The sequence below is a fragment of the Halobacillus sp. A5 genome, from assembly GCF_024189315.1.
Classification (GTDB): domain Bacteria; phylum Bacillota; class Bacilli; order Bacillales; family Halobacillaceae; genus Halobacillus_A.
The window spans coordinates 346,028-403,698 of the sequence record NZ_JAIZEO010000004.1 but is presented as its reverse complement, the minus strand read 5'-3'; the positions used below and the strand labels follow the sequence as shown (position 1 = coordinate 403,698).

Below are 57,671 nucleotides of genomic sequence, written 5' to 3'. Positions count from 1 at the left end.
CAAACGAAGAAGGGTTAACGAGCAATATTTTTAACCCTTCTTTCCAAATTAAACATCAGGGAGGAACTGAAGATGAGTGAATCTTACGATATTGTAATCATTGGCGGCGGTAGTGCAGGTTCTGTACTCGGCAACCGTCTAAGTGAAGATGGGAAAAAAAGTGTTCTTGTGTTAGAGGCGGGACGCAGTGATTATGCTTGGGATCTATTGATCCAAATGCCGGCAGCTCTGCCGTTTCCTGCAGGTAAAAGCCTCTACGATTGGAAATATGAATCAGACCCTGAGCCCCATATGAATGGACGGCGTATCAAGCATGCCCGAGGAAAAGTGCTTGGAGGCTCCAGTTCGATCAACGGGATGATTTATCAGCGTGGAAATCCGATGGACTATGAACGCTGGGGTGCTGATACAGGTATGGAAACATGGAATTGGGCTCATTGCCTTCCCTATTTCAAACGCCTGGAAAATGCTTTAGAATCACCAGATGATGATCTTCGCGGTCATGACGGGCCAATTAAATTGGAACGCGGGCCAGCTAAAAATCCTTTATTCCAAGCCTTCTTTAACGCAGGGGCAGAGGCTGGTTATTCAAGAACTCCAGATGTGAACGGTTTCCGCCAGGAGGGATTCGGACCATTTGATAAGCATGTGTACAAAGGGCAGAGACTGTCCGCTTCACGTGCCTATCTGCATCCGGTAATGAACCGGGAGAACTTAACGATAAAGACGCGTGCTTTTGTTTCGAGTATTGACTTCGATGGTACTCGTGCCAAAGGGCTGACTTATCAGCGAAACGGGAAAACGCACCAGGTTAATGCAGGAGAAGTCGTCCTTGCCGGCGGTGCGATTAACACACCGCAGCTGCTTCAACTGTCAGGTGTAGGAGATGCCGAACACCTTCGTTCACTTGGGATTGACCCAGTCGTCGACCTTCCAGGTGTAGGAGAAAACCTCCAGGACCACCTTGAAGTTTATGTGCAGCATGCTTGTCCGCTGCCTGTTTCCGAACAGCCCAACTTGAGTAAGGCACGTATGCCTTGGATTGGCTTGCAATGGATGCTCGGCCGTACAGGGCCGGCAGCGACAAACCACTTCGAAGGCGGAGGATTCGTACGCTCGAACGAGGAAGTCGACTATCCCAACTTAATGTTCCACTTCCTTCCGGTAGCGGTAAGGTACGATGGACAAAAAGCACCAACCGATCACGGGTTCCAGGTACACATCGGACCGATGTACTCCGATGCCCGCGGATCATTAAAGATTCGCTCGAAAGATCCGAAAGAGCATCCGAGCATGGTCTACAACTATCTTTCTACTGAACAGGACAAACGTGAGTGGGTGGAAGCGATTAGAATTACACGTGAAATAATGTCGCAGCCGGCGATGAAAACTTACAATGCCGGAGAAATCTCGCCTGGTCCTACTGTTCAAACCGACGAGGAAATCCTGGATTGGGTGAAAGAAGACGCTGAGACTGCCCTTCATCCGTCTTGTACAGCCAAGATGGGACCTGCTTCAGATCCAATGTCTGTCGTAGATCCTAATACGATGAAGGTTCACGGACTCGATAATGTACGAGTGGTAGATGCATCTGCCATGCCTTATGTGACGAACGGCAACATTCACGCACCTGTGTTGATGCTGGCGGAAAAAGCAGCAGACCTCATCCTTGGACGTAAACCACTGGATCCAATTGAAGCTGACTTCTATCGTCATGGAGTACATTCATCCGATGCGGGTACAGTAACTAAATAATACTTTAATGGAGAAGGCCTCTTTCAAGTGTATTTGCTCGTGAAGCATACATTTTGAACGAGAGCCTTCTTTTTCTGTTGTTTAGTTGTGTTTGATTCTAGCTTTTTTAAACCCGAGAATCGTCTCATAAACAATAGAAGAGATAACTGAAAGTACAATAATCCACAGCATCACATAGGGATACATTTCAATGGAGCCAGTGGATAAATCAAATCTTTCTGAAAGGTAGGTCATAAATGCCGGATCAAATAAAGAATCACGGCTGGCGAGAAGGATTAGAAAAACGACAAAGATGAAATGGAAAGAAGCGTTCACCACCACTACGATCCGGTTCCAGTGCCCCACCTTCCATTTGTACATGTTCACACCAAGACTTGCGGCTGCTAAGAGAATGACGAAAGGGGTAAACAAACGTAAGAGACTTCCGTTAAAAACTGCTGTTTCTCCCGGTCCAACTCCGTTTGCCGCAGTAAAGTACATAATGGTTAAAACCACACTCCAAAAGAAGCTTAAATATATAGATGCTTTAGAAATTGATTTCTTCCATGGAGTTGTTAAAGAGTGACTTAAATCCTCAGGTTTCCAGGGCTCCCCGGTTAATGCAGAAGAGTTCTCGTCACGATGGACTCCAATACGTTCCAGAAATACGAATACAAGCATTCCCCAGAAAAAGACATGCGCCACAATATTAAGCACAGCTCCGATTAAATCACCACTGATTGTTGTGGCTAAGGTGAAGAGACCGCCCTCTCCTGTATAAGCTGCCATTATCCCTGTAACTGCTATAACGAGTGCAATTACTATAAAAATAAATCCGCCTACTTTTAACGAAGAAATAAAAAAGTCATAGACCTGCTGGCCAAACAAGGAAGAAGGGCGCTCCCTGTACTGACGTGCGAGCTTGGATGGGTCGCCAAATTCAGTTAATACCTCTTTCACATCATCTTCCGTATAGTCGTCAGGAAGCATATCCTCTATGGATGACTTTAATTCAAGCGCTACATCGTCCTGAATTTTAGGCGACAGGCGGTAGGTCACTTCATGAATATATTTATCAATCATCTTCATTGTTCTTTTCTCCTCTCAATAGGGCATTAAGCTCTTCCGTCGTTCTCTGCCATTGACTCTTCAGCTCTTGAAAAATTTCTTCTCCGTATTCACTGAGCACGTAATACTTACGCGGCCGGTTTTCAGAAGTATCCCAGCTGCTCGATACCACTTCCTGCTTTTCCAAACGACGGAGCAGTGGATAGAGCGTGCTTTGGTCAATCTTCATCCCGTATTCATCTAAACGCTGAACCAGGGAGTAGCCATACTGTGGGGTCTTCAGCTGACTTAATACGGCTAACGTCAACGAACCTCTTCGCAGCTCGGTTGTCAGGGAGTGCAGTAAATCACCCATTTAATCACCTCATTTATTATACTGTTTATCATACACTATTGTTTTATATACATCAATGGGTAATAAATTATATTTTTATAAAGGATGTTGGCCTGAGCGGAGGGCGATGATTGTGAAGATTAAGTAGTAATGGAAATAAGTTCAGTTTGGTTTTCCATTGACTCTTGATGAAATTTATCTCATAATAATTTATTAATATAGAAGAGTATTAAGTAAATATATAAATGAAAGTAATGATAGGGAATTATTAGATAGTCCTCAGGTGAAAGAGAGTAATATCCACCGGCTGAAAGATGTTACAACCTGCAATGCTGTTGAACCTGTCCCTTGAACTGTCAGGCTGCTTCCTGACCGGTTTTCCTGCGTTAAAGGGATAGGCTAAAGTGGATATTAGTGGAAACTAATATCAATGAAGGTGGTACCGCGGAGATAATGCTCTTCCGTCCTTTGTATAAGGATGGAAGAGCATTTTTTACCTAAAATGGGGGTGAATGAATAATGAACAAGAAACGGATCGTTGTCAAAATAGGCAGCAGCTCCTTGACGAATACAAAGGGCGGACTAAGCAGTGAAAAGCTATGTGAGCATGTAGATGCGCTGGCACGCTTGAAGAAGCTTGGGCATGAGGTGATTTTGATTTCATCAGGAGCCGTTGCAGCCGGTTTTACGGATCTTGGTTATTCCTCACGTCCTGTAACGATTGCCGGTAAACAAGCAGCAGCTGCCGTAGGGCAGGGGCAATTATTAAGAAGTTATTCAGAGGAGTTTAAAAGTCATGGTATTGTGGCAGCACAATTACTGTTAACGAGACAGAACTTCCTGTACAAAGAACAATATCAAAATGCCCACGCCACCTTGTCTGAACTTCTAAAGCGTAATGTCACACCGATTATTAATGAAAATGATTCAGTAGCCATCGAAGAATTAACCTTTGGTGATAACGACATGTTATCAGCCCTCGTTAGTGGTCTTGTGCACGCCGATTTTTTAATGATCTTAACGGACATTAATGGGATCTATGATCAAAATCCACGAACTCATCCAAATGCTAAAAAGTATAACTCGCTTCATGAGATTGATGATCAATTACTAAATGGTGCTTCCGAAGCGGGTTCCAAAGTTGGAACGGGCGGAATGAAATCAAAATTAGAGGCAGCTCGTACAGCATTACTTTTAGGAGTGAAAGTCTTTATTGGGTGTGGAACGGGGAAAGAAAAACTTGTTGATATTCTAGCTGATAAAGGGGATGGAACTTATATCGGCGGCTCACAAACCGGTATGAATCATTCTAAACAGTGGCTGGCCCTTCATTCTATACCGAGTGGTAAGATTGAAGTGGATCAGGGTGCTGAAACCGCGATCTTAAGCAATGGTAAAAGCCTACTGCCTGCTGGTGTCACAAACATTATGGGTAACTTTAGGGCCAATGATGTGGTGGAGGTCGTTAACTTAAAAGGGCAGCTTATCGGCAAAGGACGTGTTAACTTTTCTTCGAATCAATTGTTAGAGATTAAGGGGTTATCAAGCACAGAGGCTATGATCAAAGCCAATAGTGATCAAAAGGTCGTTATTCATAGGGATTATTGGGTAAGTTCCAGTTAATAAATTTAGGATAAGATTTTTCAAGAGAGCTGGCAAGGGGTCATTGAGACCTCTTGCCAGCTCTCCATTTTTTTATTTATTCATGTGCATAACTTCAAAATTAGGCAAGGTCAATACCGATAGCTTAGATATAATAGAATTAAAAAAAGTGCATGGACATACATATGATGAGGATTTTGCGAAGAAGTTTGTAGAAGAAATTAAGGCCTATGTATCAGATTTAGAGTATACCAAGTCTGCTTTGAACCGTTTTGTTGAGATTGAGAAAGCTGTCATTTTCGGCAGCTGCTCACTGGGAGGTCTGATGTGGATCTTGCTTTGTATGGAAAGAATGTGAGTACAAAGGTGATTACAAGGTTAGTTGTTCAGCTGAATGAGGAACTTCCGTTGCCTTACTTCTTCGGCATTCTTCATTTCGAACAAATCCATAATGAGAAGTTGTGTGAACATATTAACCGTGAAGGAAAACTAATCTATGAAAGAATGCCGGCTTCTTAAAAGACCTAATAAGGTCATAAAATGACTATTCCCAATATGAAAGGGGATAGTCATTTTTTTATAAGGAGATTTTGAAAAATAAAGAAAATACAGTAAAAATGTGGTAAAATAGATTTTGTGTTCAGTAGTTTGTTAACGTTATCTTTGTCTTTTTGTAAGCGTTTTATCAAAATTAGAAAAGGTTGATGAAAAGTGACCATGCAAGTAAAAGAAGCTTCAATTTTTGACTACACGGGAAACAAGATTAGGACCGAAGACCGTGAGATAGCGATTATTGCAAAGATGGAAGATCCTAAAATCGCTATCCTGGGAAACGTGGTAAGTGAGGCAGAGTGTGAGGAGCTTATCCGTCTTTCGAAAGACCGTGTGAACCGGTCAAAAATCGGATCAAGTCATGAGGTGAGCGATATTCGGACGAGCAGCAGCACGTTTTTGCCGGAAGATGATGTCACGAACAGAATTGAAAATCGAATCGCGCAGATTATGAATGTACCCGTTGAACATGGAGAAGGACTTCATATACTGAATTATAAACAAGGTCAGGAATATAAAGCTCATTACGATTATTTCAAATCAAAGGTTAGAGCAGTGAACAACCCAAGGATCAGCACGCTTGTCCTTTACTTAAACGATGTAGAAGAGGGTGGGGAAACCTACTTTCCTCATATGAATCTATCGGTCTCGCCTCATAGAGGAATGGGCGTTTATTTTGAATATTTTTATTCAGACCCTGTGGTTAACGAACGAACATTCCACGGCGGGTCTCCCGTTACGGCTGGTGAAAAATGGGCGGCTACGATGTGGGTGCGGAGAAAACAGTATCGATAATGCAGGGATAACTCATGACAATTATTCGAGTAGATGTATGATTGGTAATCAACATTTTACACAAAGTTGTAGACTAACCCAATAATTTGAGACAATATAAAACACCTTTGAAGTGGTACGATGAGTACTAATACTATATCGGAGGTGTTTTTGCATGGGCAAAAACGTATATTCAAGTGACGTAAAAAGGGCAGCCGTTCAAGCAAAAATTGCAGGTGAATTAACAACGAAAGAGAGCATGGAGAAGTACGGTATAAAAAAAATCTCAAATTGAAACTTGGATGAGATGGTAAGAAGGGGGAAATATATCGATTTGATCAGCCGATTGGAAAGCAATATACGGATGGTCATGGTCCCGAGAATAACACAGTGGATGAGAGGAAAAATCGCTAAATCGAACACTTAAAGATGGAAAATGACATTTTAAAAAAGTATATGGAGATCGAAAAGGAGTTGAAAAACAAGCATCCTTAAATCTCGTAGAAAATTTGAAACATAAATACATGATTACAGCTATCTTACAGGCATTAGACCTATCACGTGCAACTTATTATCGTTGGTATTCTAAAGGAACCAAGGAAACGCTAACAGAAGTTGAACAAGCTATTATGTCTATATGTAAGGCTGTGAATTATCGTTATGGGCATCGGAAAGTAAAGGCTTTATTGAAAGAGGATTACAATATTAAATGCAACCGGAACACGGTGCTAACCTTATTCAACGTGATTTCCAAGCGACGAAACCAAACCAAAAATGGGTAATGGATATTACTTATATTCAATATGGAAGCACGGTGAAATATTTGTCTACGATCATTTTGTCGCTTATAAAATGTATGATCACCAACAAGTTTCATTAGTATTAGATACGTTAAAATAAGCTTTAACCCGTCGTTCTTACCCGGAAGGAGTCATCGTCCATTCCGACCAAGGGAGCGTTTATACTTCCAATGCTTTTCAGGGGTATGCATAAATGGGTTACTATTTATTATTAAGTTTTTAATATTCATCTTAATTTGCGGTATTGGTCTTAGCTTTTTAAAAATAATTTTTGATTTTTCTACAACTTCAAAAGTTTCTTATATAACAAATGCTGTTTCACAATTTTTTGTCTTATCTATCAGTACACTAATACTTTTTTTACATGATGTTATAGAGGATACGGTAAAAAAAAAACCGGAAATTATTATAGAAAATAAAACTGCTTCAATCTTTATGCATTACGTTCCACACGAATTAAGTCTATATAATTTTTTTCCTTCTGCTACTATTTTAACTACAATAATCGTCTGCTTGCTTTTTCTATTTTTTATAATTAGACAAGTAATAAAAAAAGCGTTAAAGGACAAACATGAAACGTTGTATAAATTTAAAAAAAAGAAATCAAATCATCCATACTTGTTGGCTTTAAAAAATTTCAATAGAGGGCATAAAGTTTTTAATGTTGACTTTCTTCTATTATATATTGTCATGGCATTAATTGCTTTAATAACTATTGTTCATCAAATAACCATTTTAACTTATATAAGTATTTTAGTATCTGCACTATTTGTTCAGTTTCTTGTTCTAAAAAGTGATGCATCTATGAAGGTATTTTACTATTACAAATTTGGACCGATAAAATCCACAGCATTGCTATTGCCCACTGTTTTAATTCAATTTTTTGCATTTACAATACTGTTTAATTTGTTAATAGGGTGAGTAACTTATTTACATTTTATAAATTTCCTTATGTTAGGTATTTGTAACACAATAGCATGTTTTTTGGTTGGGACACACGTGTATTTTAATTTATCAAAAATTATACACGGAAAAATATTTAAGCAATTTGTGAAACTAAGTATACTAGTTTACTCGATCTTAAATATAGCGTTTATTAGAATAATTACAAATTTAATAGGGGTGAGTTTGCTAATTCCTTTCTTTACGACTATCTCCCTAACTATTATTGTATGTTGTTTCATGATTAAAAATATACACAAACTTAGGATGTTTATAATTGCAGTATACAAAAAAATTAATATTACGGCATAAACTACTGTCTTTAATTATCTCATTATATTTTTTAATTATTTTTCTATCTATGATCTTAACTTGGGTGATAAGAACAAGTTTTGAAAAATATCCAATACAAGAATTAGTACAACACTATTCATGGAGAGAGATTTTCTATCAAAATATAACCTCTTCATTATTTATAATATTATTAGGGATTATTTCATTCGGTTTACTTTCTATATTTGTAAGCATATATAATTTATATACATTTATATTAGTGATAGATTCTGCTTACAAAGTAAGTGAAAGTTATGCGTATACGTTTCTAATAATAATGGGGCATGGAATAATAGAGATTCCCTCTATAGCTATTACTTTATATATATCGACAATTTCTTTAAGACTATTAATTAATTATGTTTAAAGTCTATATTTAAAATACAAACAATTAGATCATTTTCTACTCTAATATTGTGTAATATTTTTATGTACTTGGCTGCTAGTATGATAGAGTCTTATATAACACCAATTATAGCTGAATTGGTGTTATAACTTAGGGAGGATTAATTTGAAAGTTATAGGGTTAAAAAAAAGCTTCTCAAAATAAAATACTTGTAGACGTGAATTTTTGTTTAAAAAAAATAAAATATATTCCCTTTTAGGTAGGAATGGAGTGGGCAAAACAACTTTGCTGAAAATCCTAGCTAATTTGGTAGATTACGATGAAGGGAAAATTGATAAGCAAAATTTAGATGTGTTTTTTGTTCCAGAGACACCTCAATTTCTTGAATACTTAAGTGGTTATGATAACTTACGACTTATATGTGAAATTTATAATGTACCAGTGAAAAATATAGATGAATATTTGCATAGTGATAATGGAATTCAAAGTTATATTTATGATTTAGTAATAAACTATTCCTATGGTATGAAACATCAATTATCATTAGCAAGTTCTTTCTTAATTAATCCAGATGTACTATTACTAGATGAGCCGTTAACCTCGCTGGACCCTATAAACATTGAAATTTTTAAATCAAGACTTAGAGACTTTGCGAATGAGAATAAGACTATTATAATATCTACCCATATCTTATCTATAGCTCATCAAATATCTGATGAAATTCTTCTTTTATCTAATAAAGAAATAGAGCAATTTGAAAATAAATTCACAGAAGAAGAATTAACTAGTTATATTACTAATTTTATGTGAAGTAAGGGAATTTAATGATTGTATAAACATTAATTTTTCAGAAGTAGAAGATTTTGTTTTTCGGGGTCTAAATTATCAAAAGTAAAAACTTTTCATTCGGTATAACTCAAGGTTTTTGAAGGTTTAAAGATTAAATTAAGGAGATTTTTTGATGAATTTTGAGAAAGAAGACTTTTTTAATATTGTATCGTTTGCTGTAATAGGTTGCGTTATTATCTTTTTATTTAATAAATTCTCTGCCTCGTTTAAAGAACTTAATATAAGTGATTCAAGCAGTTACATATCAATTTTATTTCTAGCTTTGGTATATGGATTAATTCAAAAATTATTGCGAAGATAAAATCGAAAATAATCCTAGATTCATTGTGTTCTTTTTTACAAATTGGTTTGCATCCCTCAATAACAAGTGACAATTGTAATACAGTAAAAAGTACCATTTTATTGTGTTAAAGGGCAATTCAAATAAGAAATTAAGTAACTGCCTTTGTTAAATAAGTGAAAAAATAAGATTTCTACTTCTATATTATACAAGTATAAATTCAGAAGACGTTTTCGGTATTTGGAGAGATGTACGTGAACGCCTAAATGCTTTGTAAATGCTAGCTATTCAAGAGATCAATTCATAGCATGAATTGATCTCTTTTTACCTTCCCATAGTAATCTAAAAGTTCATCGACGGGAGTGGAAAGACCGTGACACGAGTGGTTATCTTAGCCGAAAAACCCTCTCAGGCAAAAGCTTATGCAGAGGCTTTTACGATACAGGAAAAATCGAAAACATACATACAATTAAAGCCGGATGAGACCTTTCCGCATGGCGCGACCATTACGTGGGGAGTCGGCCACCTGGTTGAATTAAAAGAGCCTCATGATTATAAACCGGAGTGGAAGAAGTGGAAGCTTGATCAGCTGCCGATTGTTCCTGATCGCTTCTTAGAAAAAGTGTCAAAAGGGAAATGGGAGCAGTTTCAAGCAGTCAAGAAGCTGTTCCAGCAGGCAGACGTACTCGTGAATGCGGCTGATGTTGACCGGGAAGGCTCGAATATTTTTTACAGCATTCTCCGCTTAACGGGTGTGAAGGGAAAGCCGATTCAGCGATTGTGGATCAATTCTCTTGAGAAGGATGAAGTTCGTAAAGGATTTAAAAATTTACAAAGCAACGAGAAGGATCTGCGTTTATTTGATGAAGCGAAAGCCCGCCAGATCAGCGATTGGATGGTGGGAATCAATGCCAGCCGCCTGTTTACCCTGCTTTTACAGAAGAAAGGTTTCGCAAGCTATCTATCAATTGGACGTGTGCAGTCCCCGACAGTGTATTTAATCTATCAACGGCATAAGGAAATCGAAAACTTTGTGTCTGAGCCTTTTTATCAAATTGAGGGTCTTTTTCAAGCGGAAACAGGGGCTTATAAAGGTCTGGCTGAAATTAAGGAAAAAGACAAGGCGAAGGTACAGGAGCTTATGGACAAGCATTGGCTGAAAGAAAAAGAAGATTTAACTGGTATTGTTCAGAAAATCGATCAAAAGACGAAACATCAAAAGTCACCGAAACTCCATTCTCTGTCGACTCTTCAAAGCGTTGCAAACCGACGATGGAAATACACGCCGTCACAGGTGCTGAAGACGATGCAGAAGCTTTATGAGAAGCGGCTCGTTTCCTATCCGCGTACAGACTGCAATTTTATAACGGAAAGTGAATTTGCCTATGTAGTGAACAATTTAAATGCCTATCAGAAAGCGTTGAATGTTTCTTTTTCCCCTGTGTCGTTGAAACCAAATAAACGGTACGTCAACTCAAGTAAAGTCCAGGAACACTATGCCATCATTCCGACAAAAACGGTCCCCAGTCAAAAGAAGCTGAGTGGACTGAGTCGTGATGAGCGCAATATTTATGAGGAAGTGCTGGCCACGACGCTTGCGATGTTCCACGCGGACTATGTCTATGAAGAGACGGTGATTATTACCCATGTTCACGATCTTCCTTTTAAATCCACGGGTAGAAGAGAAGTGAAAAGGGGATGGAAGGAGCTGTTTCCTAAGCCGTCTTCATCCAAACAGGAGAAGGAAGCTTTTCTTCCGAATGTCCACAAGGGGGTAGAAGTGGGGGCCCGGCTTCATATTAAAGAAAGCATGACGCAGCCGCCGAAGCCTTACACCGAAGGCCAGCTGATTAATATGATGAAAACATGCGGGAAGCTCATGGATGATGAGGGAGACGTGGAGATTTTAAAAGAAGTCGAGGGACTCGGGACAGAAGCCACGCGCTCCAGCATTATTGAAACCATTAAGACCCAGAAATACATTGAGGTGAAAAAGAACAACGTGTTTGTCACAGATAAAGGGATTATGCTTTGTGAAGCCATTGAAGGAACGTTGTTATCGAGTCCTTCTCTTACTGCCAAATGGGAATCGTATTTAAAGAAAATCGGCAGCGGGGAAGGGTCGAAACAAGTTTTTCTTAAGCAGACCGGGCAGTTTATTGAAAAGCTGATTCAAGAAACCCCTGACTCGATCCAGCAGGTGAACGTTCGCAGCACAGGAGAGAAAAAGAAGTGGAACGAACCGATTGCGAAATGCCCGGCCTGTTCTACCGGCTCAATTATGGACCGCTACAAGTTTTATGCGTGCTCCAATTATAAAGAAGGATGTACAGTGACTTTTCCGAAGAGATTAGCAGGGAAGTCATTAACGAACAATATGATAAAAACGTTATGCGAGAAGAAGCGGACGCGGGTGCTGAAAGGGTTTAAAGGAAAGAAAGCATTCAGTACCGCTTTAACGCTCGATGAGAATTATAAAATCGTATTTGATTTTAAAAAGAAAGCTTGATGTCTATGCCTGTCTCCTGATGATTTTACCGGGAAACAGGCATCTTATTTTATAAACGTGTTACGATGCCTATAGGAAAACATAGGGGGAACTAATTTTGACAACAAAGCTTTACTACGTAGATGCCTATCAGATGGAGTTCGAAACGGGCGTTACTAAGATTAATGAAGATGAGCGTGGTTCTTATGTGGTGCTGAGAGAGACAGCCTTTTACCCAACAGGCGGCGGACAGCCGCACGACATTGGAGGTTTGAATGGAGTCGAAGTGATCGATGTTGAAGAAATAGAAGATGAATTACGTCATTATACAAAAGAAAAGCTTCCGTCCGGAACAAGAATTGTGCACGGAAAAGTTGATCAAGAACGACGGTTGGACCACATGCAGCAGCATTGCGGACAGCATATCATTTCAGCAGTATTCGAGGATCAGTTCGGCCTTCCGACGACGAGCTTCCATTTAGGAAAAGATACGGTAACCATTGATTTGGATACGGAATACCTCGACGACGATCTCTTAAGGAAAGCGGAGGAGCAGGTGAACGAGATCATCCTTCATAATATTCCGGTTGCAACGAAATGGATGTCCGCTAAAGAGGCTTTGGAATTTCCGCTTCGCAAACCGCTTGCTGTCAACGGGGAGGGCAGGCTTGTAATGATTCCGGGTGTAGATTACAACGGATGCGGGGGAACGCATCCAGCGTCCACAGGGGAAGTCATGGCCGTCAAACTCCTCGGCTGGACAAAAAATAAGAAACAGGTGCGGCTGGAGTTCGTCTGCGGCCGGCGGGTTTTGGATAAGCTCGGACAAAAGCACCGGGTATTAACTGACATGAAGCGGTTCGTGCCGCGGCCGGAACATCAGCTTGTAGAGGAAGTTAACGAGCTGATTCAATCAGGCAGAGGGAAAGACAAGAAAATTGCTGAGCTTGAAAAACAGCTGCTTAAGCATGAGGCACGTGAAATAGTTTCAGAATCACAGGGAGAACGGGTGATTCAGCGTATTTTTAAAGACCGCCCGATCAAGACAATCCAGACGCTCGGAAAAGCCATCATCGAAGAAGCCCCTGATGCTTACCTTATTCTGATCTGTGAGCAGGAAGATCAGCTGCAGTTCGTGCTGGCCCATGGGGCGGACATCAACCGAAATATGAATGAAGTCGCCAAACAAATCCTGCCTCTTATTGAAGGAAAAGGCGGGGGCAAGCCAGATTTTGTCCAGGGAGGCGGCAAAAGGGTCATGAACGGGGCCGAGTTAGCTGATCGAGTTAAAAACCTGCTGTAAAATAAGTATCTGACTTATGCCGGCGTACTTCTTTAAAATTTCCTTACATGAACAGGATCCACAGTACTGGAAAGAGGATATTTAACACGGAACTTACGATTGATGGCATGGATTAACTCCTGCCTGGCCTCCTCAGAATTGATTTCTCCATCTTTAATATCCTGGTGGGTCATCTTCACTTCAAAGTTAATCTGATGGTGCTTATAATGAATTTTTCCTGAAACAATCATATGAATCCTCCTTAAGTATACTGGCAGAATGGTTATACCCGTAGGACTTTTAAGTGAAACTCCAGCTGTCATGACCCGCTTATATTCTTTCAGATGGGTTAGACTAATCGCACGTGTTATGATTAGAAATAGTGTTTACTAATGGGAGGTTTATCAATGGACAATAATGATTTATTAATCAGATTAAGATATGCCCTGGATATCAAAGATCAGGATATGATCGAGATATTTAATCTTGGCGGCGTTGATTTAACAAAAGAAGAATTGTTAAAAGTACTTACAAAATCAGACGACGAAGAAGAACCAGATGAAAATGAAGATCAAATCAAATGTACAAACAGTATGTTCGAATCCTTTTTAAATGGCTTCATTACTTTCCAAAGAGGACCGCAGGAACCAAAGCCCGGTCAGCCAAACAAGCCTGATCGGTCGATAAAAAATGCTTCAAGTGTAAATAATGTCATGCTGAAAAAAGTGAAAATCGCTTTGAAGTTAACGAGCGAGGATCTTATTGATATTTTAGATGAAGCCGGAGTCACGATCACGAAAGGGGAAGTAAGCGCGTTATTAAGAAAAGAAGGACACAAGAATTATAAAGTGTTCGGAGATCAATATGCGCGTAATTTCTTGAAAGGGTTGGCCATTAAATATAGAGGATGAATGATAATTGATTACACGTTAGGTGCTGAAGTTAGATATTATTTGAACAAGTGAGACAAGCAGTGCATTTTGAATGCTCCGCTTGTCTTTTTTGCCTTCTTGGATCGAGGTGCCTATTAATAAAAACACAATTTCTCACTTGTTTTTTTAGGAAGTTAATGATAATCTAATTTGTACCACATAAATAGTAATGGTTACTATTTAGTTTGAGAGTATTATCTGTAGAGTGACTTTCTTAGGAAAAGAAGATATTTAAGTTCGATATACGCTGAGGTGAAATCATGAGTGATTATTTAATTAAAATACTAACGGATAAGATTGTCGCTTCTTTGCCTAAAGAGAAGAGGGAAATTTATGACTACGTGATAAATATAGAGGATAAAATTGCGGAAGAGGCTGGCTCTGCAGAGGAGTTTATGGTTCGGCTTAAAAGTGAATCACCGCACAAACGTGCAGCAAATCACTTTGATATGACTTTATTAGAACTTTTGCAAACCATTAACGACATTGATCGAGAGATTGCTGCACAGCTTGAAACGAAGATCCAATTGGTCAGGTGGAAGGACTATACAGAGGTAGTACGGGCTAGAATAGGAGTTCCTCTTAATCAGAAAGTATTTCTGCTGTCGCTCCCTCAATAGCTTTTAAAATAAAGCCGTTACATAGTCAATAGACGCATATCAAGGAGGATTTTCATGCTGGATGATTTATATCGTCAGGTGGTACTAGACCACGCGAAATATAAACGAAACTACGGGGAATTATCTGAGCAGAGTAATATAAACAAGGTTTATTACAAAAATCCTACGTGTGGTGATGTAATGACCTTGTATTTACGAACAGGACCAACGGGTATTGAAGATCTATCCTTCGAAGGAGAAGGCTGCAGTATTAGTATGGCGTCTTGTTCGATGATGACAGATCTTTTGAAAAAACACACGATGGAGCAAGTTTTAAGGAAGAGAGATGCTTTTGAACGTTTAATAAGAGAAGGGGAAATAGAGGAAAATATCGATTTAGGGGATGCAGCAGCTCTCAAAGGAGTACACAAATTAAGGGCCAGGCACAATTGTGCGCTGATGCCCTGGCAGGCTTTAGATAAATGGTTAGAGGAGCAGGAAGATGAGAGAAAATGATTCCAGAATTCCAGTAACAATAGTAACAGGGTATTTAGGAGCAGGGAAGACAACTTTTCTTAATCATCTCCTCAAAAATACTGACGAGAAAGTCGCTGTCATTGTCAATGAGTTTGGTGATATTGGAATTGATGATCAGCTCCTTGAGAAAACGGAAGAAGAGATTATAGAAATTAATAGTGGATGTATCTGCTGTAATGTTCGTAAAGATTTAATAGATACATTATCTATGCTTGCCATCTCGAAAAAAGAGAAAGTGATCGAGTTTGACCGTGTTGTAATAGAAACGACCGGGCTCGCCGATCCAGCTCCAGTTGTTCAAACATTTTTAATGGATAAGGAAATGATTGAAGACTTTGTTATAGACTGTGTGTGCGCCTTGGTGGACGCTAAACATATTTCAAAACATTTGGAGCAAAAAGGGGAAGCGCTAAGCCAGATTGCTTTTGCAGATGTGATCCTTCTAAACAAAACTGACTTGGTATCAAATGATGACCTGACGCAATTAATCAATCGGTTAGAAAAAGTCAATCCAACCGCTGCGACGTATTTATGTACAAACAGTCAGATTGAATTGGATAAAGTCTTAGGGATTTATTCTTTTGACTTGAATGAAAAAGTGGAAGCAGCTCCCGGCTTACTAAACAATGATCTTCACTATCATGATGACGAAATATCTTCTTTATCAATACAGGAAAGCAGGCCACTCGATTTAAGAAAGCTTAATCTCTGGATTTCATTTCTTGTGCAAATGCAAGGAGAAAGTCTGTACCGCTATAAAGGGGTGCTTAATATAGAAGGTTTAAAGAAACGCTTTGTTTTTCAAGGTGTTCATATGCTGTTTGCAGGGGAGGAAAAGAGTTGCTGGGGAACCGATCCTCGTGTAAGTGAATTGGTGTTCATAGGGAAGGATTTAAACAAAAAGGAACTTGAAAAGCAATTCAAAAAATGTGTAGCAGATTAAAAAAATTTTGCTTATTTTAAATCGTAATAATTACTATTAAAGGAAGGTTAACATGAATAAACATTACGAGGTACTTATTGTAGGCGCTGGTATTTCTGGCATAGGAGTAGGGGTTCTCTTGAAACAGATGGGCTGTAAAAGCTTTTGTCTTATAGATCGTGGGGAGATAGGAGAATCCTTTCGGAAATGGCCGAAAGAAATGAGATTTATCACTCCTTCTTTTCCATCACAAGGGTTTGGCCAGACAGACCTTAATGCGGCAGCTCCTAAAACCTCTCCTGGTTATACACTGAATGAAGAGCACCCTACAGGCGAAGAGTATGCGGAATATCTGGAGCTGCTGGCCGAACATTATGATCTGCCTGTGAAAACAGGAGTGGAAGTGAAGTATGTAAACAAGCGGAATCATCAGTTTGAAATCAACACTTCTAGGGGCGTGCTTACCAGTAAGTTCGTAGTATGGGCAGCTGGCGAGTACCAGTACCCGGATTTAGAGATGTTCCCGGGTGCGGAGCTGTGTATCCATAACAGCCACATTAATTCGTGGGAAGAATTAAAGGAAAGTGACTACATTGTTATAGGCGGATATGAAAGCGGACTTGATGCTGCCTATCAGCTGAATAATATTCAGAAAAGTTCTCGTGTTATTGCTAAAACACCAACATGGAAGCTCGATAGCAGTGACCCTAGTGTTATTTTATCTCCGTATACATTTCATCGAATGCAGGAAGCAGTGCCAGAAGGCAGGATTAAAATTTTTGAACACCAAACGGTTCAATCTGTAAGAAAGGAAGAAGATGGTGGATATTGTGTGGATACAATAGAAGGTCGTTCATTTACCTCGCAGACCCCGCCTATATTGGCCACCGGTTTTAAAGGAAGTACTTCCATGATTTCACATCTTTTTGAATTTGGGGCGCATGGAAAACCTCTGGTTAATGACTATGATGAATCCACCCAATGTGAAGGCTTGTTTTTATGCGGACCTGAATTAAGGCATGATAGCCATGTGTTCTGCTATATTTATAAGTTTCGCCAGCGATTTCCTATCATCGCTAAGGCTGTTGGTTCCAAACTTCAATTGAATCTAGACATTCTTGACTTATATCGTAAGGAAAGTTTTTATCTGGAAGATCTCTCAGGATGTGGCGAGCGTTGTGATTGCTGAGGGAAGAAAGGAAGGTGTAATAGCACTGGCGGGGCTCGAATCTGTAGGAAAGTCTGCGCTATTTAGGCATTTAACCGGAAATCAGACAGGGATTGAAACCAATGTGAAAGGTTCCACTGTTGTTTTTACACGGGGGAAATTAAAAAGGCATTCCTCTGCGGAAGTGGTGGATACTCCCGGGATCCGATACGAAGATGATAGTAAGACCACTCAAATGACTATGGATGAAACTGAAGATTTGCGTGAAATCATCTTAGTAGTTAAGGCTCCTCATTTAAAAGATGAACTCCTTCTCCTTGATGAACAGCTGGATTTAAGGGGGAAGCAGGTTACGGTGGCAGCGACCCATAAAGATAGATATGACCCCGATGAGGAAGAAAAAAGGTTTATAAAAGAGTTGTTAAATGTTCCAGTAATCTGGTGTAACAGCCGCTCTATGAAGCAGGACGAACAGGAAGAGTTATGGGAAGCTGTTCGGTCCTCGTCAAGATGGAATCTTAACCATCACTTGCTGACTTTTCTTCCAACTGCTCAGAAAGAGAAACAGAAACACAGACTTGAACAACTGTTATCCAAAAGCTTGGCGGGTCCGCTTCTGGCATTATCTATGGTTATCGGGATGTTTGCCTTTCCAGTCTTTACTGCCTATTTGTTTTCAAGTTATTTTCAGCCCATTTCTGAGAAATGGCTGGTAGATCCTTTAACAAACAGCCTTATGAATGTCCCGGGGTTCTTCCAGGAGCTGTTGATAGGAAATTATGGAGTGTTAACTCTAGGCTGGTATTCCTTCCTGTGGGCGTTTCCAGTAGTTTTTCTCATTGGTTTAAGCGTATCTATTACTGAGGAGACGGGTGTGCAGGAACGTATTACTTATGCCCTGACACCCTCGCTGAAAAAAATTGGACTGACAGGAAGAGATTTAACCCCTGTTTTAACAGGGTTTGGGTGTAATGTCGTCGCGGTGATGCAAACCAGAAGCTGCAGCAGTTGTACAAGAGGGGCCTGCATTTCTATGATTTCCTTCGGTTCTGCATGCAGCTACCAGATCGGAGCTTCTTTATCAATATTTGGCTCAGCTGGAGCGCCGCTTTTATTTCTGCCTTACATTTTTATGCTGCTTATTGTTGGAGCGGTCCATACAAGGATATGGGAGAAAAACTCTATCCCTCATTCTTCGGTATGCTCACTCCCTTATTTGCAGCCTATCACATGGCGGGGAACTATATTTCGTCTGAAAGGGAGTATTAAACAATTTATTTTTCAGGCTATGCCGATTTTTATCATCATCTGTCTGGCTGCTTCGACCCTTGACTATTTAAACGTTATACATGATTTGGTTGTTTTTATTGCTCCTTTATTAACCGTGTTTTCGCTGCCCTCAGATGTTGCGCCTGGAGTCATCTTCTCCATATTTAGAAAAGACGGGTTAATGGTACTTAATGAAGGAAAAGGTTCCCTTCTTCATACCCTGGAACTGTGGCAGGTGTTCATCTCTGTATACTTAGCTTCCACTTTGTCCGCTTGTTTAGTAACTTTATTATCTATTTACAAGGAAATGGGAGGAGGACACGCGTTAAAGCTGCTGGGAAGACAGATGATGACTTCATTAATAAGTACATGGCTGCTGGCCATGATCTTATTTGCTTTATTTAATTAAAAATGGAGGGCTTAAATATGAGTGAAAAAATTCCTGTTACTGTATTAAGCGGATATTTAGGTTCAGGTAAAACAACGCTGCTTAATCATATCTTAAACAATCGTGATGGAATGAAAATTGCCGTCATTGTAAATGACATGAGTGAAATTAACATTGACGCCGATTTAATAGAGAAGGAAGGGCATTTTTCAAGAACAGAAGAAAATTTAGTTGAAATGTCTAACGGTTGTATCTGCTGTACGTTAAGAGAGGATTTACTCATCGAAGTTGAAAAGATTGCAAAGGCTGGGGACATTGATTATATCGTCATTGAATCTACCGGGATCAGCGAGCCTGTGCCTGTTGCCCAGACCTTTTCTTATATAGATGAAGAAATGGGAATCGATCTTACCCAGTTCTGTCGTCTTGACACGATGGTTACCGTTGTGGATACCTATCGTTTTTGGCATGATTACGAGTCAGGTGATCGTCTCCTTGACCGAAAGCAGGCTCTTGGAGAAGATGATGAACGCAATCTCGCCGATTTACTAATAGACCAGATCGAATTTTGTAATGTTCTCCTGCTCAATAAATGTGACCTGGTGACAGAGGAACAGTTAAAGGCACTGACTAATGTGATACAAACCCTACAGCCTGACGCAGAAATCATTCGTACGACTTATAGTGAAATTGATCCAGCAAAAATCTTAAACACCCATCGTTTTAATTTTGAAACAGCAAGTCAATCAGCTGGCTGGCTTAAAGAGCTGATGGCAGGACCGGAGGAACATACCCCTGAAACCGAGGAATATGGAATGCATTCGTTTGTCTATGAAAGAAGACTGCCTTTTCACTCGCAGCGATTTTATAACTGGATCAGCCGTATGCCTAAATCGATTGTACGTGCAAAAGGAATTGCATGGTGTGCCACAAGAAATCAACTGGCTCTCTTATTATCCCAGGCAGGTCCGTCCGTTTCTATTGAACCTGTCTCCTACTGGGTAGCTTCCCTCCCCAAAGAACAAAAGGAACGCACCATCAAGCAGAACCCTGATATCTTAAACGATTGGGATGTTGAGTTTGGGGATCGTAAGACGAATCTAGTATTTATAGGAGTAAACCTTGAGAAAGAAACGATTATTAAAGAGCTGGATCAATGTTTATTAACTGCTGGTGAGATGGACCAGGAATGGTCTGACATGCAGGATCCATTTACTTGGGAAGTTTCTACACAATAAAAAAGAAGCAGGTGGAAGAAATGATTCTATCAAGTCAAACTATTTGCCGCTATTTGGAGAAGGAAGAGCTTATGATTCAACCATCCCCATCTTCCCATATCCAGCCGGCTTCAGTAGACCTGACACTTGGCAGTCACTTTATGACTCTGGATGAACATAGTACAGGCAAACTATCGATGAGAGAAAGAGCTTCGTATCGTGACATACATATAGGGGAGCGGGGATCTATTATTCTCCCTCCACATTCTTTTATGCTTGCGACAACGAAAGAGTGGATCAAACTTCCGGCTTATTTGACTGCGTTTGTGGAAGGAAGAAGTTCAATTGGAAGAATGGGGCTCTTTGTTCAGAATGCCGGCTGGGTAGACCCGGGGTTTGAAGGGCGCATTACACTTGAGCTTTTTAATGCCAATCGTTCTCCCATAGAACTAGTAGAAGGATGGAGAATCTGTAAATTGATACTTGCAAAAATGGATCAACCGACAAAAGCATACAGCGGCAAATACACAGGTCAATCCAGTACTACACCAAGTGCTGTCTATAAAGATTTGGAGAACCATTTTTTCCAGTAGGGGATGAAATATTGTGAAAACTGTATAATGCTTTTTCTCCCACACCTTAAGAAGAGTAACCTTTGTCCATAGACTTAGAATTAAGTGTAATCATTACTATTTACAAAACGTAATGATTACTATATAGTAATCATAGAATAAAAGGAGGAGAGTCATTGTTTAAAAAATTAACAGGTATACTTAGTTTATTTATTGTCATCATTTCACTGGCTGCCTGCAGCGGGGAAGAGACAGGTGGAAGTGGAAGCGAAGAAGAATCTCAGGATTCTGGGGAGAAATTAAAAGTATTCACAACGGTTTACCCCCTTCAGTTCTTCACTGAACAAATTGCCGGAGATGCAGCTTCGGTAGAATCTATTCTGCCGCCGGGGACAGATCCACATACATATGAACCCACGACAAAAGAAATGATTGAATTCGCTGAATCGGATGCTTTTATCTTCAATGGCGCAGGTTTAGAACCTTATGCGGATGACATCTCTGACTCTATTGAGTCAGAAGATGTTCAAATTCTTGAAGCATCTCAAGGAATTGACCTGGAAGAGCATGATCACAAACATGAAGATGAACATGGCCACAGCCATGGGGAAGAAGAGGAGCACGAAGATGAACATGCTGATGAGGAAGAAAGTCATGAGGATGAGCATGATGGTCACAACCATGGAGATCAGGATCCACATGTCTGGCTCGATCCCGTTCGTTCCATTGAAATGGCAGAAAATATCAAAGATACGTTAGTGGAATTAAATCCTGAGCAGGAAGAGGCATTTAATGAAAACTTTGAAAAGCTGAAAGAGAAACTCCAGAATTTAGATGAGGAGTATCATACAGAGATTGAGAGCTTACCTGGAAATGAAATTATTGTTTCTCATGCGGCCTACGGATACTGGGAGAAAAACTATGGGATTAAGCAGATCGCTGTTTCTGGATTAAGCCCAGAAAATGAGCCTTCTCAAAAAGAAGTTCAGAATATTGTAGAAACCGCTGAAGACCGCGGGTTAAATTATGTTCTTTTTGAACAGAACATTACTCCTAGAGTAGCAGACGTCGTTCGAGAGGAAATTGATGCTGAGACTTTACGCATACACAATTTATCGGTTTTAACAGAAGAAGACGTTGAAAATAATGAAGATTACTTTACCCTTATGGAGAGAAACTTAGAAGTATTATCTACAGCTCTATCTGAGCCATCTTCCTCCGGTGAATCCAGTGAAGAGGATGATCACGACCACGACCACAATCACGCTCATGATGAAGAAGAAGAGAAGATTTATGATGGATATTTTGAAGACAGTCAAGTGGAGGAACGAGAGCTTTCCGATTGGGAAGGAGACTGGCAGTCCGTTTATCCATATCACGATGACGGAACCCTGGATGAGGTATATGAACACAAAGCAGAGCATGAGGGCGACAAGACAGCTGAGGAATACAGGGAATATTATGAGGAAGGGTACCAGACAGATGTCGATCGTATTAAGATTGACGGAGAGACAGTCACTTTCTATGAAGATGGAGAGGAACGGTCTGGGGAGTATGTTTCTGATGGTTATGAAATTCTTACGTACGATGCAGGTAATCGAGGGGTAAGATACATTTTTAAACTGAAAGAAGAAGCGGAAGGACTTCCGGAATTTATTCAATTTAGTGATCATAGTATCTATCCGACGAAATCTGGACACTATCACCTGTATTGGGGAGACGACCGTGAGGCTTTATTAGATGAAGTGACTCACTGGCCGACATACTACCCGTCGAATATGGATGGTCATGATATTGCTCACGAAATGATGGCACACTAGTTACAATTCAAGTTAACCTTAAAAAGCAGGAGCCCGATCAATGGTGCTTCTGCTTTTTTGTACGTTAGAAAGGAAGAAAGCGTGGAATTGTACGATTTTAGATATAATCAGTAGCAGTTTATCTTTTGACTGAAAAGACCCATAGAACCTCAAGGCATTCACCTTGTATGCTAGTAATAGTGGAGGGGATTAGGTCCTCTCTATGATGGTAATAAATTCAATATTCATTAAAAACTATGGAGGCATGATTGTATGAAGCGATTTTTATTTTCTATGTTTTTGTTGAGTTCTTTTTTTCTAATCTTCACAAATACCGCCAAAGCAGAGGACCTTGATCCTGCGGCTGAACTTGCCCTGGATTTGGTCGGTGAAAATGAGCAAGGGTATATTACGTCTGAGCTGGTCCAGCATGTGTATCAAGAATCAAAGTCAATTTCTCTCCCGGGGAGTGCTGCTGACCAGTGGGTTGAGGGGGAAAACGTTGATAACCTTCAAGCTGGAGATGTAGTATTTTTTCAAGGGACATATTTAATGTCCGGGATTTACATAAACGACGGACGCTTCGTGATTGTTACGAGCGAGGGGATCTCCGAAAGAAATTTGGAAACCAGTGAATATTGGGCGGACGCCTATCAAGGGGCCAGACGGTATTCGGAGGATAGTTCTCCCCATTCCTCAGACAATGAGATTGTAGAGCAGGCGAAAGACTTAATTGGGACTCCTTACAAACGAAATGGGTCCAGTCCAGACGAAGGATTTAATACAGGCGGTTTCGTTTACTATGTCTTTAAAGAAGTAACCGGAAGCTGGTTGTCGAAACGTCCATCTTCACTACTTGAAGCCGGCATGGACGTTGAAAAAGACGAGCTGGAGACAGGAGATCTTGTCTTTTTTAAAAATGATGAGGAGGAACTGATATCAGGTATATATTCAGGGGATGGCCAGTTTATCATAGCCACTTCATCCGGTGTTCAGGAAAGAGATTTGAAATATCACAGCTATTATGCCGATCGTTATATAGGCGCTTCTCGCTTTACTGAAGACATCCTGGAAAAATCTAATCCCGACACGTATTCCGACCATGAACACCCGGCCGTAAAAGAAGCGATGAATTATTTAGGGACCCCTTATTTATTAACAGGGAGCACGCTGGAAGCCTTTGATTGTTCCTTTCTCGTACAAATGGTATTCCGTGACTCAATGGACATCTATTTGCCCCGAATCACTTTTAAACAGTGGAAAGTAGGTGAAGACCTCAATATTGATGAATATGAACTTGGCAATGATCAGCTTACTCCTGGAGATGTTGTTTTTTTCTCTGGCACATGGCAGGAAGGGATATCACACTCCGCGATCTATTTAGGTAACGATTATATTGTCCATGCTACCGGCGAAGAAGGGGAGACGACCATTTCTTATATGAGCGAGTATTGGCGTGATCACTATACAGGCGCTAGAAACTTCGATGATATTGCCATTCAATATGAAAATGAAGCGGTTTATGAAGCACGCCAGCTGGTAGGGACTAAGTATACTCAAGGAGGCGTATCTCCTGAAGAAGGGTTCGACACGGGCGGGTTCGTTCAATATGTGTATGGCGAAGCTCTGCAGCACAAATTACCGAGATATGGAAGTCAGCAATGGAAAGAGGGAACTAAAGTATCCAGAGAGGAAGCGGAGCCGGGTGACATTTTCTTTTTTCAGGGCTCTAGTATTATCCCTGCTATTTATGTTGGAAATGATCAAATGATAGTCGCGACTAAATCTTCTGGTGTTGCAGTTATAGATTTAACCATTAGTGATTATTGGCCATCCCGTTACATCGGTGCAAGAACATATGATGTAGAAAGTGAATAGAACACGGGAAAGGCCCAGCTTTACGAGATAAAAGATCTAAAGAACAAGATAAAAGAAAACACTGCCTTATGCGGAGATTTTTCATGAGGTGGTGCTTTTTTATGAATAAAGGTTATACAAGTGGTGAGGTATTACATGAGAAATTGATTAAAGGCATGAATTGTTTTTTGTTTAATATATAGGTAAGAGGGTTAAAGTAACCTTTCCTTTCTAGATGCTGTTGTTTGCGTTGCCGTGTAGTATTTCGGTATGGAAGTTGTACAGCGTAAAACAGGAAACGTTAAATATTGATACTATAAAGAATTAATGCTACTGATGAAGATTTGCCAACTTCATTAACTCCTCATGGCTTAGAGCTAAGTGTACAAAAACCATTTAGATGTTCTTCATCTAAATGGTTTTCAATTTGTGTGGTGAACCCGGTTATTGAAGATTAGTACGTCCTTCGTTCCACAAGATTAACTCCAATACCCATGGCAACAACGCCGATTAGAGTCATTAATACAAGTGGTTGGATAATTTCCTGCCAGTTGGCGTCATATATAACAACGTTAATGATGGCATCCATAGCATGGGAAACGGGAAATAGGTCTCCAATAAACGTAAGCACAGGGTTATTGAGCGTTCCTGGCATCATATAAGCCCCGCTGATTAATGGAATAATTGGAATAACTGAAGGGTAAATAGCGTAAAACTGCTCCGGATTTTTAACAATCCCTGTAAATAGTGTTGCGATACTCACCATGCTGAAGGTGAAGAACGCAATAATAACAATTAAAAGACCCAGTCGCTCACCGACGTCATAGTTTAATACATACTTGAAAATAAGGATGGCAGACATCGTTTGTACAAAACCGATAAAGCAAGCGTAAGTAATGTACGCGGTATACATGCCAGTTTTTGAAACAGGTGATAAAATCATCCGATCCCATAAACCATACACTTTATCTTTCATAATATTGTTAACTCGAAAGCCTATAATAAACATGGCAATTAACAGAGTAAAAGCAAACATTAACTGGGTGCCCATATCATAATTAGAAAGTTCGTCACCAGCAAGAGAGGCAACTTCCATTTCCATTGGTGGATCGTCCAGCTTTGTAGTAATTTCTGCTCTCAAACCCTCTGGGTCTTCCGACTGTTCAACTGCTGTGCTGATAAATGCTTCCTTTTCAAATACTTTTCTTACGTGCTGATCAACGTAGGGAACGGTCGGTATATTTGATGATTTAATCAGTTGGTAATCATTTTCAAACAGCCTGACAGCTAGATCTGAACGCCCTTGTTGTACATCCTCTTTTGCTTCTTCCGGCGTAGTGGTAACGAAATGAAGGTTGTTTTCGTCTCCTTCATTTAAAAGACGCTCCCATTTTTCTTCAATCGCCTGTGCATGATCTTCTTCACTAAAAATAGAGATGCTTTCAGGCGATTGAGTCCCCCCTGTAAAAATGAGTGTTACTCCAATACTAGCTGCGATAAAAACAATAATTAAAAGCGGGTTCCGGCGTTCTTTCGCCAATTGCGCTAAAAATACTGAAATCATGAGATTTCCCCCCTCTTAGGGTACAACAGTAGACATACTATAAAAGCAATCAGTGTGAGGCTGAGTAAAGAAAGTGCCGGCATCCAAAGAATGGATAAGTCCTCTACTTGCAACCATTCCATTAACACAGCCAGCGTCAAACCATTCGGTGTCCATTCACCGATTTCCTGAAGCCAGTTAGGCAATATATAGATAGGAATGAAATTTCCTCCGATGGTGCCGCAAAATATAATAATAGCCATGAAAATACCGTTAGCTGTATCTGGATTTTTTAACCTTAAGGAAATCGATGTCAAAATAGAAGATAACCCTGCAATCGCAAAGGAATAAATCGACGCCATGAAGATTAATCCCATCCAAAAGGTTAATGATCTTCCAGAAAAAACACCCAAAATTGCATGGGAACCTATAAATATTAATACGATTTGCATCCAGGAAAGGATAAAGGTTGCAAATGTTTTACCAAATAAGAAGTGAAAAGCAGGCGTATTCGTTAGTGCAATTCGATTAAAGGTATGCTCTCGTTTTTCAATCCCTGTACGGGTTGCCACTGTACTAGCCATAAATAAAACAAACAATGCCCCCATAGATATCGTGAAATATTGGTCAATTGAAATGGTGAAAGAGGAATTATCTGCCATCATTTCTGTGGCGCCTTCAGGACGCTGGATTTCAGAAGCATTTATTTCACTGCCTGATGCAGAAATGGCATACTGCAGATTCATTTGCTCTAGGAAACCTTGAATGACATTATGAACCATATCTACTTCAAACGATGTTTTCTCTGCAATAAAGCTTAATTCAGTTTTATTTTCTTCATCAAAATGAATGGACTTTAGTAACTGCGCGGTGTAATTTTCCGGAATAATGAGTCCGGCATCGAGATTACCACTTTCAATACCCTGATCAACTTCACTTCTTGACATGGTTTGAACGGTAAGCCAATGCTCTAATTCAGGACTCGTTAGATATTCCGTTATCATTTCTACTGGTGGTGCTTCTTGGATGGTTCTTATCAATTCCGGTTTCATATCATCTGGGATCTGTTCAGATTGAGTAACCGACGCTTCAAATTCTTCCATCGCTTCGTCTTGATCATCTTCAATCACCAAACCTAATGATAGATCGAAATTCTCGCTTTGATCTTCATCAAATAACCCGGACATTGAGACACTGAGAACGACAACTAATAAGAGCGGTAAGAGGATAACGGTTACTACTTCTTTGCGATCACGCCAAAATAATAGTAAATCTTTGATTAAAAATGTCAGCATTCAGGCACCTCCTAATCTCTCAAAGTCCGGCCGGTTAAATGAAGAAAAACATCCTCAAGGCTTGGGTTTTCCATCTGGAAATTGAGGATCTGAATATTTTGCTGATCTGCGAATTTAACAAGAGAACTAATAATATTCGCTGACTTTTTGGCGATAATTTTAATGCCGTCTCCTGTTTCTTCAACTTGCCTGACGACATCTATGTCTTGTATTGCCTTTATAAAATCTTCGTTCATCTGATTTAGCTGCACTTTCATTGTGTCTTCATTGGAAAGAATGCTTAATAGCTCTGAGTGACTTCCAGAAGCAATCACTTTTCCGTGATCCATAATGTAGACACGGTTACAAAGCTGCTCCACTTCCTCCATGTAGTGACTGGTGTAAAGAACTGTAGTTCCGTTACTCTCATTTAATTGGCGGATCATATCTAAAATGTAATTACGGGACTGCGGATCGATTCCGACCGTTGGTTCATCTAGAATTAATATTTTCGGGTTATGCAGCAGGGCGGAGGCAATATTGATCCGGCGTTTCATTCCGCCAGAGAACGTTTTAATGATATCCTTCTGCCGATCCTTAAGCCCGACAAGCTCAAGCGTTTCTTGAATACGCGATTCTAATTGGCCCTTTGGTACACGGTAGATACGTCCGAAAAATTTCAAATTTTCATAGGCGGTAAGCTCTTGATACAAAGCAATCTCTTGTGGAACGACACCGAGCACTTTTCTTATATTACCCGGATCGCTGATCACACTTTTTCCATCTAATTTCACGTCACCGGATGTTGGTTTTAATAAGGAAGAAATCATGGAAATGGTCGTTGACTTTCCTGCTCCGTTTGGGCCTAGTAAACCAACAGATTCTCCCTTATCTAAATAAAGGTCTACATCTTCGACGACCGTTCTTTCTTTGAAAGCTTTACTTAACTGTATAGTTTCAATCATGGCCGAACCTCCCGATCTTATTTCGTTAAGCTTAAGGTCTTCAACAATCTAGATGAGTATGAATAATCAACACTTGCATTAAACACGGTCATTTATAAAATAAATGAAAAAAACTAGAGCCGCTACTGACTCTAGTCATTTCATCACTGAAAACCGTGACTTCCGTCATTTTTAGTTACACAAGGTGGTGGCGGATCGCGTAGATAGCTAATTGGGTACGGTCACGTAATTTGAGCTTATCAAAAATGTGACTCGTATTATTTTTTACAGTTCCGACAGAGAGCCCAAGGCGGGTGGAGATTTCTTGATTGTTCAAACCTTCGCCGATGCATTTTAAAATGGCCCTTTCCCTGGGTGTTAAGCTTTCATCTGCTTTCGAAGGAGGAGACTGCTGATTTAACAATGTCGGCATCACTTTCGCTGCGACCTGGTCTTCAATCGATAACCCGCCCGATATTGCACTTTTGATTGAACGTATCAGTGATGCCGTATCCCCGTTTTTTAACATATAACCGTTAACACCAATTTTGAGCGAATCCATTACATATTGGTCATCGTCAAAGGTCGTCAGCATTAATATTTTTATTGACGGCCATCGTTCCCGCATCATTCTTGCCGCTTCTATTCCGTCCATGCCGGGCATCCGGATATCTAAAATCGCCAGGTCAAATGCCTGGTTCTCACAAAGCTTAATCGCTGATCTGCCTTCATCTGCTTCGCCGGTTATTTTTATTTCCGGATCAGATTCAATCATCACTTTTAATCCCTGGCGAACCATAATCTGGTCTTCAGCTAGGAGTACTCGAATCATGAAGATCTCCCCATCCTTTCAATTTTACCCAGCCTCGTAAAATGAATTGTTTTTCATTACTTTGAGCTTCCAGACCTCCACCTAACTTTTCCAATCTCTCCCGCATGGACATAAGCCCAAAATCTTCCTTGAATGTATGCGCCTGTTGCACTGGGTTGATGATCTCAAATCTAAAAATGCTTCGGCCAGGGGCATCAAATGTAATTTGAGCCTCTCTTGCATGACTATGCTTCATAATATTAGTTAATCCTTCCTGAACGGCACGATAAATGGCAAAGGATTGTTCACCAGTGAGCGGGGCAGCGAAAGCTCCATGATTAACAGAAAAATGAATACGGATAAAGCTTTCTAACTCCAGCTTACGAAGCAGGCGCATTACCCCTTGTAAGCCGCCGATTTCTTCCTGTTTAAATGTTTTTACCGCTCGACGAGTTTCTTGCAGGCTTTCATTTGCTAGTTTCTTTAATCTTTCCACGTGAGGATGCTCTTTTGTTTCGGATTGGATTCTGTAGGCTTCTAACTGCATGATGAGTGATGTTAATTTATGGCCGATAGAATCATGAATTTCCTTTCCGATCATCTGCCGTTCTTCCTGTCTGGCGCTTGCTTCATCCCGGGCTATACGTCTTTTAAGCATACGATACTCACTATGAAGGAGCTCATATTGAGATGAAAGCTTCTGATGCTGTTTATCTTTTATTTTATAGTAAATTAACCCTGAGCCTACGATTAAAACAAAAAATACAACGAATAATGCTGTTAGGGTGGACACATTTCCGAAAGCTAAGAAACCCATAATGGATAGGAGACTAAGGAGAGAGGGAAAGACAATCTGCTTGACGGGTAACCGTTCCGCTGCTTCAGCCATAAGAAGCAAGTAAATTAATAAAACCAGTAGAATACTCGTTTCATTTGCTGGAAAAATGAAAGAGGTGACGACAGCATTTATACAGAACAGCAGAGTTAAATACCAAGATTTCTTGTGGAAGAGGGGGATTAAAAAGAATAATGTGAAGTAAACCGCGACTCCCGATAACTGCCATAAATGTTGGTCTGCGTCATTAAATAAAGGGTACGTTAAGGTGCCCCAAACTAATAAATGTAATATTAACCAGATTGAAAAAGATTTCATTCGTATCACCCTGTTTCAACAAAAATATCGACAGCATCATGTTTCAGATAGCTGCAGGTTCATAACGATAGTCGTATCTTATCACATTTCACCTGGCAAAAAGTATGCTGTTCCATACTATTTTCTAGTTGTATAGGAAATTATAAATTTTTTTCACGAGAAGGCTCGGGCGTTCGTCCGCGGTAAGCGAGCGGGCGCACAAAAAAGCTTGCAGAAAAACATAGGGTTTCTCTACAAGCAGAAGGATTTGTTCTCTTCTCTTTTTTTCATCTTTTTATTTATTTTCTTTTCCAATCTCCGGAAGCACGGTCTTCGCTACTTTTTCGTCTAATGCTTCATAATCATAATACTTAATGGTTTCATACAGCTCTTCACGCGATTGCATATCGCTGAGCTTTTCTTTCTGCGTATCGTTTTTCAATATCTCTGTGAAAACCCGCTCATAGGCTTTGGCTGCTGCGCGAAAAGAAGTGACCGGGTAAATGACCATGTCGATTCCAAATGATTGAAATTCTTCTCCTGTAAAATAAGGGGTCTTCCCGAACTCGGTCATGTTTGCGAGCAGGGGAGCGTTAATAGCGGATGAGGCGTGCCGGAAGTCTTCTTCACTTGTGAGGGCTTCTGGAAATATGGCGTCGGCTCCCGCTTCGACATATCGGTTAGCACGTTCAACGGCTTTATCCATCCCTTCCACTGATTTTGCATCGGTTCGTGCAACGATGACAAGCGTAGGGGCGACCTCTTTAATTGTGCGGATTTTCTGCATCATTTCCTCGGTTTCAATCAGCTTCTTCCCGTTCAAGTGGCCGCATTTTTTCGGCAGCAGCTGATCCTCGATCTGCACAGCCGCTGCTCCGGCTTCTACCATTTCTCTCGCGGCACGGGCGACGTTGATGACTCCTCCATAGCCTGTATCTATATCGACAAGGAGAGGGAGATCCGATGCCCGGATAAGTTCCTGGGCTTTTTCGGCCATTTCGTTAGAGTAAATGAGCCCAAGATCAGGGAGTGCACGGCTTGCTGTATAGGCAGCTCCCGATAAATAAATGGCATCAAAGCCGATATCTCTTGCAATTTTGGCAGACATTCCATCATGGGCGCCGGGAATTTTTAATAATTCTGGTCGGGTGATCATACGTTTAAAGACTTCTGCTCTTTCCGGTTGAGTCGTCCTGGGTTCAACAATCCATGACATCTATAAGTCCTCCTTACTTAGCTTAAGTTAAATGTGGAACTGTTCCATGAATTGATTAACAGGTGTATCTATTAACTCATCATAATCCTCACATACGTTTAAAATACGGTTGACCTGGCGGAACGGAAATCGTGTCTTCAGGTTGTCCTGAAATTTGTTCAAAAGCAGAGGAATCCCTTCATCGCGTCTGCGCCGGTGGCCGATTGGATATTCAATTGCTATTTGCTCGGTATGAGTCCCGTCATTAAAGAACACTTGGACAGCATTGGCAATCGAGCGTTTGTCAGGGTCGAGATAGTCTTTGCTGAATTGTTCATCTTCAATAGTTGCCATCACATTTCTCAATCGATCGATTTCAGGATTCCGGGCTACTTCATCTTCATAATGATCCGCGTTTAAAGATCCGTATAGAAGACCGATGGCTGTAATGTACTGCAAACAGTGATCGCGGTCTGCCGGGTTATGAAGAGGTCCTTCTTTATCGATAATTCTTATCGCTGATTCATGAGTCGTAATGGTCACACTTTCAATGTCATGGATTCTATCTTTAACCTGATCATGAAGTTCAATAGCCGCTTCAGCTGCGGTCTGTGCATGAAATTCAGCCGGGAACGATATTTTGAACAAAATGTTTTCCATCACATACGAACCAAAAGAGCGCGCCAGGGTTAATTCTTTTCCACCGAAAAGCACATCTTGAAAGCCCCATTTTGGTGCAGACAAAGCTGTCTTATATCCCATTTCACCGTTCATTGTCATTAAGGCCAGGCGGACACCGCGGCTTGTCGCATCGCCGGCTGCCCACGATTTCCGCGAGCCGGTATTCGGTGCATGACGGTATGTGCGCAGACTGGAGTTATCAATCCAGGCTTGAGAAACAGCATTGGTGACGTCTTCTTTGCTTCCGCCCAACATGGCAGTCACTACGGCTGTTGTTGCGACTTTTACGTAGAGCACGTGGTCAAGACCTTCACGGTTAAGACTGTTTTCAAGGGCTAAAATCCCTTGAATCTCATGAGCTTTGACGATATTTTCAAGCACTGAGTCCATTTTCATCGGTTGTTTTCCATCTGCAATTCGCGTGCGGCTGATGTAATCGGAAATTGCTAAAATTCCTCCTAAGTTGTCTGAAGGATGTCCCCATTCTGCTGCCAGCCATGTGTCATTGTAATCAAGCCAGCGGATCATGCAGCCGATATTGAAAGCTGCGTGTACGGGGTCAAGCTCGTAGGACGTTCCGGGAACGCGGGCGCCATTTGGTACGACGGTGCCGGGTACAATAGGTCCTAAATGTTTGGCGCATTCCGGGTAGCGCAGGGCTAAGAATCCACAGCCTAATGTATCCATTAAGACATATTGGGCTGTTTTTAAAGCTTTCTCGCTGGTGATTTCCCCATAAACGGCGTATTCAGCGATACGCTGCAGAACTTGATCGGTCGTCTGTGCCATATTAACTTTCACTTCTGTCATGTGTTCATCTCCACCTTTCACCTATATGTAATGATTGCGGTCGGTTCCCTTTTAAGGGTGCAGACCGCGCGGGCCGGTATAGAGAACCCTCGGTCTGAACAATTTGTTGTTAGCATATTGTTCGGAAACGTGAGCGCACAACCCCAGGGTACGTGCAGCAAAGAAAATGGGTGTGTATAAATCAATCGGGATGCCTAACAAGTAGTAGACGGGGGCCGCATAGTAATCCAGGTTCGGGTACAGTCCTTTTTCTTCTTTGATCAGTTGTTCTCCTGCCTCGCACATCTCAAAAAGGTCTTCGCGTTTCCGCTCTGCAGCCAGCTCGCGTAAAGCTTCTTTCATCAGGGCGGCTCTTGGGTCCATCTTCTTCATGTAAACCCGGTGTCCAAAGCCCATCACTTTTTCTTTATTATGAAGCTTTTCATAGAGAAGGCGGCGGAATCCGTCTGTCGTTCGGCCTTCTAACAGCATGTGCATGACGGCCTCATTAGCTCCTCCATGCAGGTTACCTTTTAAAGAAGCAACCGCTCCGGTAAGCGCACCGTAAATATCTGCATTTGTTGAAGCAATTACGCGGGCTGTAAAGGTTGAATTGGGCATTTCGTGTTCACTGTACACCATTAAAGACTGATCAAAATACTCAGCTTCCGCTGGGGAGGGGACCTTGCCTGTAATCATGTATAAAAAGTTTGCGCTGTAAGGAAGCTCCTGTTTTGGTTCTACAACGGCTTCGTCGTGAAGGATGTGGTAGCTGTTGGCAGTGATATTAGGAATTTTCGCTAAAAGTCTGAGGGCGGTTCGGCTGATTTCTTCTTCTCGGCGTGCATTTAAATTTTCCTCGTATCCTGCAAGCGCCGAAACCCCTGTCCGCAAGGCATCCATCGGGTGAGTGTCTTTAGGAAGTCTCTCAAACAGGGAGAAAAAACCTCCCGGGAGGTCATATTCGTTTTTTAATTCCCGTTCAAGAGAGTTTCGCTGCTCCTCGTCAGGCAAATCACCTTTCAGTAATAGCTGAACTAAATCCAGATACTGCTTGTTTTGGGCAAGTTCAATCAGGTCATACCCCCGAAGGACAATTTCTTCCGCATCTACATCCAAATAAGAAAGCTTCGTTTCTGTTGCAATCACGCCGTCTAAACCGGGTTTATAAGCCGTTTGCTTTTGCATTTGAATCCTCCTAATTGCTCAAATGGTAAACGCTTTCATTACTTTCTTGAAGACACCCATGTCCTGCCCGAGATTTCTTTATGGACAAGTTCATATGCTTGATCAAGGTTTTTAAGCTCATGATTACAGCCATCCTGACTGCCGATTTCTTCTTTTAATTGTTCGTAAGCTGCTCCCAGCGAGGGGGGCACAGAAGAAATTAAGCCGTTCATGATATAGGATTTGAACTGATTTACGTATAACTCAACGGAACCGGTCAAATATATACACCTCTAGTCACATAGAAATAAAGCCAATAAAAAAACAACTTCCAGAAGAAGTTGTTAAGTTGAGATCACAGTTGTCCAGAATAAGCAGGTCACTCTTAAGGAGACACACCTGTTCATACTCTTTCCACTCGCACTTAACACCCCCTATCCTCGTAGGTATTGATGTTCGTTGAAACAGGCAGGTCTCCTGGCTTATGATCAACACTCCCTGGACCCTTCCCACTCTCGTTTCCACCGAGAACAGTGGTCTTCCAGTTCGCTCCCAAATACAGTTGCGGGACAGCATCGGATTAACACCGATTTCCCTTTTAAGCAGATAAGTCTCAATTGCTTACCTGCACCTGAATCAAAACGTATTCAATTTTGACTTTTTAAATATAACAAAAATTTTGAAAATAAACAAATATTTCTAAATCTAGGCAGGAATTTGTTTCGCTCATATTTTAAGGCCTTCAAGGAGGATTCTTGCAGGCATAAGAGAGTAAATAAAGAAACGCCGCACTTAATTTTTAGAAATTTATTAATATTTAATATTTACATGGTCGATTATCATGTTGTATATTTATCATACAAATTATGATAGCGCTTTCTTTTTTGGGCGTTTTAGGAGGTATGAAATTGTCCATATGGGATTTAGCCATTGATGTAGGATTGATTTCAGTTTTGTTGTTGGTTGGTGTGATATTAAGAGCAAAAATTCAAATCGTTCAAAAATTATTTATTCCCGCTAGTATTATCGCAGGAATAGCTGGGTTGACTTTAGGGCCTAATGGATTTGATTTGCTGCCATTTTCGGAGCTTGTTAGTGATTATCCAACTGTATTGATTGCTGTAATTTTTGGTGCGATTCCAATAGGAGCGGCTAAAGTAAATTGGAAGCAGACGTTTGGTCGTGTAAGGAATATGTGGATATATTCTATGCTCCTCACAATGCTTATGTGGGGCGGGGGAGCAATGATTGCGTACATACTTTTAGCTAACATTTGGGATATTCCGAGCGGGTTTGGTTTAATTCTGGGTGCTGGTTTTCTCGGTGGACACGGAACGGCTGCAGCCGTAGGTGAAGCTTTTAGTGGTCTCGGATGGGAAGAAGCTACAGCTCTTGGCTATACTTCAGCTACCATTGGATTAATTTGTGCCATCCTGGGCGGACTGTTGCTCATTAAAATGAATGCGCGTAATAATCAAACTAATTTTATTTCAGATTTTAAGGACTTACCAAATGAATTAAGAACAGGCTTAGTTCCTCGTGAAATTCGTCAATCTTCTGGAAGTGATACAGTTTCAAGTAATTCAGTGGATCCATTATTCTTCCACATTGCCTTGCTTGCGGTTGTTGTAATGTTTAGTTACTTCTTACAGGAAGGAATACAAGCGATATTCCCGCAAATCAGTATTCCATTACTAAGTCTTTCATTTGTGGTCGGTTTACTGGTTCAATTGACTTTAAACACAACCAATGCCAATGATTATGTGGACAAACGTGTGATCGACCGCATAAGTGGAACTGCAACAGACTTGATTGTTGCTTTTGGCATTACATCTATTAATCTTGCTGTTGTTGCTGCATATGCTTGGCCTCTCATAGCCCTCTTCATTTTTGGTGTAATATGGGCCTACTGTATTTTCAGATTTATTGCGCCCCGTGTTTTCCATCGTCACTGGTTTGAAAACGCTATTTTTGGATGGGGGTGGAGCACAGGGACAGTTGCAATGGGGATTGCTTTGTTACGGATAGTGGATCCTAAAACAAAAAGTACTACCTTAGATGACTACGCTTTAGGGTATATTGGCATGGTGCCTGTCGAAATTTTGATTATTACTTTTGGTCCTATCATGATGATGGCAGGAACAGGAGGTTTATTCTCCCTCATTTTATTAGGAGCAAGTGTGGTGCTTATTATCATTGCCGCCAAGTCAGGCTGGCTGACTTCTATTCAGGAGACTAGAAATATTAGCAGAGATTCTAATGTTTCATAAAGAAAGGACGATCCTCTTATATGAAAATAGAACGCAGAAAAGTGTCAATGCAGGTTTTTGATCGTATCAAAGAATACATCCATAAAGAGAAAATGCAGCCTGGTGACCGGTTACCTACCGAAAAGCAGCTGTCAGAGATGTTTGGGGTGAGCCGTACACCAGTAAGAGAAGCGTTAAGCGTACTTGAAGCAAGCGGATTAACCGTTTCGAAGCAAGGTGGAGGCAGTATTGTACAGGCAGCTTCTTTAACTAATTTAATAGAAGAAATACAATTTGAGTTCGTAGATACGGAGGAGGTATTAAACTTACTGGAAACAAGGATTATTCTTGAAACTGAAGCTGCTCGACTAGCCGCTGAACGTGGAACGGCTGATGATAAGTTAATCATTAAGAAAAAACTGGAGGAGATTCGCAGTTCACAGCATGATAACCGTGTGGGAGATAAAGAGGATATCGCCTTTCATAATGCTATTGCAAAAGCTTCTCATAACCCTATTCTTGTTCACAGCGTCGAGAACCTCACTACTCTCTATGAAAAAGCGATTCGTTTTTCCCTTAAGAAAAATATGGGGATTTCCGAAAAGCGGGCCCAGGTACTCAGTGAGCATGAACGTATTTATACAGCCATTCGACTGGGCAATGGGGAACAAGCTGGAGAGGAAATGTACCAACACTTAAGTAATGCATGTAAAAAATTCAAGCATTCATTTGATCAGGCGTTGAATTCTTAATTTAAAAAAAGGGAGAGAAAATGATGATCGAAAAATCCGTACAATTTTACAGTGAAGGGTATAAATTACAGGGGACCATTTACTTTCCTGAAAATTATGAGAGTAAAGGAAAATATCCGGCTATTATTGCTAATTCAGGATATCAAGGAGTAAATGAATTCTATCCAAAAATGTTTGCCCAGGCTTTGACGGAAAAAGGATATATTTGTTTCGGCTTTGATTATCGAGGATTCTCTGACAGCGAGGGGGACCCTGCTCGTGTCATCCTTGAGGAACAGGTGGCTGATATTCGGAATGCCTTGACTTTTTTGCGCGCTCAAAGTGAAGTCGATCATGAACGAATAGGCTTGATTGGATGGGGAATGGGTGGATCGAATGTGGTTCGTGCAGCAGAGAAAGAGGATGTCGCAGCAGTTGCCGCTTTGAATGGTTTTTATAACGGAGAGCGCTGGCTGAAAACTATCCATTCTTATGAAAATTGGTTGAAAGTGTTGGAAGTCGTATATGAAGATCGAATAAGACGTGTAACGACTGGAGAATCAAAACCTGCAGATCCGTTTTTACACTATCCTTTAGACCCTCCTACGCGTGAATACGTGCAAAAAGAGCTGGCTTCTAAGAAAGGGTTCGGGGGACAGACTCGTATTCAATTTACAGATTCGATTCTTGAGTTGGATGCGGAGGCAGCTGCTGAAAATATGGAGGATACCTCACTTTTTGTAGCCCATGGCAAAGATAATGTGCTCCATCCGGTTGAAGAATCTGTATCCCTGTACAATAGTGCTTCTAGTCCGAAAAGATATTATGAGATTAATGGGATGCATAACGATTTTATGTACAGTGATCATCCTGAGTTCACTGCATTAGTCGAAGAACTTCATCTGTTTTTTGAAGAGGCGTTAAGCTATGAATACTCCAAGTAACGCTCAAAACAAATATCATCCATTATTAAAGGGAGCTTATGAACTTCATGTTCATAGCTCTCCTAGTGCTTTTCCAAGGATCCAGACTGATTGGGAACTCGTAGAAGAAGCAAGGAATGCAGGGATGAAGGGATTGGTAATAAAAGCGCATGAAGGAGTCAGTTATGATCGAGCCACCCTTATTCGCTCCCAAATGCCAGACATGAAGGTCTATGGAGGGTTAGTTTGTAATCTTTTTACAGGCGGATTGTCTTCTCATGCGGTAGATATGGCATTACGTATGGGGGCAAAAATCATCTGGATGCCAACAATATCTGCGGAACAGCATGCAAGGTATTTTGCAGAATATCGCCAGGAACGATTTTTTAATAGTGAAAACCCCCTTGACGCTTCCGGGTCCTGTTTAACAATTTTAAATGAAAGTAATGAAGTGAAAGATGAAGTGAAGAGAATTCTGTATTTAATAGCTTCTTACGATGCCGTTCTTGCAACGGGACACCTTTCTCCCCATGAAGTTGATCTTTTAGTAGAAGAAGCCTCAGCTATCGGGGTCAGGCGGATATTGATTCAGCATGCTGACTTAGGCATTGCCCAAATTCCGATGGATTTACAGAAAAAGCTTTCGGCTCAAGGCTGCTATATTGAAAAATGTTATTTAGCTTGCGGGGAAGACTTTAATAATATTTCAGTTCGTCGAATGGCTGAAACTATTCAAATCCTGGGCTCGAAATCTTGTATTCTGGTCACGGACTACGGCCAGCCTCATAATCTACCGCCTGTTCAGGGGCTGAGTGAATTTGTCACTGGGTTATTGAATGAAGGAATAAGTGAAGACATGGTGAGAGAAATGATAACAGCCAATCCTGAATCGCTAATATTTTAGTGTGCTGAAAAGGAGCGTAAAGTGTGAGTAATTGGATGGAAGATCTCAGAGAAGTAATACCAGGCAATCAAATAATGACTGAAATAGCAGATCGATATAGTTATAGTTTTGATGCTTCCTTTGGTGAATATCTTCCTGACGCAGCTGTTCAAGCTAAAACTAAGCAGGAAGTCGTCCATATCGTGAAAATTGCGAATCAATTTAATATCCCTATCTATCCTAGAGGCCAAGGAACTTGTCTAAGCGGAGGGCCCCTCCCTGTGCATGGCGGGATTGTGCTGGACCTTTCACAATGGCCTGAACAAATCGAGCTGAATGCTGACGATTTGACCGTTAAAGTGTCTCCTAGTGTTCTTACAGATCGTATAAATGAAGAAGCTGAAAAGCATGGCCTCATGTATGCTCCTGACCCGAGCAGTGCCCATGTCGCTACCATAGGGGGGAACCTCGCTGAAAATTCAGGGGGACCTCGTGGTTTGAAATATGGCGTTACGAAAGATTTCGTATTAGGACTGGAGCTTGTAACCCCTGAAGGAGAAGTGATACGTACAGGCGGACAAACCATTAAAAATGTGACAGGGTTTGACCTTACCAAGCTGATTGTAGGCTCAGAGGGAACGCTTGGCGTGATCACAGAAGCTACGCTGAAGCTTATGCCTAAGCCTCCCTCAGTACAAACCGTTATGGTCGAGTTTGAGAATGTCCGAACAGCTGGAGAAGCGATATCACGTACGTTAACTTCCGGAATACTACCTTCAAAAATGGAGTTCATGGATAAAGCATGTATACAAGCTGTTGAAAAATTCCAACCATCAGGCCTGCCTGTTGATGCAGAAGCCATTGTAATCATTGAATTAGATGGACACCCAGAAACACTCAAGCTGGAAACAGTGTTGATTGAAAACATTATGGAGGAAATTGGTGCCTCAAATGTCAGTATCCCTGCAACAAGCGAAGAAGCCGCAAAGATCTGGCATGCGAGAAAGCAAGTATCTCCTGCTATTGCTAAAATCAAGCCGACAAAGGTATCAGAGGATGCCACTGTACCGAGAAGTAAAATTCCTGATATGATGGATCGTTTGAATGAAATTAAAGAAAAATACCAGGTGGAAGTGGTTGTGTTCGGTCACGCCGGGGATGGTAACCTTCACCCTAATATTTTGTGTGATAAGCGGGATCAAGAAGAAATGATCCGCGTCGAAAAAGCTGTGGAAGAAATATTTCAGGCGGCTATCAATTTGGGGGGCACGCTATCCGGCGAGCATGGGATCGGCACGATGAAAGCTCCTTTTATGGAACAAGAATTAGGGGCTGTCGGTTTAGAGATGATGAAACGGATCAAAGATAGCTGGGATCCGAACCGGATAATGAACCCAGGCAAAATATTTCCGGAAAAAGGGCAAAAGCTGGTGTTGCGTAATGAGTAAGCTTCAATCGCTGCAAGAGAAAATCAACTATGATAAGACCTTTGATTGTGTTCAATGTGGTTATTGTCTGCCTGCCTGCCCCACCTATGAAACGATGGAAAGAGAAACTCATTCTCCAAGAGGGCGCATTAACCTAGTCAAAATGGTGGCGGAAGGAAAAGCATCTATTGATGATTTGGAAAAACCAATTGAAAAGTGTCTGGGGTGCATGGCGTGCACTACTGTTTGTCCCACTAATGTTCAGTATGGACAAATATTAGAAGGTGCTAAGGAAGTGATTGAAGACCACCAGGTAAAATCGACCTCCCGAAAGAAAATGGAAGACTTTTTGTTCGGTTCCTTCTTCCCTTCTGGAAAATGGATGGACACACTGGGGAGCTTGACCTGGTTTTATCAAAAATCCGGCCTTCAAACCTTTGCCAATCTGCTGCGTTTAACAAAGGCCGCTCCGCTTCATTTAGATAAATTTGAAAAAGTAATTCCCAAGCAGCCTTCTCCTAAGGAGCGCGCCAAACGAACGAAGCGTTATATACGGACAAGACCTGCTCGAGCGAAAGTAGCATTCTTTACAGGTTGCGTAATGGATAGCGTATTCTTTCAAACGAATCAAAATACCATTGAATTACTTTTACGCTGGGGGTTTGAAGTTGTCCTCCCGGAAGAACAAACTTGTTGTGGTGCACTGCACGCTCACTCTGGGAAGGTACATGATTCAATCCACCTTGCCAAACGAAACATTGAGGCTTTTGAGGAGGAAGAAGTAGATTATATTATCAACAACGCTGGTGGCTGTGGTGCACGTATGGTTGAATATGACCACTTATTTGAAGAAGGAACGTCCTGGCATAAGCGGGCTGAACAGTTTGTTTCCAAAATGAAAGATATATCAGAGGTTCTTGTAGAGGTTGATCATGTCTATTTTAATAAGTTAATTGATAAAACGGTAACCTATCAACCCTCATGTCATATGACTAATGTCCAAAAGGTATTATCCCCGCCGCTTCAATTAATGAAGAAAGTTCCCGGACTTACACTGAAAGAATTAGACCGTCCGGATTTCTGCTGCGGTTCAGCTGGGATCTATAATATTATCAATTACGAGGATTCTATGGATATATTAGATGTGAAAATGAGGGACGTGTGTAATGCAGAATCAGAAACGGTGGTAACGACTAACCCCGGATGTCTATTGCAGATGAAGCTCGGGATAGAACGAGAAGGGGTAAATCATACGATGGATGCTGAGCATCTTGTAGATCTTTTATTGGAAGCAGATCCTCAGCAAAGGTAAGGGCTGCGAAATTTATATTTAGAGGTGGTATGTTGAACTATAAAGCCCTATTTGTCGTTTTATTTCTTTTTTTATTCGTTTTTGCTCCTTTTCAGACAGAAGCCGTCACTGAAAAACCTTCTGAAAAAAGGGATCATAAGCAAGAGAAAAAGTTGAATGAACCGTTTAAAGCAGCTTCGATCCAATTTAATCCTGAATTAAAAAAGCCTGAGAAGAACATAAAAGAATTATACAATGAAACCGAAAAAGCTTTTAAGAATGGGGCAAAGTTAGTTGTAGCTCCAGAAATGGCAACTACAGGATATATGTTCGAAAGTCGTGAAGACATTGCTCCTTTTGTTGAACAGATTCCTGGTCCAACTACAGAAATATTCAGTGAGTTAGCCGCTGAATATGATAGTTACATAGTTTTCGGAATGCCTGAAGTAGATCCAGGTACTGATCTCTATTATAATTCATCTGTCCTGGTCGGACCTGAAGGTTTAATAGGGAAGTATCGAAAAATGCATTTGTGGGAAACCGATGCCTACTGGGCTGCCCGTGGTGATTCAGAAGTTCCTGTGTATGATACTGAATTGGGAAAAGTGGCCATGAATATATGCATGGATTCCGCCTATTATGAAACAGCCAGGATATCGGCCGTTAAAGGAGCTGATATATTAGCCTTTCCAACGAACTCGTCCGCCCAGACCATTTCCTCTTTGCCTGCAAGAGCTCAGCAAAATGGTTTATATGTCGTTAGCTCGAATCGTTCGAATACAGAAGAAGGGTTTCATATGGCAGGGGGAAGTGCCATTTGGTCACCTCAGGGAGAGAAATTAGCTGAGGCCCCTTATTCGCCTGATGAAGAAAACGACATTGACGAAACAAAAGTTATATATGACGAGGTAGATCCTGAACACTTTCAAAATGAAAATAAAGAACTGCTAAAGGAAAGACGTCCTGAGTTGTATAAAGAACTAAGCCAATATATTCAACCATGGGACAGTAGAGCAACTACTGAATCTAAAAAAGTGAAGGCTATGGCTTTGCAGTACACCCCAAAACTGAGTGATAAAAAAACAAACCAAAAGAAAATTTCTAAGCTTATAGAAGAAGAGATTTCAACTTCTAAGGAAACGGATTTGCTCGTACTGCCAGAACTTTCTTTTACCGGGCCAGTCGCAGATGAAAGTATAAACTCCATTTATTCTCTATCAGAAAAGGATAAAGGAAACACGTATCAGTTTATATCACAATTAGCGAAGAAGCATAATATCAACATCGTTTATGGAATGATTGAAAGAGAAGAGAATCAATTGTACAATTCTGCAATATTAGTAAATGACAAAGGTGAAATGAAAGGCAAGTATCGTAAAACTCATCTTGACGGTAATGAAAAACGTTGGGCAAGATCAGTTTCCAGCCTGCCTGTATTTGATATAGAGGGTCTTGGGAAAATTGGTTTATTAATCGGTGATGATGTTCGGTTTCCTGAGGCATCAGGAGTACTAAGTGTCAAAAGAGCGGACATGATTGCAGTGCCCGTTTCCTGGAGTGGAGAATATAGCGGCGATATGGAAATCAATAAAAACATCTCTGAAAACCAATATCCAGATAATTCAGTGGTGCTCTGGGATGCTGTGGCAATAGGAGCACAGGCCTACACAATTTTCTCTAACTTTGTTGGAACAGAACATGAGTTTAAAGGAAGCAGCGGCCTTTATACATTAGATCCATTATACGGGTTGGACCAGCCTGTAATAGGGTCCTCTACAGATGAAGAAGCGGTACCTTTTGAATTTAATACAATACAAGCCGAACACTGGTTCAATCAAGAAAAACTGTTACAGTCAAGACACCCTCTCTATTATGAATCACTTATAACCAACCATAATAAAGGTCGAATGTTACCTGAAGCAAAATAATTATATGTTAATTAAGGACGTGGCGGATAGAACAGGAATAACATACATGCAAACCTGCATGCTTGAAGAACCCTCTTAAGTTGAATACTTAAGAGGGTTCTTATGATTAGTTCAAGTTCCTGAAAACCTGTGTCCATCTTACTACCCATAATTCTCTGATCTATTATTTTTTAGTTCATTTTGTAATTCTTTTTTCTTTGGAAGTATTGTTTTAAGAAGAGGATATATCCTTATTGTCAACAGGCTTGTAAAAATAGCAAGTGCGATGTCAATGCCTATGGTACTAAACAACCCTGCAGCCAGTACATGTGACAGGTTGGCGGGTTCGCTCAGCCATAGGTTCAATGACAGATAAAGATAAGGGACCCCTATTGCATAAATAACACCAGTTCCGATTAAGTTGGCAGCAATAAAATGTCTTCGAGCAGGGTGCTCGAAGCGTTCAATAATGAATCCGATGACATAGGCACCTATAGTGAAGCCAATTAAATATCCAAACGTCGGCTGCAATATGTATACAGGCCCTCCACCTTGAGTAAAAACCGGAACTCCAGCTAAGCCGACAAGAAGATAGACCAATTGACTTAGTAACCCTAGCTTGCTTCCTAATAATGACCCCGCCAAAAACACCACAATAATTTGCAGTGTAAAAGGAACAACGGGTAACGGGACTTTTATGAAGGCGCCAATTGCAGTCATTGCTGCGAATATTGCAACTAATGTAAGTGATAGAGTTTTAGAGTTTTTCAATTTCCTCGTTCCTTTCTTTCGTTCCCTCAATAGCATCCTCTATTAGATTAAATTCCCTATATTTATAGAATAAGCATAGAAGAAGTGGTTTTGGTATGTCAATGTCAACTTATAATATTTAAGGTTAACATAAAGATGATACGGTCTATAACTACAGTATCCAAACACAAAATACTTATCTGCCAAACAAAAATGTTGTTCCTCTTACTTTTGTAATTATTATAGGAATTTAAACCTTCTTGAAAAATTCAATGAAAAATGTAAACTTATAATTGTTAAGGTTAACATTTTGGGGAAGGAGAAACTTTGAATTCGATTTATATTTTATTGGCGGGGGGTAGTGAATCGATGGACGATCGCGAATTATACAGCATAAGAATGAGAGCTGCACTTGGCGGTCCTCATGAAGATGGAGGCAAGCATATATCAGGCGGCGAACACCTTTCTGCCAAAGCTTCTATGCAAATAAAAGTACTTGAGTTAATTGATAAGGCATTTACTCATAAACGAGGTGAGCCAACTTTCTTTCAACTGACGATTGATAAGGTAGAAGAGGACGGACAAATGATCAAGCCGTTACCTGTCTCTACCTTCGATTCGTCGGATGCTGCACAGGGGAGAAGAATAGCTTACTCTCTCCTTGCCGATCACGGAATATCAGAAGAAATTATTAAAAAAGCTATGAATCTATTTGAGAGCATCAATAACACCACAGGAGCTCTGATTATCAATGCAAAAACTGGCGAACGTCTTGATGAAAAAAAGGAACAGGGAGTGCGCGTTTCCCGTCTGGAATGGAAGAAAGAGAACTTTGAAGAATGGTGTAAGCAAAAAGAAATGCCGGTAAATCAGCGGATGAAAGAGGCCCTGACTTTGGCAACAAAGGTGTGTGCCCACCCCTTAACCATAGCTGAGTTGTGCTGGAGTGATGATCCTGATTATATTACAGGGTATGTTGCTAGTGGTGCAAAAGGGTATCAGAGAATTACAAAGCTCAAGGAATATGGTGACGAGACGGGTGGACGTTTGTTTTTTATCAAGGATGACCAGCCGATTGAGTCGTACATTCACTATTTACAGAAGATACCGGTTTTAATAGAAACGGAGGAGAATTATGAACTTAATTGATAAAAGTAAAAAATACTTGTGGCTGCCGTTTACACAAATGAAAGATTATGATGAAAACCCACTAATTATTGAAAGCGGAAAAGGAATAAAAGTGAAGGATATCAATGGAAAAGAATATTACGATGCCTTTTCTTCTGTATGGTTAAATGTACATGGACATCGTAAGAAAGAGTTGGATGAGGCTATACGCGAGCAATTAGATGAGATTGCACATTCCACCTTACTTGGAATGACGAATGTTCCCGCTACAGAACTGGCAGAAAAATTAGTCAAAATTGCTCCTGAATCCTTAAGCAGAGTCTTTTATTCGGACAGTGGGGCAGAAGCGGTTGAAATTGCTGTAAAGATGGCCTATCAATATTGGCAAAATATCGGGGAAACGACCAAACAGAAATTCATCTCGATAAAGAATGGATATCATGGAGATACAATCGGGGCAGTTAGTGTGGGTGCCATTGACATTTTTCATAAGGTCTACGGTCCTTTAATGTTTGAAGGATTTAAAGCAACGGTTCCTAATGTCTACCGGTATCCTGCAGAGGATCCTGAAAAATGCTGTGATGAAGCACTTGACACGCTTGAGTTGTTATTAAAGGAGCATCATCAGGAAATTGCCGGATTAACTGTTGAATCTATGGTCCAGGGTGCAGGTGGAATGATTATTATGCCAGATGGTTATTTATCCGGCGTTCGGGAACTGTGCACCAAATATAATGTACTTTTGATTATTGATGAAGTAGCTACCGGATTTGGGCGTACTGGTAAGATGTTTGCCTGCGAGCATGAAGGTATTGAACCTGATCTCATGGCAGCAGGGAAAGGAATTACTGGTGGTTACCTGCCTATCGCCATTACATATACAACTGAAAAAATTTATGAGGCATTTTATGATGACTATACCAATTTGAAGACTTTTTTTCACGGGCATTCCTATACCGGAAACCAGCTTGGATGCGCAGCAGCATTAGCCAACCTCAAATTATTTGAGAAAGAGCATATCCCTCAACAGGTAGCTAAGAAGTCTGAGTATTTATATGAATTATTTGAAGAAATGCTCGCCCTCCCACATATAGGGGACATTCGTCAACTCGGTTTCATGTGCGGGATTGAGCTCGTTTACGACGGTAAAACGAAAGAGCCTTTTCCTTTCGAAAGAAGAACAGCCTATAAAGCATCATTAAAAATGAGAGAATTAGGGCTTTTGACAAGACCCACCGGTGATGTAGTTGTCTTTATGCCTCCTCTTGCCAGTACAGAAGAAGAATTAAAAGAAATGGTTCAAATTATGAGAAAAGCTATTGAAAGTGTTACAACAGAGGAGGCGCTTCAGGTTGCCTCGACAAACTCATGATTGGATCGTACAGGAAGTAGAAATGATTAAGGAGCAGGGGCTGTATAGAAATCTTAGGATTATTTCTCCCTCTCATACACCAGGGAAATCTTACGTAGATGGAATAGAGAGGATCATGGCATCTTCTAACAATTACTTAGGTTTAGCAGGGGATAAAAGGTTGACCGAGGAAGCTGTGAAAATTATGAAAGAGTATGGGGTAGGAAGCACCGGCTCAAGACTGACCACTGGCAATACCACATTTCATGAGAAGCTGGAGAAGCGGATCGCTGAGTTCAAAAAGGATGAGGCTGCACTCATCTTCTCCAGCGGATACCTTGCCAATATTGGAGTGATGTCCAGCTTGCCAGGAGAAGGGGACGTGATTATAAGTGACCAGCTCAATCACGCAAGTATTATTGATGGGTGCAGACTCAGTAAGGCGAAGACAAGTATTTACCGTCATATAAATATGGAGGATTTAAAAGAAAAATTAATTCATAGTCAACATTATAACCGGAGATTTATCGTAACTGATGGGGTTTTTAGTATGGATGGGAACATTGCTCCATTGCGTGAAATCAAAGCATTAGCAGACATTTATAACGCTTATGTCATAGTAGACGATGCTCATGCCACAGGGATTTTAGGGGAAAACTCCAGAGGGACAGGTGAACACTTTGACGTATCTGTAGATGTAACCATAGGAACATTTAGTAAATCTATCGGTACAGAAGGAGGGTTTGTCACTGGGGCAAGGTCGCTGATTGACTATTTACGAAATAGGGCAAGATCTTTCATTTTTCAAACAGCACTCCCGCCGAGCATAATGGCATCAACCTTAAAGGCTATTGATATCATCGAATACAGTCCACAGCTCCGGGTGCATATGCAACAATTAATTCGCATTATTCGCAATGAACTTCTTGATTATGGCTTTGAGGTGAGAGGGGAACACACTCCTATTATACCAGTCGTTATTGGGTCATCCGAAAAAGCAATGAATTTTTCTGAAAAGCTCGAAATGAACGGAGTGTTCGCTCCAGCCATTCGGCCTCCAAGTGTCCCGAATGGGGAAAGCAGGATTCGAATGACGATCATGGCGACACATACTGAACAAGATATTCAGCAAATCTGTAAGGCCTTTTATAAGGTTGGAAAACAGCTGGAGGTGATTTAATTGGGACAAGGAATTTTTGTTACAGGAACGGACACAGGCATCGGAAAAACATTTGTAGCAGCGGGAGTAGCGGCGGCGTTATCAGAAAAAGGTGTGGATGTAGGTGTTTTTAAACCGATGCTGAGTGGTGAAAATCGCGAAGATCCAGCAAGTGACACGATGATTTTAAAATCCATGTCTGGTGATGAATCCCCACCATCAGACATCACCCCCTTTCAGTTCGATGAACCACTGGCACCATATCTCGCTGCTAAACGTCAAAATATTTCAGTGAAACAATCAGATGTGCTAAATTCTTGGAATCATATCAAACACCGCCATTCCTTTAATATTGTAGAAGGGGCAGGCGGCATCGCAGTACCTTACGGAGAAGATTTTCTCGTGAGTGATGTTATGAAGGATATCAATCTTTCAGTGCTTGTAGTCGCCCGCCCCAATTTGGGTACAGTTAACCATACTTTTTTGACTGTGGATTATGCTCGTAGATGCGGATTAAATGTGCTCGGTGTGGTCATAAATGGGTTTAACTCCGCAAGAGCAGAAGCAGCTGACTATACCAACCCTGAACTGATCGAGCAATTCTGCAAGGTACCTGTTCTCGGGATCATCCCTCAAACTGATAAAATAGATAAGAAGACGCTAGTGGAGTTATTCCAATCTAAGATGGATCTATCATTTTTTACGTAGCAGGTGTTGTGTGTTGAAGAATTTCTCGGCTGTGCAGTTTTTTTACAAGCAAAGCTATTTTAAGTATCCAAGTAGAGCTCGAAAATTGCAAGGCTATTTTACATTGATACAGATTGAACAATGATTTTCAAAAATAGGCATTCATACAACCATTCCCCCTCCTTAACCATACAATATGGATTAATTGGCTAATGAAGGAGACCAGGTAAAATGAGTTGTGGAAAAGAAAATGATTTTAACACCTGTGTGTGTGAGACTGTCCGCCAGATTGTCCGGGCCCAGGACGAAGCGGCAGACGGCTGTTCCACAGGGTGTGCGGAATCGATTAGAGATTTAGTTTCACCATCTTCGGATGAAAATGGGGCTGCGACCAGCATTCCATTCGCCCTTTATTGTAAGGGGAACTGCAAACCCTTTATTGGAAGCGGGATTTTCAAGCATCCTCTTGGTGAATCAGGGATGAATGCTTTACGTTGTGTGAAAACTCCTATCTTCCGGGCGAAAAGATTCGTGGATGAGGAGGAGTGCTGTGTTCATTTAGAATTACTGCTTCCGGTTACTATGGGAGGGTCGACTCCGGGACCTAGTGGAGATGGGACTCAAATATGTGATTACTTCCCGGGTAATAGTATAAGAAATTTACAGGCAACTGGGATATGCATCACGGTAGATTTGGATTGTTTCTGCGGAATCGTCTGTCTGGATCCTGTCACGCCTCTGCCTGCCTCTGAATTTAATATAAATGACGAGGACTAAAGGGAGCAGCGATTACGAACTAAATTAAGAACTCTTTCAGTTATTTGAGAATTAATGCTAGTTATTGAAGAACTCATCAGTGTTATGAAAGAATTATTGGCCTAAATTGAGAAACTAATTCTTAAAAAATAGAACCCTAAACTATATTGGAGATTTGTTTAGGGTCCTATTTTATTAATTATGCTGAGGTTCTTTTATAAGGCTGTTTTGCTCGCTCCGAATAGTTGCCTGAGCTGCCGCAAGCCGTGCTGCGGGCACGCGGAAAGGGGAGCAGCTTACATAATCTATCCCTGAATCATAGCAGAATTGAATCGATTCTTTTTCTCCGCCATGTTCTCCACAAATCCCTGTTTTTAGTGCAGGTTTCGTTTCCCGGCCCAGTTGGACCCCAGTTTCTACAAGTTTACCTACACCTTCTTGATCTAGCGAAACAAACGGATTTTGCACGAGGACTTCATTTTCAACATAATGCTGGAGGAACTTCCCTTCTGCATCGTCACGGCTGAATCCAAAGGTGGTTTGCGTTAAATCGTTGGTTCCAAAAGAGAAAAAGTCCGCTTCCTGAGCAATTTGGTCGGCTGTGAGTGCGGCGCGTGGAGTTTCGACCATGGTCCCAATGAGGTAATCGAATTCCTGGTCTTTTTCTTCTTGTACCTGGCTGCCAACATTGATGACGAGCTGGCGCATTTCTTTAAGTTCATTCACATGGCTGACCAACGGTATCATGATTTCCGACTTAACGTTAATTCCTTTTTTCATCACGTTGGACATGGCATAAAATATGGCTTTTGCCTGCATTTCGTAGATTTCAGGATGAATCATTCCCAGTCGGCAGCCGCGATGGCCTAACATGGGATTTGACTCCTCTAATACGCGCACTTTACGTAAGAGATTTTGCTTTTCCTGTAATTCGTTTGAGTTCGAATCTGTTATTTGCAGCTTTGTCACATCCACCAGCAGTTCTTCCTTATCCGGCAGAAATTCATGGAGAGGCGGGTCTAATAACCGAACGGTAATGGGATGTCCCTGCATCGTTTCAAATATTTTCTCGAAGTCCTCCTGCTGCATAGGTAAGAGCTGATCGAGAGCGTCATTACGTTCCTGGCTGGTTTCAGAAAGGATCATACTCTGTACTGTTGGAATACGAGAGGGATCCATAAACATATGCTCTGTACGGCAGAGTCCAATTCCTCCTGCTCCAAATTCCAAGGCTTTCGCAGCGTCGGCCGGGTTATCAGCATTTGCTCTTACTCCCATTTTTGTCTCTCCATCTGCCCAGCTCAGCAGCAGTTGGAATTCGTCTGAAAGCTGTGGTTCGATCATTGGAATTTCACCAAGAAAGATTTCACCTGTTGAGCCATCAATAGTAATTGTATCGCCATGGTTGACGGTTGTAGCTCCTACGTTAAATTGTTTTGCCTCTAAATCTATCTTTAATGATTCACAGCCGCATATGCACGCTTTTCCCATACCTCTGGCTACAACGGCGGCATGGCTGGTCATTCCTCCGCGGCTTGTAACGGTTGCCTGAGCAGCCACGATGCCGTGGATATCATCTGGTGTTGTTTCAGGGCGGACAAGAATAACTTTTTTCCCGCTTTTAGAAAGCTCTTCGGCTTCATCCGCATCAAAGACGACTTGACCTGTAGCTGCGCCTGGTGAAGCTGGCAGACCTTTAGCGAATTGTTTTTCTGTATGGTCGGGATCGATGTGATGATGGAGCAGCTGATTGAGCTGATCAGGATCCACGCGTAAAAGAGCCTCTCGTTTATCCATAATGTTTTCTCTTACTAATTCAACAGCAATTCTAATGGCTGCCTGGGCTGTGCGTTTCCCATTCCGTGTCTGGAGAATAAACAGATTTCCGCTTTCTACTGTAAATTCAATGTCCTGCATATCTTGGTAGTGATTTTCTAACAGCTGACACGTATCAATCAATTGCTGATAGACGTCTGGCATGTCTTCTTGAAGGGAAGCAATTGGCTGCGGCGTTCGAATGCCTGCTACCACGTCTTCTCCCTGGGCGTTAATTAAATATTCTCCATAGAGCTTCGATTCGCCGGTCGAGGGGTTGCGGGTGAAAGCAACTCCCGTACCGGAGTCCTCACCCATATTGCCGAACACCATGCTTTGAATATTGACAGCAGTACCCAGGTGGCCTGGTATCTGGTGAAGACGACGGTACAATACAGCCCGCTGGTTATTCCAGGAGTCAAACACAGCGTTGATGGTCAGGAATAATTGCTCCTTAGGATCTTCAGGGAAGCTTCGTTTCGCTTGATTCAGCACAATCTCTTTGAATTCTTTAATTACTTTTTTCCAATCGTCAGCCGTTATTTCTGTATCGGAATGGTATCCTTTTTCTTCGCGGATATGGTCTAACCGCTGCTCGAAATGATAGTTGTCTACATCCAGAACTACGTCGCTGAACATTTGAATAAACCTGCGGTAGGAATCATACGCAAACCGCGGGTTGTTTGTAAGCTCTGCCATTCCCTTTACGGTTTCATCATTCATCCCGAGATTCAGTACAGTATCCATCATTCCAGGCATGGAATGGACGGCACCTGAGCGTACGGAAACGAGCAGCGGGTTGGATGGATTACCTAATTGTTTGCCTGTTTTTTTCTCAAGTGCCTGCAGTGCTTCCAGTACTTGAAATTCAGCTTCAGGAGGAATCACCTGGCCTGCATCGTAATAGGAATTACACGCAGCTGTTGTAATTGTAAACCCATATGGAACAGGTAAACCGATACGCGTCATTTCAGCTAGATTAGCACCTTTCCCTCCTAAAAGTTCCTTCTTGCTGCTGCCGGATTGATCAAACATGAAGACAAATTTATTATTCATTATGCAAACTCCCCCTTTTGTTAAACATGGCTAAAATGACTTCAGCTGTCTCTTCAATGGCCTTATTGGAGACATCAATGATAGGACAGCCGATTTTTTTCATAATTTGTTCAGCACTTTCTAATTCTTCAAGAATTCGATCTAATGAGGCATAATTTGCTGGAGCTGTTAACCCCAGACTTTTCAGCCGTTCTTTGCGGATGCTGTTTAATTTCTCAGGTGTAATGATTAAGCCGACACATTTTTTTCTTGGAATCGAAAAAAGCTCTTGAGGAGGCGGAATCTCTGGGATGAGAGGTACATTGGCTACTTTAAACTTTTTATTTGCTAGATACATAGAAAGGGGAGTCTTTGAGGTTCTCGAAACCCCTACGATGACAATGTCGGCTTGTTTTAACCCCCGCACTTCCTGACCATCATCATACTTTACGGCAAATTCAATGGCTTCCACTCGTTTAAAATAGTTCTCATCCAGCTTCCTCATTAGTCCCGGTTGATGGTTGGGTTCAATATTAAACTTTTGAGTGAACGCCTCCATCAGCGGATGTATCAAGTCAACCGCCATGATTCCTTCTTCTGCTGCTCGTTGATCAAGGTATTCCTTTAAAGCGGGCAGAACGATGGTGTAAGCAATAATGGAGTGACTATACTTCGACACCGTAATGACGTTATTAATATCCTGCTCATTCTCTACATAGGAAAAATGCTTAATTTCAATATCCTGCCCAAGGAATTGACTCGTCACAGCTTTAACCATCATGTCAGCTGTTTCCCCGACTGAATCTGACACGACATATACTTTTTCTTTTTTAGACACGATTAATCTCCCTATTCTTTAAGTAGTAGAAGATGCTGTATGGAGCGGCATATATAAGTACAAATTTAATAGACTTACTGTTGATCGCCTCCCTTTACGGATTTACTCCGCTAAATTAATGTGACACACTATTTATTTTGTTTCCAATTAATATGTCATACTATTTCTTTGAATAGTATAGTATCATTATTTGGATTTTGTTACAACAAAAAGATAGTTTCTGGCTGGTTAAACTTAATAGAACCACGTACTAGTTGAGCTTCTATTTTTTTATAGTAATCCTGCTGGATCTGCAGAATTTGTCCAATCATTCGTTAAATCTATGAATATTTTAGTAGAAACAAGAAAGGAGGTGTTCATATGAGAAAAAATTATAACAAGCAGCAAGTTGTTAATCGAGAGTCTGATAGTGAGCAGGTCCGTAAACAACAGCTGGAAGCGACGAGAAGACAGGTTGAAGAGGCGCTGAGTCAAGCCAACGAAGTAGAGGATACTGAATCAATTCAGCAGCTTGAAGACCTATTGTCGACTTTTGAGCAGGCCCAACAAGCCAACTGTCCTGCTATCCTGATTGATCAGTGTGCGTTAGAGCTGCCGGCCAACTCGGTGATAGGTGTGACAGAACCTCCATTAATTATCAGTGTTCTAAATGATCCTTTCTTCCTTGACTGTTGTATTACTCCAGTCCAAGTGTCAGCATCCACGCCATGTGGAGATGTAGAGGGAGTGACAGTGAATGAAGTGAAAGCTGTAGGGTATCTCAATTATTATTTTAATCTTGAATTTGATACATTTTTTGATGATGGCGAGTCAAACTGTACAGCGATCAACCGTTTACCGTTTTCATGTACGGGTACAACGTGTGCCAACGAAGTGCTTTGTTATGCCTCGGTAAAGGATTCAGATCCGTGCCCTGATTTCTGTAATTTCGGCGTACAGTCTTTCGCTGTCTTATTGGATGTAATCCTTACAGACAACAAGGCTGTTTTGAATTATGCAGTTATTCACTTGCTGCCGGGATGTGATAGAGAAAATGATTAAAACTATGCAATCATAAACTTATAAGTTAATTCAAAAACCCCGGAGAAAGCGTTCAAGCTTTCTCCGGGGTTTTGTTGATTACAAAAAAGATATAAAAATCTGAAAATCACAAAGTTATTGACAAATTAACTACCTGGGTAGTAAAGTAATAATCAATAATTATACTACCTTTGTAGTAAGTAAATGAGGGGTTGAACATGGAAGAAATTATTACAACTTTAAAAGAATTTGGAATGACTGAATATGAGGCGAAGATTTACATTACTCTTTTAAGACATCAACCATCCAACGGAAATACAATTGCAAAATTATCTGGAGTTCCTGCTCCAAAAGTGTATGGTGCATTACAAAAAATGAGAGAACAAGGTTTGGTATTTACTGTATCAGGAGGGGATAACGGAAAAAAAGTCCGTTACAGCCCTCTGCCTTATAAAGAACTATTGAAATCAAAAAAGGACACATTTATGGATCACCTGGAATTTCTTGATCATTCACTTGAAGAGGTTTCTTCACGTAGTGACGTAGAATGGTCAGAATTGTTTCTGATCGAGGGATATTCAGCTTCGATGGAAGTGGTTCACACTGCTATTACAGAATGTGAATCTCAAGTGATCATTAGCTGCTGGAAAAGAGAGTTTGATGTATTGAAAGAACTTCTTCTCAAGACTCATCAACGCGGTGTCAAGATAGTGACTTTTATATTTGATGATGAGCCGGGTGAGGTTCCCTGGAATAGTTTCACCCATTATAAAGAGGAGGTAGCGCTGGGGCGTCATAGAGGAGAGTTATCCATTGTAGTCGATAATAAAAAAGCGATTCTGCTTCAATCCTTAGAGGATTCTCCGCATTCGGTTGTATCAAGCCATCCTGTTATGGTATCTACGACCAGAAATTATATTAGGCATGATATTTATGTGAATAGGATTATTAATGACTTCGAGGAAACAATTACTGATTATTACGGTACTAACCTTGAAGATTTAATTAATGATTTTTAGTATTAAGCAAGTGAAGCAAGTCAAATCTGCTATGTCCGTCAGCTTTAGTTCGCAGCTTTTTGAAAGCGCTTCACTAAAAATGCAGGGAGGAATGTTGTATGGAAAAATTAATAATTACGGTTGCTCCAACAGGGGCGCAGACCACCCGGGAACATACACCTCATGTACCTTTATCACCAAAAGAAATAGCTGATTCTATCTATGAATCTTGGAAAGCCGGGGCTGCCATTGGTCATGTACACGTAAGGGATGTAATGGGAGAAAATACAATGGATTTGGATGTTTATCAGGAAGTCATTGATCGGGTGAAAGAACAGTGTGACATTATTTTAAATTTAACAACGGCAGGGGGATTAGTAACGACGGAGGAAGAACGGCTTCGTGTATGTGAATTGAATCCGGAAATGGCCACGTTTGATGCGGGTTCAATGAATTTTGGTTCTGGGGTGTTCTACAATACTCCAGCCTTCTTAGAGAAGCTGGCATCTGAAACACAAAGACGAAACATAAGACCTGAAATCGAAGCTTTTGATGTAGGTATGATTGATAACGCTTTGCGTATCGCGAAAAAAGGACTACTGGAGGCACCTTACCATTTTCAATTCGTTTTAGGTGTGGCGGGAGGTATGCCGGCAACACCTAAAAACTTGATGCATATGGTGGACAGCATACCGGAAGGGTCAACGTGGTCAGCAATTGGAGCCAGCAGACACCAGTTAACGATTAATACCATGAGCATTCTATTAGGCGGGCACGTACGTGTAGGGATGGAGGATAGTGTATATTTTCGTAAAGGCGAATTAGCGAGAACAAATGCTCAATTTGTAACTCGTATTGCTGAATTAGCAAAGACGTTAGGGAGAGAAGTTGCAACACCTGATGAAGCGAGACAGATCTTAAAGCTGCAAAAGAATAGCATGAAAAGGGTAGGAGGAAAAGCATGAAAATTGCAGTGCTGGGTGCAGGGTCTTTAGGAATAATTGTCGGCTCTTTAATACAGAAGGGTGGTTACGATGTTGAATTAATTGATGTGAATCAAGAGAATGTGGATGCGTTAAATCAACACGGGGCGAGAATGACAGGCTTTTTAGATTTAACGGTTCCTGTAACAGCCAGACACCCGAAAGATTTCAGTGAAGAATATGATGTTGTCTTTTTACTTACGAAGCAGGTTTTCACTGCAGCTTCCTTACAATCCATCCTCCCATATCTTCATGAGGAGAGCATTGTTTGTACACTTCAAAACGGGGTTCCTGAAGAAAAGGTGGCATCAATTGTAGGAAGCGGCCGGACGATGGGAGGGGCAGTCGGCTTTGGAGCTGCTTGGTCTGGACCAGGGGTTTCCAATTTGACCACAGAAGTCAGTACGATGAAGAAATATGCTTTTGACGTTGGGGAGCTTCATGGGGAGATTACGGATCGGATTATAATGGTCAAAGAAATATTAGATACGGTAGGGCACTGTGAAATCAGTACAAATATCCAAGGAGTGAGATGGTCTAAATTACTAATGAATGCTACATTCAGTGGAATGTCAGCTGTTCTTGGCTGTACTTTTGGAGAGGTATTAAAAGATGCCGATGCTATGAAAATTCTAGCCAATATTGCTGATGAAACGATCAAGGTCGCTCATTCACACCAAATTACACTAGAACAAATGCAAGGAAAAGATTTTGGATTTCTGGAGCTGGAGAACCAGAGCGCGATTTCCGATAAACTCGATTTTTATAATGAAGTCTGGGGACCACACGCCAATCTTAAGGCAAGTATGCTGCAGGATTTGGAAAATGGGAAGCCGACTGAAATTAACTATATTAATGGCCATGTAGTAAAAAAGGAATGCAGTCTAATGTACCGACACCTTATAATCAATTCGTGTGCCAGATTGTCCAGAAAGCCGAAAAAGATAAAAAAGTGCCTGACTTTGGGGAAAGCATGGGTAAATGTCAATTGTTCTTAAATAATAATGTAAACGCATTCAATTGAAATGAATGAGCTTATGGACAAAAAATGAAGGTGGGGTAATTTAAATGATTATTGCCTTAATGACATGGTTCACTACAATTATTTTTTCGATGGTGTTAGGTACATATTTATGTTTCAGGATTGAAAAGCATGGAGTGAAACGCTGGGGCGCTACAGGAAGGTTGTATCAATACAAGCAAAAAGAAGGGGAGTGAGTGGTATGGTCTACTTAATCGTTCTTGGTTTATACGTTGCTTTCGTTATATGGACTTCAATTAGAAGCCTGAGGCATGCTGAATCTATGTCTGACTTTACTACCGGCGGCCACCGAATGGGACTTTTGTTAGGTATTGGTACAACTACAGCTACATGGGTTAGTGTTGCTTCTGTTATGGGAATTCCAGGATATCTCTATAGTAACGGCGTTTCCGCTATAATTGGCTGGGTGGCGGGATGGTTTTTGGCAACCGCCTTAATGCCCTTGGTTGCGTACAAGGTTCGCAGGCCGGAAATTCCAGCACGAACCTTTCCAGAATATATTCATATGAGATTCGAGC

At 41.0% G+C, this 57,671-nt stretch carries 53 protein-coding genes and 1 riboswitch (1 of these 54 cut by a window edge); of the genes, 38 read left to right on the top strand and 15 right to left on the bottom strand.

The features are described from left to right. Positions 1–72: 72 nt before the first annotated feature. Positions 73–1,755 carry a choline dehydrogenase gene (gene betA / locus LF822_RS17145; protein ID WP_253925305.1) on the top strand — a complete coding sequence of 561 codons (1,683 nt, stop codon included), beginning with the start codon at positions 73–75 and terminating at the stop codon, positions 1,753–1,755. An 81-nt stretch (positions 1,756–1,836) separates the two neighbouring features. Here the strand turns inward: betA and LF822_RS17140 are convergent, their stop codons facing one another. Both LF822_RS17140 and LF822_RS17135 read right to left on the bottom strand, forming a co-directional pair. Beyond that, on the bottom strand, positions 1,837–2,823 hold the full coding sequence (locus LF822_RS17140; protein WP_253925304.1) for an HAAS signaling domain-containing protein: 987 nt from the start codon (positions 2,821–2,823) through the stop codon (positions 1,837–1,839). Further along, positions 2,810–3,157 (bottom strand): PadR family transcriptional regulator, encoded by a 348-nt coding sequence (locus tag LF822_RS17135; RefSeq protein WP_253925303.1) that lies wholly within the window; start codon positions 3,155–3,157, stop codon positions 2,810–2,812. Before LF822_RS17135 ends, LF822_RS17140 begins: the two co-directional genes overlap by 14 nt. A gap of 498 nt (positions 3,158–3,655) precedes the next feature. Here LF822_RS17135 and proB point away from each other — a divergent pair, with 498 nt between their 5' ends. The 9 genes from proB to LF822_RS17100 all read left to right on the top strand — a co-directional run bounded on the left by proB (position 3,656) and on the right by LF822_RS17100 (position 13,405). Then, positions 3,656–4,759: a glutamate 5-kinase gene (proB, locus tag LF822_RS17130; protein ID WP_253925302.1), complete on the top strand. Its 1,104-nt coding sequence runs from the start codon at positions 3,656–3,658 to the stop codon at positions 4,757–4,759. A gap of 148 nt (positions 4,760–4,907) precedes the next feature. After that, positions 4,908–5,096, top strand: coding sequence for a hypothetical protein (locus LF822_RS17125; RefSeq protein WP_253925301.1), 189 nt, complete (start codon positions 4,908–4,910; stop codon positions 5,094–5,096). Then, the gene (locus LF822_RS17120; RefSeq protein WP_253925300.1) at positions 5,066–5,257 is read left to right on the top strand and encodes a nucleotidyltransferase domain-containing protein; all 192 of its coding nucleotides are present in this window, start codon (positions 5,066–5,068) and stop codon (positions 5,255–5,257) included. The genes LF822_RS17125 and LF822_RS17120 overlap by 31 nt, the downstream gene beginning before the upstream one ends. 198 nt (positions 5,258–5,455) lie before the next feature. Further along, positions 5,456–6,085, top strand: coding sequence for a 2OG-Fe(II) oxygenase (locus tag LF822_RS17115; protein ID WP_253925470.1), 630 nt, complete (start codon positions 5,456–5,458; stop codon positions 6,083–6,085). Between the two features lie 503 nt (positions 6,086–6,588). Further along, positions 6,589–6,846 carry a helix-turn-helix domain-containing protein gene (locus LF822_RS23150; RefSeq protein ID WP_371925946.1) on the top strand — a complete coding sequence of 86 codons (258 nt, stop codon included), beginning with the start codon at positions 6,589–6,591 and terminating at the stop codon, positions 6,844–6,846. 1,237 nt (positions 6,847–8,083) lie between these two features. Further along, positions 8,084–8,506 (top strand): stage II sporulation protein M, encoded by a 423-nt coding sequence (locus tag LF822_RS23145; protein WP_371925945.1) that lies wholly within the window; start codon positions 8,084–8,086, stop codon positions 8,504–8,506. Positions 8,507–8,710: 204 nt separating this feature from the next. Then, positions 8,711–9,295 carry an ATP-binding cassette domain-containing protein gene (locus tag LF822_RS17110; RefSeq protein WP_256522253.1) on the top strand — a complete coding sequence of 195 codons (585 nt, stop codon included), beginning with the start codon at positions 8,711–8,713 and terminating at the stop codon, positions 9,293–9,295. A gap of 692 nt (positions 9,296–9,987) precedes the next feature. After that, positions 9,988–12,123 (top strand): type IA DNA topoisomerase, encoded by a 2,136-nt coding sequence (locus LF822_RS17105; protein ID WP_253925298.1) that lies wholly within the window; start codon positions 9,988–9,990, stop codon positions 12,121–12,123. A 97-nt stretch (positions 12,124–12,220) separates the two neighbouring features. Further along, on the top strand, positions 12,221–13,405 hold the full coding sequence (locus LF822_RS17100) for an alanyl-tRNA editing protein (protein WP_253925297.1): 1,185 nt from the start codon (positions 12,221–12,223) through the stop codon (positions 13,403–13,405). 32 nt (positions 13,406–13,437) lie between these two features. Here LF822_RS17100 and LF822_RS17095 read toward each other — a convergent pair whose 3' ends face one another. After that, on the bottom strand, positions 13,438–13,635 hold the full coding sequence (locus tag LF822_RS17095; protein ID WP_253925296.1) for a hypothetical protein: 198 nt from the start codon (positions 13,633–13,635) through the stop codon (positions 13,438–13,440). A gap of 156 nt (positions 13,636–13,791) precedes the next feature. On the opposite strand from LF822_RS17095, the gene LF822_RS17090 reads away from it, so the two are divergent. From LF822_RS17090 to LF822_RS17045, 10 genes are all read left to right on the top strand, one after another. Further along, a complete protein-coding gene (locus LF822_RS17090; RefSeq protein ID WP_253925295.1) occupies positions 13,792–14,295 on the top strand; it encodes a YehS family protein in 504 nt (167 codons plus the stop codon). Positions 14,296–14,576: 281 nt separating this feature from the next. Next, positions 14,577–14,936, top strand: a complete 360-nt coding sequence (locus tag LF822_RS17085) for a hypothetical protein (protein ID WP_253925294.1) — start codon at positions 14,577–14,579, stop codon at positions 14,934–14,936. A 54-nt stretch (positions 14,937–14,990) separates the two neighbouring features. Further along, positions 14,991–15,431: a Fe-S cluster assembly sulfur transfer protein SufU gene (gene sufU / locus LF822_RS17080; protein WP_253925293.1), complete on the top strand. Its 441-nt coding sequence runs from the start codon at positions 14,991–14,993 to the stop codon at positions 15,429–15,431. After that, a complete protein-coding gene (locus LF822_RS17075; RefSeq protein WP_253925292.1) occupies positions 15,418–16,395 on the top strand; it encodes a CobW family GTP-binding protein in 978 nt (325 codons plus the stop codon). Before sufU ends, LF822_RS17075 begins: the two co-directional genes overlap by 14 nt. A gap of 52 nt (positions 16,396–16,447) precedes the next feature. Next, the gene (locus tag LF822_RS17070; RefSeq protein WP_253925291.1) at positions 16,448–17,563 is read left to right on the top strand and encodes an NAD(P)/FAD-dependent oxidoreductase; all 1,116 of its coding nucleotides are present in this window, start codon (positions 16,448–16,450) and stop codon (positions 17,561–17,563) included. After that, a complete protein-coding gene (locus LF822_RS17065) occupies positions 17,541–19,220 on the top strand; it encodes a nucleoside recognition domain-containing protein (protein ID WP_253925290.1) in 1,680 nt (559 codons plus the stop codon). The genes LF822_RS17070 and LF822_RS17065 overlap by 23 nt, the downstream gene beginning before the upstream one ends. 17 nt (positions 19,221–19,237) lie before the next feature. Beyond that, positions 19,238–20,437, top strand: coding sequence for a GTP-binding protein (locus tag LF822_RS17060; protein WP_253925289.1), 1,200 nt, complete (start codon positions 19,238–19,240; stop codon positions 20,435–20,437). Beyond that, entirely contained in the window at positions 20,416–21,009 is a 594-nt protein-coding gene (dcd, locus tag LF822_RS17055; protein ID WP_371925944.1) for a dCTP deaminase, read from the top strand. Before LF822_RS17060 ends, dcd begins: the two co-directional genes overlap by 22 nt. 155 nt (positions 21,010–21,164) lie before the next feature. Next, complete coding sequence (locus tag LF822_RS17050) at positions 21,165–22,808, top strand: metal ABC transporter solute-binding protein, Zn/Mn family (RefSeq protein ID WP_253925288.1); 1,644 nt, start codon at positions 21,165–21,167, stop codon at positions 22,806–22,808. Between the two features lie 252 nt (positions 22,809–23,060). Then, on the top strand, positions 23,061–24,665 hold the full coding sequence (locus tag LF822_RS17045; RefSeq protein ID WP_253925287.1) for a C40 family peptidase: 1,605 nt from the start codon (positions 23,061–23,063) through the stop codon (positions 24,663–24,665). A gap of 433 nt (positions 24,666–25,098) precedes the next feature. Here the strand turns inward: LF822_RS17045 and LF822_RS17040 are convergent, their stop codons facing one another. The 9 genes from LF822_RS17040 to LF822_RS17000 form a co-directional block, all read right to left on the bottom strand. Further along, entirely contained in the window at positions 25,099–26,208 is a 1,110-nt protein-coding gene (locus tag LF822_RS17040) for an ABC transporter permease (protein WP_253925286.1), read from the bottom strand. Further along, complete coding sequence (locus tag LF822_RS17035) at positions 26,205–27,482, bottom strand: ABC transporter permease (RefSeq protein ID WP_253925285.1); 1,278 nt, start codon at positions 27,480–27,482, stop codon at positions 26,205–26,207. Before LF822_RS17035 ends, LF822_RS17040 begins: the two co-directional genes overlap by 4 nt. Positions 27,483–27,493: 11 nt before the next feature. Beyond that, complete coding sequence (locus tag LF822_RS17030; RefSeq protein WP_253925284.1) at positions 27,494–28,426, bottom strand: ABC transporter ATP-binding protein; 933 nt, start codon at positions 28,424–28,426, stop codon at positions 27,494–27,496. A 175-nt stretch (positions 28,427–28,601) separates the two neighbouring features. After that, positions 28,602–29,237 (bottom strand): response regulator, encoded by a 636-nt coding sequence (locus LF822_RS17025; RefSeq protein ID WP_253925283.1) that lies wholly within the window; start codon positions 29,235–29,237, stop codon positions 28,602–28,604. Beyond that, a complete protein-coding gene (locus LF822_RS17020; RefSeq protein WP_253925282.1) occupies positions 29,215–30,369 on the bottom strand; it encodes a sensor histidine kinase in 1,155 nt (384 codons plus the stop codon). The genes LF822_RS17025 and LF822_RS17020 overlap by 23 nt, the downstream gene beginning before the upstream one ends. A gap of 274 nt (positions 30,370–30,643) precedes the next feature. Next, positions 30,644–31,564, bottom strand: coding sequence for a methylisocitrate lyase (gene prpB / locus LF822_RS17015; protein WP_253925279.1), 921 nt, complete (start codon positions 31,562–31,564; stop codon positions 30,644–30,646). A gap of 27 nt (positions 31,565–31,591) precedes the next feature. After that, a complete protein-coding gene (locus LF822_RS17010; protein WP_253925278.1) occupies positions 31,592–33,034 on the bottom strand; it encodes a bifunctional 2-methylcitrate dehydratase/aconitate hydratase in 1,443 nt (480 codons plus the stop codon). A gap of 51 nt (positions 33,035–33,085) precedes the next feature. After that, entirely contained in the window at positions 33,086–34,201 is a 1,116-nt protein-coding gene (mmgD, locus tag LF822_RS17005; protein WP_253925277.1) for a citrate synthase, read from the bottom strand. 38 nt (positions 34,202–34,239) lie between these two features. Further along, positions 34,240–34,461, bottom strand: a complete 222-nt coding sequence (locus LF822_RS17000; protein ID WP_253925276.1) for a hypothetical protein — start codon at positions 34,459–34,461, stop codon at positions 34,240–34,242. A 169-nt stretch (positions 34,462–34,630) separates the two neighbouring features. Further along, positions 34,631–34,830, bottom strand: a riboswitch (cobalamin riboswitch). 252 nt (positions 34,831–35,082) lie between these two features. Here LF822_RS17000 and LF822_RS16995 point away from each other — a divergent pair. Genes LF822_RS16995 through LF822_RS16965 form a run of 7 tightly spaced genes read left to right on the top strand, consistent with a single transcriptional unit; the run spans position 35,083 to position 43,612 of the window. Then, positions 35,083–36,450 carry a sodium/glutamate symporter gene (locus LF822_RS16995; RefSeq protein ID WP_371925943.1) on the top strand — a complete coding sequence of 456 codons (1,368 nt, stop codon included), beginning with the start codon at positions 35,083–35,085 and terminating at the stop codon, positions 36,448–36,450. A gap of 20 nt (positions 36,451–36,470) precedes the next feature. Continuing rightward, entirely contained in the window at positions 36,471–37,181 is a 711-nt protein-coding gene (locus LF822_RS16990; RefSeq protein ID WP_253925274.1) for a FadR/GntR family transcriptional regulator, read from the top strand. Positions 37,182–37,204: 23 nt separating this feature from the next. After that, complete coding sequence (locus LF822_RS16985) at positions 37,205–38,104, top strand: alpha/beta hydrolase (protein ID WP_253925273.1); 900 nt, start codon at positions 37,205–37,207, stop codon at positions 38,102–38,104. Next, on the top strand, positions 38,088–38,987 hold the full coding sequence (locus LF822_RS16980; RefSeq protein WP_253925271.1) for a DUF6282 family protein: 900 nt from the start codon (positions 38,088–38,090) through the stop codon (positions 38,985–38,987). The genes LF822_RS16985 and LF822_RS16980 overlap by 17 nt, the downstream gene beginning before the upstream one ends. 35 nt (positions 38,988–39,022) lie before the next feature. Continuing rightward, positions 39,023–40,414, top strand: a complete 1,392-nt coding sequence (locus LF822_RS16975; protein WP_253925468.1) for an FAD-binding oxidoreductase — start codon at positions 39,023–39,025, stop codon at positions 40,412–40,414. Continuing rightward, positions 40,407–41,705 carry a (Fe-S)-binding protein gene (locus tag LF822_RS16970; protein WP_253925270.1) on the top strand — a complete coding sequence of 433 codons (1,299 nt, stop codon included), beginning with the start codon at positions 40,407–40,409 and terminating at the stop codon, positions 41,703–41,705. Before LF822_RS16975 ends, LF822_RS16970 begins: the two co-directional genes overlap by 8 nt. A gap of 29 nt (positions 41,706–41,734) precedes the next feature. Continuing rightward, the gene (locus tag LF822_RS16965) at positions 41,735–43,612 is read left to right on the top strand and encodes a nitrilase-related carbon-nitrogen hydrolase (protein ID WP_253925269.1); all 1,878 of its coding nucleotides are present in this window, start codon (positions 41,735–41,737) and stop codon (positions 43,610–43,612) included. A gap of 141 nt (positions 43,613–43,753) precedes the next feature. Here the strand turns inward: LF822_RS16965 and LF822_RS16960 are convergent, their stop codons facing one another. After that, positions 43,754–44,311, bottom strand: a complete 558-nt coding sequence (locus LF822_RS16960; RefSeq protein WP_253925467.1) for a biotin transporter BioY — start codon at positions 44,309–44,311, stop codon at positions 43,754–43,756. A gap of 399 nt (positions 44,312–44,710) precedes the next feature. Between LF822_RS16960 and LF822_RS16955 the strand changes: the two genes are divergently transcribed. From LF822_RS16955 to LF822_RS16935, 5 genes are all read left to right on the top strand, one after another. After that, positions 44,711–45,490, top strand: a complete 780-nt coding sequence (locus LF822_RS16955; protein WP_253925268.1) for a 6-carboxyhexanoate--CoA ligase — start codon at positions 44,711–44,713, stop codon at positions 45,488–45,490. Next, positions 45,477–46,841: an adenosylmethionine--8-amino-7-oxononanoate transaminase gene (gene bioA, locus LF822_RS16950; protein WP_253925267.1), complete on the top strand. Its 1,365-nt coding sequence runs from the start codon at positions 45,477–45,479 to the stop codon at positions 46,839–46,841. The genes LF822_RS16955 and bioA overlap by 14 nt, the downstream gene beginning before the upstream one ends. 22 nt (positions 46,842–46,863) lie before the next feature. Continuing rightward, complete coding sequence (gene bioF / locus LF822_RS16945) at positions 46,864–48,000, top strand: 8-amino-7-oxononanoate synthase (RefSeq protein ID WP_253925466.1); 1,137 nt, start codon at positions 46,864–46,866, stop codon at positions 47,998–48,000. Then, on the top strand, positions 48,001–48,687 hold the full coding sequence (gene bioD / locus LF822_RS16940) for a dethiobiotin synthase (RefSeq protein ID WP_253925265.1): 687 nt from the start codon (positions 48,001–48,003) through the stop codon (positions 48,685–48,687). It begins immediately after the preceding gene. Positions 48,688–48,897: 210 nt separating this feature from the next. Beyond that, a complete protein-coding gene (locus LF822_RS16935; protein WP_253925264.1) occupies positions 48,898–49,443 on the top strand; it encodes a CotY/CotZ family spore coat protein in 546 nt (181 codons plus the stop codon). 174 nt (positions 49,444–49,617) lie between these two features. Here LF822_RS16935 and ppdK read toward each other — a convergent pair whose 3' ends face one another. Together ppdK and LF822_RS16925 are read right to left on the bottom strand one after the other, a co-directional pair. Beyond that, a complete protein-coding gene (ppdK, locus tag LF822_RS16930; RefSeq protein WP_253925263.1) occupies positions 49,618–52,293 on the bottom strand; it encodes a pyruvate, phosphate dikinase in 2,676 nt (891 codons plus the stop codon). Further along, positions 52,286–53,110, bottom strand: a complete 825-nt coding sequence (locus tag LF822_RS16925) for a pyruvate, water dikinase regulatory protein (RefSeq protein WP_253925262.1) — start codon at positions 53,108–53,110, stop codon at positions 52,286–52,288. The genes ppdK and LF822_RS16925 overlap by 8 nt, the downstream gene beginning before the upstream one ends. A gap of 360 nt (positions 53,111–53,470) precedes the next feature. Here LF822_RS16925 and LF822_RS16920 point away from each other — a divergent pair, with 360 nt between their 5' ends. From LF822_RS16920 to LF822_RS16895, 6 genes are all read left to right on the top strand, one after another. Then, positions 53,471–54,151, top strand: coding sequence for a hypothetical protein (locus LF822_RS16920; RefSeq protein ID WP_253925261.1), 681 nt, complete (start codon positions 53,471–53,473; stop codon positions 54,149–54,151). Positions 54,152–54,348: 197 nt separating this feature from the next. Then, on the top strand, positions 54,349–55,149 hold the full coding sequence (locus LF822_RS16915; protein ID WP_253925260.1) for a TrmB family transcriptional regulator: 801 nt from the start codon (positions 54,349–54,351) through the stop codon (positions 55,147–55,149). 98 nt (positions 55,150–55,247) lie between these two features. After that, on the top strand, positions 55,248–56,093 hold the full coding sequence (locus tag LF822_RS16910; RefSeq protein WP_253925259.1) for a beta-keto acid cleavage family enzyme: 846 nt from the start codon (positions 55,248–55,250) through the stop codon (positions 56,091–56,093). Further along, positions 56,090–57,109 carry a ketopantoate reductase family protein gene (locus tag LF822_RS16905; protein WP_371925941.1) on the top strand — a complete coding sequence of 340 codons (1,020 nt, stop codon included), beginning with the start codon at positions 56,090–56,092 and terminating at the stop codon, positions 57,107–57,109. Before LF822_RS16910 ends, LF822_RS16905 begins: the two co-directional genes overlap by 4 nt. Before the next feature lie 70 nt (positions 57,110–57,179). Beyond that, positions 57,180–57,329 carry a hypothetical protein gene (locus LF822_RS16900; protein ID WP_253925258.1) on the top strand — a complete coding sequence of 50 codons (150 nt, stop codon included), beginning with the start codon at positions 57,180–57,182 and terminating at the stop codon, positions 57,327–57,329. Positions 57,330–57,334: 5 nt separating this feature from the next. Further along, positions 57,335–57,671, top strand: the 5' portion of a protein-coding gene (locus tag LF822_RS16895; protein WP_253925257.1) for a sodium:solute symporter family protein. It continues 1,232 nt past the right edge of the window; 337 of the gene's 1,569 nt are visible here — the first part of the coding sequence; the start codon lies at positions 57,335–57,337; its stop codon lies beyond the right edge, outside the window.

What these genes read in the sequence shown, in the direction of transcription:
- betA (WP_253925305.1), top strand. Translation starts at nt 73, where the DNA reads ATGAGTGAATCTTACGATATTGTAATCATTGGCGGCGGTAGTGCAGGT.
- LF822_RS17140 (WP_253925304.1), bottom strand. Translation starts at nt 2,823, where the DNA reads ATGAAGATGATTGATAAATATATTCATGAAGTGACCTACCGCCTGTCG.
- LF822_RS17135 (WP_253925303.1), bottom strand. Translation starts at nt 3,157, where the DNA reads ATGGGTGATTTACTGCACTCCCTGACAACCGAGCTGCGAAGAGGTTCG.
- proB (WP_253925302.1), top strand. Translation starts at nt 3,656, where the DNA reads ATGAACAAGAAACGGATCGTTGTCAAAATAGGCAGCAGCTCCTTGACG.
- LF822_RS17115 (WP_253925470.1), top strand. Translation starts at nt 5,456, where the DNA reads ATGCAAGTAAAAGAAGCTTCAATTTTTGACTACACGGGAAACAAGATT.
- LF822_RS23150 (WP_371925946.1), top strand. Translation starts at nt 6,589, where the DNA reads ATGATTACAGCTATCTTACAGGCATTAGACCTATCACGTGCAACTTAT.
- LF822_RS17095 (WP_253925296.1), bottom strand. Translation starts at nt 13,635, where the DNA reads ATGATTGTTTCAGGAAAAATTCATTATAAGCACCATCAGATTAACTTT.
- LF822_RS17090 (WP_253925295.1), top strand. Translation starts at nt 13,792, where the DNA reads ATGGACAATAATGATTTATTAATCAGATTAAGATATGCCCTGGATATC.
- LF822_RS17085 (WP_253925294.1), top strand. Translation starts at nt 14,577, where the DNA reads ATGAGTGATTATTTAATTAAAATACTAACGGATAAGATTGTCGCTTCT.
- sufU (WP_253925293.1), top strand. Translation starts at nt 14,991, where the DNA reads ATGCTGGATGATTTATATCGTCAGGTGGTACTAGACCACGCGAAATAT.
- LF822_RS17075 (WP_253925292.1), top strand. Translation starts at nt 15,418, where the DNA reads ATGAGAGAAAATGATTCCAGAATTCCAGTAACAATAGTAACAGGGTAT.
- LF822_RS17070 (WP_253925291.1), top strand. Translation starts at nt 16,448, where the DNA reads ATGAATAAACATTACGAGGTACTTATTGTAGGCGCTGGTATTTCTGGC.
- LF822_RS17060 (WP_253925289.1), top strand. Translation starts at nt 19,238, where the DNA reads ATGAGTGAAAAAATTCCTGTTACTGTATTAAGCGGATATTTAGGTTCA.
- LF822_RS17045 (WP_253925287.1), top strand. Translation starts at nt 23,061, where the DNA reads ATGAAGCGATTTTTATTTTCTATGTTTTTGTTGAGTTCTTTTTTTCTA.
- LF822_RS17040 (WP_253925286.1), bottom strand. Translation starts at nt 26,208, where the DNA reads ATGATTTCAGTATTTTTAGCGCAATTGGCGAAAGAACGCCGGAACCCG.
- LF822_RS17035 (WP_253925285.1), bottom strand. Translation starts at nt 27,482, where the DNA reads ATGCTGACATTTTTAATCAAAGATTTACTATTATTTTGGCGTGATCGC.
- LF822_RS17030 (WP_253925284.1), bottom strand. Translation starts at nt 28,426, where the DNA reads ATGATTGAAACTATACAGTTAAGTAAAGCTTTCAAAGAAAGAACGGTC.
- LF822_RS17025 (WP_253925283.1), bottom strand. Translation starts at nt 29,237, where the DNA reads ATGATTCGAGTACTCCTAGCTGAAGACCAGATTATGGTTCGCCAGGGA.
- LF822_RS17020 (WP_253925282.1), bottom strand. Translation starts at nt 30,369, where the DNA reads ATGAAATCTTTTTCAATCTGGTTAATATTACATTTATTAGTTTGGGGC.
- prpB (WP_253925279.1), bottom strand. Translation starts at nt 31,564, where the DNA reads ATGTCATGGATTGTTGAACCCAGGACGACTCAACCGGAAAGAGCAGAA.
- LF822_RS17010 (WP_253925278.1), bottom strand. Translation starts at nt 33,034, where the DNA reads ATGACAGAAGTGAAAGTTAATATGGCACAGACGACCGATCAAGTTCTG.
- mmgD (WP_253925277.1), bottom strand. Translation starts at nt 34,201, where the DNA reads ATGCAAAAGCAAACGGCTTATAAACCCGGTTTAGACGGCGTGATTGCA.
- LF822_RS16995 (WP_371925943.1), top strand. Translation starts at nt 35,083, where the DNA reads ATGAAATTGTCCATATGGGATTTAGCCATTGATGTAGGATTGATTTCA.
- LF822_RS16990 (WP_253925274.1), top strand. Translation starts at nt 36,471, where the DNA reads ATGAAAATAGAACGCAGAAAAGTGTCAATGCAGGTTTTTGATCGTATC.
- LF822_RS16985 (WP_253925273.1), top strand. Translation starts at nt 37,205, where the DNA reads ATGATCGAAAAATCCGTACAATTTTACAGTGAAGGGTATAAATTACAG.
- LF822_RS16980 (WP_253925271.1), top strand. Translation starts at nt 38,088, where the DNA reads ATGAATACTCCAAGTAACGCTCAAAACAAATATCATCCATTATTAAAG.
- LF822_RS16975 (WP_253925468.1), top strand. Translation starts at nt 39,023, where the DNA reads ATGGAAGATCTCAGAGAAGTAATACCAGGCAATCAAATAATGACTGAA.
- LF822_RS16970 (WP_253925270.1), top strand. Translation starts at nt 40,407, where the DNA reads ATGAGTAAGCTTCAATCGCTGCAAGAGAAAATCAACTATGATAAGACC.
- LF822_RS16965 (WP_253925269.1), top strand. Translation starts at nt 41,735, where the DNA reads ATGTTGAACTATAAAGCCCTATTTGTCGTTTTATTTCTTTTTTTATTC.
- LF822_RS16960 (WP_253925467.1), bottom strand. Translation starts at nt 44,311, where the DNA reads ATGACTGCAATTGGCGCCTTCATAAAAGTCCCGTTACCCGTTGTTCCT.
- LF822_RS16955 (WP_253925268.1), top strand. Translation starts at nt 44,711, where the DNA reads ATGGACGATCGCGAATTATACAGCATAAGAATGAGAGCTGCACTTGGC.
- bioA (WP_253925267.1), top strand. Translation starts at nt 45,477, where the DNA reads ATGAACTTAATTGATAAAAGTAAAAAATACTTGTGGCTGCCGTTTACA.
- bioF (WP_253925466.1), top strand. Translation starts at nt 46,864, where the DNA reads ATGATTAAGGAGCAGGGGCTGTATAGAAATCTTAGGATTATTTCTCCC.
- LF822_RS16935 (WP_253925264.1), top strand. Translation starts at nt 48,898, where the DNA reads ATGAGTTGTGGAAAAGAAAATGATTTTAACACCTGTGTGTGTGAGACT.
- ppdK (WP_253925263.1), bottom strand. Translation starts at nt 52,293, where the DNA reads ATGAATAATAAATTTGTCTTCATGTTTGATCAATCCGGCAGCAGCAAG.
- LF822_RS16920 (WP_253925261.1), top strand. Translation starts at nt 53,471, where the DNA reads ATGAGAAAAAATTATAACAAGCAGCAAGTTGTTAATCGAGAGTCTGAT.
- LF822_RS16915 (WP_253925260.1), top strand. Translation starts at nt 54,349, where the DNA reads ATGGAAGAAATTATTACAACTTTAAAAGAATTTGGAATGACTGAATAT.
- LF822_RS16910 (WP_253925259.1), top strand. Translation starts at nt 55,248, where the DNA reads ATGGAAAAATTAATAATTACGGTTGCTCCAACAGGGGCGCAGACCACC.
- LF822_RS16905 (WP_371925941.1), top strand. Translation starts at nt 56,090, where the DNA reads ATGAAAATTGCAGTGCTGGGTGCAGGGTCTTTAGGAATAATTGTCGGC.
- LF822_RS16900 (WP_253925258.1), top strand. Translation starts at nt 57,180, where the DNA reads ATGATTATTGCCTTAATGACATGGTTCACTACAATTATTTTTTCGATG.